Genomic DNA, 55,383 nt, shown 5'->3' with positions numbered 1-55,383 from the left:
CGCCGGCGCGTCAGGGCGCGGGGGTCCGGGGCGGGCGGCGCAGGACGGTGGCTGCGACGGCCAGGGCGGTGACGAGGAGGGCCGCACCGACCGCGAAGGCCAGGTGGTAGCCGCCGGTCAGGGCCTCGGAGGCGGGGCGGCCGGCCGTGGTGAGGGACTCGGCGCGGGAGGCGGCGAGGGTGGAGAGGGCCGCGATACCGAGGGCCATGCCGATCTGCTGGGTGGTGTTGAAGAGCCCGGAGGCCAGGCCCGCGTCCTCCGCCTTCGCGCCGGACATGCCCAGGGAGGTCAGGGCCGGCAGGGCGAGGCCGAAGCCGGCGGCGAGGAGCATCACGGGGAGCAGGTCGGTGGCGTAGTGGGACTGCTCGGCGTCGGCGGGGACCCGGGTGAGCAGGCCGAGTACGCCGATCAGGAGGACCAGTCCGGTCAGGAGGACCCTGCGTTCGCCGAAGCGGGCATTGAGGCGCGCCGAGACGGTCAGGGAGACCACGCCGATGACGGCGGCGGCCGGGAGCATCGCGAGACCGGTCCGGGCGGCTCCGTATCCGAGCACGTTCTGCATGTAGAGCGCGACGAGGACCTGGAAGGAGAAGAGGGCGGCGACCATCAGCATCTGGACCAGGTTGGCGCCGGTGACGCTGCGCGAGCGGAAGATCCGCAGGGGCATGAGCGGGGTGCGTGCGGTGGCCTGGCGGACGAGGAATCCGGCGAGCAGGGCGAGGGAGAGGCCGCCGAGGCCGAGCGTGCGGGCCGAGGCCGGTCCGTACTGGTCGATCTTGACGACGGTGTAGATCCCGAGCATCAGTCCGGAGGTGACGAGCAGCGCGCCGAGGGCGTCGGCGCCGGCCCTCAGGCCCAGGCCGCGGTCGGCGGGGAGGGCGGGGAGCGCGACGAGGAGTGCCGCGATGCCGATGGGCAGGTTGATGAGGAAGATCCAGTTCCAGGCGAGTGCGTCGGTGAGGACGCCGCCGAGGACCTGGCCGATCGAGGCGCCGGCCGCGCCGGTGAAGCTGAACACCGCGATGGCCCTGGCCCGTTCGCGGGGCCCGGTGAAGAGCGTGACGAGGATGCCGAGGCTGACGGCGGAGGCCATCGCGCTGCCGATGCCCTGGAGGAAGCGGGCGGCGATCAGGACCCCGGGGGAGGCGGCGGCGCCGGCCAGGAGGGACGCGGCGGTGAAGAGTGCGGTGCCCGCGAGGAACATCCGCTTGCGGCCGATCAGGTCGCCGAGCCGGCCGGCGAGCAGGAGCAGTGAGCCGAAGGCGATGAGGTAGGCGTTGACGACCCAGCTGAGCCCGGCCGGGGTGAAGCCGAGGTCGCTCTGGATGGCCGGCATGGCGACGGTGACGATGCTGCCGTCGAGGACGGTCATGAGCATTCCGGTCGCCAGGACGCCGAGCGCGAGCCGGAGCCGACGGGAGCTGTGCGCGGTCGGTGCGATCGCGTTCGGTGCGCCGGCGTTCGGTGCGTCGGCGGTCGGTGCGTCGGCGGTCGGCGCTGCTGCCGGTGCGGAGGTGGCGGACACGTGGTCTCTCCTGTCTTCGGGAACCAACAGGAGAGACCGTAGCAGATAGTTTTGTTGCAGACTATCTTCTACGGACCTAGATGTTCGACCCCTCCCGGCCTCACCCCTTCTGGCGCGCCCTCCGAGCCGGCCGAGGCCCTTCGACCGGGGCCTCCAGATGCCCCGTGACCAGCCGGTTCAGCGCACGGAGCAGCAGCTCGCGCTCATCGGCGGGCAGGGAGTCCAGGGCGCCCGCGTGGACGCCGTCGACGATCTTCTGACTCTCCTTCGCGACCTTCGCCCCCGCCTCGGTCACCGCGATGATCCGCGCCCGCCGGTCGGTGCTGGACGGCCGGCGCTCGGCCAGGCCGGCCTTCTCCAGCGCATCGACCGTCACCACCATCGTGGTCTTGTCCATGTCCCCGATCTCGGCGAGCTGCGCCTGGGTGCGCTCCTCCTCCAGGGCATGCACGAGCACGCAGTGCATCCGCGGGGTGAGCCCGATCTCGGCGAGCTGCGCGCTCATCCGCGTGCGCAGCACGTGACTGGTGTGGTCCAGGAGGAAGGACAGGTCCGGTTCGGTGCGGGTGGGTGCCATGGCTGTCATGCCGACCAGCGTAACGAAAGTCGATCCGTCGCGGATTATCGGCAGACGGACGACCTGCGGCGCGACCGGTCCACGGCGGCTCACGCCTCCCGCGGCCCCCGGTACAGCTCGTCGATGCGGTCGGCGTAGTCGCGCGCGATCGCGCCCCGCTTGAGCTTCAGCGACGGGGTCAGGTGCCCGCGCGCCTCGGTGAAGTCGCCCGGCAGGACGGCGAACCGCCGGATCGACTCGGCCCGCGACACCAGCTGGTTCGCGTCGTCGACGGCCCGCTGAAGGTCGGCGAGCAGCTCCTCGTCCCGCACCAGCTCGCGCATCGGTACGTTCTGCTTCTTCCGCATCTGGCGCCAGTGCCAGAGCCCGTCCGGCTCCAGGGTGATCAGCGCGGCGATGTACGGCCGGTTGTCGCCGACCACCATGCACTGCCCGACCAGCGGGTGGGCCCGCAGCCAGTCCTCCAGCGGAGCCGGGGCCACGTTCTTGCCGCCGGAGGTGATGATCAGGTCCTTCTTGCGGCCGGTGATGGTGAGGTACCCGTCCGCGTCGAGCTCTCCGATGTCCCCGGTGGCCAGCCAGCTGCCGTACGGGAGCGCCTGCCCGCTGTTCCAGTAGCCCGCGAAGACGTGCCGGCCGCCCAGCAGCACTTCCCCGTCGGGCGCGATCCGCACGGCCGTCCCGGGCAGCGGCCAGCCCACCGTGCCGAGCCGGGGCCGCTGCGGTGGGGTGACGGTGCTGGCGCCGGTCGTCTCCGTGAGCCCGTAGCCCTCGAAGACCTCGATGCCCGCGCCGGTGTAGAAGGCGGCGAGCCTGCGCCCCAGCGGTGATCCGCCGCTCAGGATGTAGCGGACGCGGCCGCCGAGCGCGGTGCGGATGCGCCGGTAGACGAGCGGGTCGTACAGCGCCCGTGCGGCGCGCAGCACCGGCCCGGGCGCCTTGCCCTCGATGCTCTCGCCGAAGCGGCGGGCGATGCGGGCGGCCCGGTCGAAGGAGGATGCGCGGCCCATCTTCTCGGCGGTGGCGCGGGCGGTGTTGTAGACCTTCTCCAGGACGTAGGGGATGGCGAGGAGGAAGGTCGGGCGGAAGCCGGCGAGGTCGGCGAGGAGGTCCTCGGTACGGATGCTGGGCGCGTGGCCGAGCTTCACGCGGGCCCGCAGGCAGCCGACCGCGACCATGCGGCCGAAGACGTGGCTGAGCGGCAGGAACAGCAGGGTCGAGGCGGGGTCCTTGCTGGCCGACTTGAAGACGGGGTGGAGCAGCTCGATGGAGTTGTCCACCTCGGCGAAGAAGTTGGCGTGGGTGATGACGCAGCCCTTGGGCTGGCCGGTGGTGCCGGAGGTGTAGATGAGGGTGGCGACGGAGTCCGGGGTGCGGTTGCCCCGCCGGGCGTGCACGAGGGCGTCGGGGATGCGCTCCCCCGCCTTCACCAGCCGGCCGATCGCGCCCGTGTCGAACTCCCAGAGGTGGGCCAGCCAGGGCAGGTTGATCCGCTCGGCGCTGAGGATGCGGGCCTGCGCGGTGTCTTCGACGGCGCAGGCCACGGCGCCGGAGTCCTGGATGATCCAGCGGGCCTGGAGGGCGGAGGAGGTGGGGTAGATGGGTACGGTGACCAGCCCCGCGGCCCATCCGGCGAAGTCGAGCAGGGTCCACTCGTAGGTCGTGCGCGCCATGATGGCGAGCCGGTCGCCCTCGCGCAGCCCCTCGGCGATCAGGCCCTTGGCGACGGCGAGCACCTCGGCCGCGAACTCGGCGGCCGTGACGTCGCGCCAGGACCCGTCGGCCTCCTTGCGGGCGAGTACGGCCTCGTTCGGGGCCTGCGCGGCGTTGTCGAAGGGGATGTCCCCGAGGGATCCGTGCGCGGGGGCCGCGGCGAGCGCGGGTACCCGCACCTCGCGCACCACTCCGTCGACGACCGTCCGGACGGGCTCCACCAGCTTCGGCTCCGCTTCCACGGCACGCCCTCCTCGGCTCACACGAGTGTTACCGCCGGTAATTTACGGAGGGGAAACCCCGTCCGACCAGCCCTCGGAGCCCTTCTTCACCGACGCTCCACTCCGCCACCGCCGCCACCGCACCGCGCGAGGGAATTGAGGAGGGCCGCGCCGCGTGCCGCGTCGTCGACGCTCACCGCGAAGTCCTTGCCGCCCGCGCGGACGACCAGGCACTCGCCGGCGCGCAGCATCACCGTCGTACCGAGTCCGCTGAGCCGGTAGCCCCAGCCGCCGACCTGCGCCGGCCGGCGCTCCTCGACCCGGGCCGACTCCACCACGGCCGCCGGCCAGCGCCGTACGGGCCATCCGAGCGGGCCGAACGCGACCTCCAGGCCCTCCCCCGTGACGCGCGCCCGTACGGAGGAGCACGCGAGGACGGCAAGGGCGGCGAAGGCGAGCGGCACCACGAACCACACCGGCCCGTCCACCAGGCCGCCCGCCCCGGCGACCGCGCCGACGGCAGCGGCGGCGCCCAGCACGGCTGCGGTCAGGTGGAGCCACGGGTTCGACGTCCGCGCGAGCCACACGAGCCGCTCACCGGCGGGAACGTCCATGACGGGGCCGCGTGCCGGCGGGCGGCCGCCACCCGGCACCCCCGCCCGCCGGTCGGTGAACCACCCGGCCGCGGCGGCCGCCACGACCGCGGCGCACACCGCCACCGCCACCCACAGGTCCGGCAGGTCGGCCCGGCGCCAGTCCCCCTGGTCCAGATTGGCCCGTACGACCACCGTCTGCGCACCCACCAGGGCCACACCGCCGGGCAACAGCGCGGTCGCGGCCCAGGTCCGGGCGGCGGCGAACGCCGCGACCCCCAGGACCAGTACGGCCCACACCGCCACCGGGAAGGCCACCGCACCCCCGAACGACGAGGCTCCGTCGGGCGCTCCGGACGGGCCGCCCCAGTGCGTGGCCATCCGGTCGGGCAGCCGCCCGCGCGCCGCCAGCGGCAGCGCGACCAGCACCACCGGTATCCCGGCCGCCCAGCCGGCCAATCCCCAACCCCTGCCCCTGCCGGCGTTCACGGCACCCCCCTGATCATCTCGATGAGATCGGCCTTCCCGTAGCCCAGGCGCGCCCCGTCCGCCACCAGTTCGCGTACGCGCTCCAGCAGTTCGGAGCGGCGGTCCGCGCCACTGGCCACGGTCACCCCGCGCCCGCGCCGGAACTCCAGCAACCCCTCGTCGCGCAGGGCCCGCAGGCCGCGCAGGACGGTGTTGGTGTTGACGCCCAGCGCCTGCGAGAGGTCCCGCGCGGGCGGCAGCCGGTCCCCGGGCGCGCACTCGCCCTCGGCGATGGCCCGCCGCACGGCTCCGGCGACCTGCTCGTGCAGGGGGCGGTGGTCCGCGATGTTCAGCCTCAGCAACATGGTGCTATTGAAGCTAGCACCATCACCCTCACTCACCCAACGGTCCGCACCGCGGCCCCAGTTGGGCGGCGCGCGATATTGCCCCGCGACCTGCGGCGATCCCGTGCGAGACTCCTGCGACCGACGACGGAGGAACAGACACCACATGCGCACCACCATGACCGCAACCAGCTGGGCCGCGGCGGCCGTCGTCGGCGCGATACTCGTCGCCGGATGCGGGGGCGGCGGGGCCGTGCAGCCGGGCGCGGCGGCACCCGCCGTACCCTCCGCCCCCACCCCCGCGCCGACGGCCTTCGGCAAGGAGGGGGTACGGGCCGACATTGCTGCGGCCACCGAGGCCGCCGGCCTTCCCGGGGAGACGACCCCCCTGTCCCCGACACCCACGGCCCCGCCCACGCCCGACCCTGCCGACCCGCCGGCCACCGACAAGGAGCGGGCCAGGGAAGAGGTGGTGGCACGGATCGCGGTCTGCAGCGTCGGCTGGTCGGCCGCCGACGGCCCGGGCTCCGCGCAGGACGGCGCCGAGGCGCGCAAGCGGTTCCGCGACGCCCTCGCCGGCCTCGTGGAGCGCGGCTGGAAGGAGTCCCGCCCGGTCGAAGAGGTCCCGGTCGGGAAGGGCACGATGCTCATGGCCCAGTACAAGAAGCAGGAATGGACCCTCCACGCCCGCCACGTCGAATCGGGATTGCTGGACATGACCACGATGACGGCCACCGAGGACGCGTGCGCGAACCGCTTCACCGACGCCGAGCTGGACCTCCTGGAGGACTAGGACGTCGCTGTCGGATCTCGTCGACCGGCCTCGTCCGGCAGACTCGAACGCGTGCATGAGCAGAGCCTGCCCACCCCAGATCCCAGTACGTGGTACCCGGTCGACGGTCTCGGCGACACCGTCGAGGAACGGTGGTTGAGGCTGCAGGAGCGACTCGGCGTCTGGGACCGGTCCAGCCTCCGGGAACTGGTCGAAGCCGCCTTCGTCGAGCCGAGGCTGCGCGCGCTGTCGCCGGGGACCAGCGTCTACTGGCTCCGCTTCAGCCATAGGGCCGCCCCTCCGGTCTTCGGCGGCCTGCCACTGGCGCGAACGCTGCGAGACGGTCGCTACGAGGTGCGAACGGCAGACGGCCGACTGCAGGAAGCAGCGAACGCGGCCGAGGCCGTCTCCCTGCTCGTCTCCGCGCTGCCGGCCGACCTCCCCGCGCCTCCCTAGGCCGTCACCCCGCGCTCGACGACGAAGAAGAGGAACGTGGGGCTGCGGGAGAGGTTCCGGAAGGCTTCGGGGAACAGGGCGCGGGCGGCAGGGTCCGGCTGGGGCTCGGCGATGACGGAGAGGCGGAAGCCGGCGGCGGTGAAGGCGTCGGTCATCGCGTGCAGCGGCTTGCGCCAGAACCGCATCGGGGCGGACTGCCCGCCGATCACCCACTCGAAGGCGTAGTCGGTGGTCGCGAAGTAGTCGGGCCGGGACTCCTGGAAGGTGTAGGCGACGAACGGGTGGTCCACCGAGACGAGCAGCCGCCCGCCGGGCCGCAGCACGCGCCGCAGTTCGGCCAGCGTCGGCCCCCAGTCCTCCAGGTAGTGCAGGACGAGCGACGCGATCACGTCGTCGAACGCACCGTCCGCGAAGGGCAGTCGGTCCCGCAGGTCGACGCGGTGCAGCGCCACGCCCTCGCCGAGCCGCCGACCGGCCAAAGCCAGCATCGCCGCGCTGACGTCCACGCCGGTGACGACGGCACCGCGGTCGCGCAGTGCCGCGGCCAGCGGGCCCGCGCCGCAGCCGGCGTCCAGGATCCGGCGGCCGCTCACGTCCCCGGCGAGCGCCAGCATCGCGGGCCGCTCGTAGTGGGCGTTGACGAGGCTGGTCTCGTTCTCCGCCGCGTACGCCTCGGCGAACCCGTCGTAGTCGTTGGCGGTGTTCGCGGCGTTCGCGGGCTCGGGCGGATCCGATAAGCGTTCCATCGTCGCAGACTAGGTCGTTGTGTGCGGGTCACCGAGGATGTCGGCCATGGCCTTCCTCCCATGCCCCTGCTGCTTCCGGCGGACGCTGGCGAAGCGCGCCGACTTCGAGATCTGCCCGGAGTGCGGCTGGGAGGACGACGGGCAGGACGACGCGGACGCGCACCTCGTACGGGGCGGACCCAACGGGGGCCTGAGCCTGACGCAGGCCCGGCTGAACTACCTGGAGGAAGTGGCCGAGGAATCCGAGGAGTCCATGGCGCTCGGCGGCGACAGGCTGTGGATTTCGGAAGCCCGACGTCGGCTGTCCGATGTCGAATAGCGCGACGACCAGTCCTGCCGGCCCTTACGCGGCGACCGGTGGGCAGGTTCTGCAGCGGCCCGGGGTCGGGGCGCGGAAGGCGCGGTCGCAGCCGTCGCAGTTCTGGAGAGGGTCCGGCCGTGCGGGCAGCCGGGCCTCCGGGGCGGCCGGAGCGGGCGGCAGGTGCGGCGGGAGCAGGGCGGTGAGCCGGTACGCGAGGACGGACGCGGGGCGCCGCATGTCCTCGGGCAGGCCCGACGACAGGACCCGCGCGACGGCCTCGGGGTCCACGCCGCGCTCCAGCCAGGCCGACACGGAGGGCACGAGGCGCCGTACGTCGCGTTCGGCCAGCAGCAGCCGCGGGTCGCGCCGCCGCAGCCCTGCGAGCAGGTCGGCCGCCCCGGGGTGCGGCGGCGGCTGCGTTTCGGGAGCCGCCGCCACCTCCGGTTCCGGTGTCGGCTCCGGCTCCGGGTCCGGGTCTGTTACGGGTTCCCGATCCGGCGGCTGAGGCGGGGGCGGGCCGCCCGAGGCGGACCCGGGCTTGTTGTACGAGTACGTACGGGTCACCACCCGCCCGCCCTCCAGCCGCTCGCGCCGCCGCTCCAGGTAGCCGTGCCTCTCCAGCTCCCGCAGGGCGGAGGCGATCCGCACCTCCCCCTCCGGGAAGCGGCCGGCGAGGGCCTTGATGCCGACGGGGGCGCCGTCCGGCAGCGACTGGATGTAGGCCGCGACGCCGATCGCCGTCGCGGACAGCTCGCGGTGCTGGAGGAGGTGGTTGCCGACCACGGTGTAGTGACTCGCGTGCCACGTGTTGACGTGGATGACACCGGATCGGGCGGCGCCGGAGGGAACTCGGGGCGTGGCGCGCGAGGGCGCGCTAGGGTACTGGGGAGCCATTGGGAAGGTAGTGCTTCCTTGTTGGTCAGGCCCTCGGCCGGGATGCCAGTCCCACCGGGGGCCGTCTCATGTCTGGGGTTGTCGCGGCGAGCATATGCCCGCCAACCCACCTGAAATCCAGCCGAGTTGACACTTTTCACCCGACCGAGCGATGCGGGCCGGGTTTGGTTGGTGGGTTGGTTCTTTCCCCCGGTTCTTTGGGTCTTTATGCGTCTAAGCACGCCGGGTCGCGGACCCCCGTGACCCGGCGCCCGTGCAGGTCAGGGGCACCTCCGCCCACACCACCTTGCCGGGGGCCGGCCCTTCCCTGACGCCCCAACGGTGGGCCAGCGCTTCGACGATGACCAGTCCGAGCCCCGCGTCGCGGATGCGCGGGATCCGGTCGCCGCGCGCGTCCGTCACCTCGATCAGCAGTGTCTCGGGTGTCGCGGTGAGGGCCAGCCGGAAGTCCCGTCCGGGCATGCGTCCGTGGGTCACGGCGTTGGCGGCGAGCTCGGCCACGACCTGCGCGAGCTCGACCAGGGGTAGGCCCCAGCCCCGCAGTTGCTCGACCGTCAGGAGACGGGCGAGACGCGCGGCGCGCGGGGTCGCGGACAGCTGGACCTGGAAGTCGACGAGTTGAGGAATCACGTCACTCAGCGTGTCCGTGCGTGCGTACCGTGAGAAGCGGCACCGCCCGTGCGTCCCGCCTTTGTCCGGGGCTTGTCCGGCCCCGTCCCGACTGTCCGGACCGACCCTGCGGGTACGGGGCGCTGAGGACATCGGTTCGTCGGAGGTGGGCGCGCAGTGAGCGTGGACAGCAGTGACGGTACGGAAGAGCCCGGCTGGGACGTCGATCCGGAGGACGAACAGGGCGCCGGCGGTGGTGGCCGCGCTGGGCCGCGAGCTCAGGGCATGGCGCGAGGCGGCCGGCCTGCGACCCGCGGACTTCGGGGCGGCCATCCAGTACGGAGAGGACCAGGTCCGCAAGGTCGAGTCGGGCAAGCGGATCCCCCGCCCCGAGTACCTGGACAGGGCGGACGAAGTCCTGAACGCAGCGGGCCGGATCTCCGCGATGAAGGCCGACCTGGAGCAGGTCCGCTACCCGAAGAAGGTGCGGGACCTTGCGAAGCTGGAGGCGAGGGCCGTCGAGATCGGCTCGTACGGTAACCACAACATCCATGGCCTGTTGCAGACCGAGGACTACGCCCGCGCGCTGTTCGAGATGGCGCAGCCCCCGCAGTCATCGGAACAGGTGGAACGAGGGGTGGCGGCACGTCTGGCTCGACAGTCGATCTTCGAACGGGCACCGGGACCGGCCCTCAGTTTCGTCCAGGAAGGCTGGAATGGGAGGCCGGATCCAGGTGCTGAAGTTCGGGGACGGAACGGCAGTGGGGCGCTCGGAGGGCATCTTCTACGGGCGGCCGGTCACCGACCCCAAGCATTTGCAGATCCTCGACCTGCGCTATGGCACGATCCGGGCACAGGCTCTCTCGCCCCGGGAGTCGCTGGCCTTCATCGAGACACTGCTGGGAGAAACGTGATCCACATGGCTGAGCTCGATTGGTTCAAGAGCAGCTACAGCGACAGCAGCGACATCAACGACTGCGTCGAAGTGGCCGCCACCCCCGACGGAGTTCTGGTTCGCGACTCCAAGGACATCGAGCGCGCCCAGCTGGCCTTCGGGCGCCCCGCATGGGCCGGGTTCCTCGCCCACACACCCGACGCCTGACGACACCTGGGCAGGAACAGAATGACCGACAACCGCGAGCTCAACTGGTTCAAGAGCAGCTACAGCGACGGCAGCGAAGGCGACTCCTGCGTCGACGTGGCCGCCACCCCCGGCGCGGTCCTGGTCCGCGACTCCAAGGACACCGCGCGCGCCCACCTGGCATTCGGCCGCCACGCCTGGGAAGGGTTCGTCGCACACGCGTCCGGAGGTTGACGGAACCGGGGGTTCCTCTCCCGCGTCTCTCGATGAACGGTCGCCAACTATGCGGGGGATGGATGTCGTTCGATGCGGAATGGGCGGAGCACAAAGCCCTCGCCCGATCGGCACCGACACCTGCGCAGGCACCGGTACCCGCGCCCGACGCGGCCGGGACGCTCGTGGCCACGGCTTCCTCCATCAACGGCAACGCGAACCTCCTGATCGAGATCGCCGCGCTCCTCCACGAGGGCCGTCCCGACGGGGACGCGAGCACCATGGCCCGCGCCCCGCGCGCCCATGCCGACGTGGCCGCGCAGACCCTCCGCTTCGCCGTGTTCGCCGACGACCAGTTCAAGGACACCGTCGCCCTCTTCGCCGGCCTCGCCACCCGCCTGAAGACCGCCGGCACGGGCTTCGCCGGGGTGGACGACGACACCGCCCGGTCCTTCCTCTCCGGCCTCCTCGCCTCGGGGCAGTACGTACCGCCGGAGTGCAAGTGAGCAGCGGGCTCAGCCACCGCGAGGACGTCGCCTTCCTGGAAGAGTGCAATCCGCCGCTCATCGAGCGGAACGCCGCCGAGTTCCGCCGTCTGCGCGACCTCCTCGTGCAGGTCGAGGAGCCGGCCCGGCGTGCGGAGACCCGTACCGAGTGGGAGAGCGAAGGCAGCCACACGTACACCGCGCGCCTCACCGAGGCGCGGCTGCTCGTGGCCCGGATGGCCGAGGGGTACGACCGGGCCGCCAGCGCCCTGAACGCCTATGCCGCCGCCGTCACCACGGCCAAGTCCCACTACCGCAACGCCAGGCACACCGAGCGGGCCCTCGCCGCGCTCATCGCCACCAAGGGCACGGCCGTCACCGAGGCCGCGCGGGCGGCGGAGCCCATGCGCCAGTGGGAGGACATGCGCGCCACGACCGGTTTCCTCGACCTCCTGGCCGAGGCCACCCTGGACGTCGACGACATCCGGGAGGAGGCGGACCTGCTCCACGACGCGGCCGGCGGCAGCTTCCACCTCGCGAGGACGGTCGAGGAGGAGGCCCGCGCCACGTGCGTCCACGCGCTGAAGCAGGCGTACGAGCTGCTGCCCGAGTTCAAGGTGCCGGGCGGCGCCGGTGCACGGCCCGACCTGTACGCGGCGATGGCGGACATCCGCCGGGAGGCGGCGGAGGCCGCCTCCTCCCCGTTGACCCACCTGCCCGGCAGCGGCCCCAAGCGGGAGACGGCGCCGCCGCCCGGCGACGCCGCGATGTCACCCGCGCTGCGTGACATCCGGATGCGGATCTCGTCCCTGCCGCAGGCGGACGACAGCTACTGGGACCCGCCGGGCGACGACGAGGAGCGGGCCCGCTGGATATCCCACAACAAGGAGGTCCTGCGGGCCGCCGCCGGGCACTGCGGACTGCCCGAGGAACTCGTCGCGGGCATCGCCTGGAAGGAGATCGGCGGCCAGTACGGGGTCACCGACGACCTCACCGACACCGTGCGCGGCGCGGCCGCCTCTCCGCTGAGCCCGGTCGCACCGCGGGACCTGCCCTGGCGGCTGGGCGGGGCGCCCGACGAGACCTCCTTCGGGCCGATCGCGATCCAGCTGCGCCGGGGCGCCGAGGTGCTCGGCTACGACCCGGCGCACCTCACGGACGCCCAGCGGGACCTGGTGGAGGAGTCCCTGCAGGACCCCCGGCAGAATGCGTTCATCGCGGCGGGGCACCTCGCCCGGCTCAAGGCCGAGGCGGGGTACGCCGACGTGCCCGCCGAGCAGCTGACGCAGGCCCAGATGCGGGAGATCGCCGCCCGCTACAACGGCGGCCCGTACTGGCAGTCGGGCAAGGCCCAGGACTACGGCGACGATTTCGGCGACTCTCTCGGCAAGGTGAAGGACGCGATGCGATGACAGACGGCAGCGGGACCGCCGTCCCGCCGGGGGACCGTCGATGGGTGCGCTGGGCGTTCGGGCTCCCCCTCGGCCTCGTGCACGCCCTGAACGGCGTGTTCGTCTACGCGGCCGTGTTCCGCGGCCCGCAGGCCGCGTGGGACCACCAGGGGTACGAGGGCACGGCGGCGGCCGTCTTCCTCGCCCTCTGCCTGAGCCTGCTCGGGGTCCTGATCACGCTCGTCCCGCCGGTCCGCAGGGCACTGGGCCCGTGGTGGTTCGCGCCGCCGATCGTCCTGGGGGTGATCGCGTGGGTCCGTATCGAGACGCTCGGCTGAGGCTGCCCCGCGAGGACATCGACCTGCCCGAGGACCGCGGCTGCCTGCGCTGGGTGCTGGGCATACCGCTCGTCGTGCTCTACGTCCCCGCGGTGTACTCCTGCTTCCTCGCCCTGGCCATGCGCCCGGCCTCGCCGTACGACCAGCTGCGCGACGACGCCCGGTTCATGGGCGGCTTCTCGGTCTTCCTGTGCCTGCTGGGCCTGCTGATCACCATCACCCCGCTCTACCGCCGCACGATGGGCCGCTGGTGGTTCGCCGCCCCGGTCCTGATCGCGACGACCGCCTACTTCCGCGCCACCACGGTCTGACGCCCCGGGACGGGAACGCCGCAGCCCCCGCCCGGACGGGGGCGGGGGCTGCGGCGAGCGGGAAGGGCGGGCGGCTCAGGCGGTCGCGGCGGCCGGCTGCGGCGCGGCCGGGGTGACGGCCGGGGCGGCGGGCTCGTCCAGCGGGGAGGCCGAGGCGTTGGCGTAGGCCTCCTTGTCCAGGATCCCCTCGCGGGCCGAGACGATGACCGGGACCAGGGCCTGACCGGCGACGTTCGTGGCCGTGCGGATCATGTCCAGGATCGGGTCGATCGCGAGCAGCAGGCCGACGCCGGCGAGCGGGAGGCCCAGGGTGGAGAGGGTCAGCGTCAGCATGACGGTGGCGCCCGTCAGGCCGGCCGTCGCGGCGGAGCCGATGACCGACACGAAGACGATGAGCAGGTACTCCTTGATGCCCAGCTGCACGTCGAAGATCTGCGCGATGAAGATCGCGGCGAGCGCCGGGTAGATCGCGGCGCAGCCGTCCATCTTGGTGGTGGCGCCGAACGGGACGGCGAAGGAGGCGTACTCCTTCGGGACACCGAGGCGTTCGGTGACCTTCTGGGTGACCGGCATGGTGCCGACGGAGGAGCGGGAGACGAAGGCCAGCTGGATGGCGGGCCAGGCGCCCTTGAAGAACTGGATCGGGCTGACCTTGGCGACCGTCGCGAGCAGCAGCGGGTAGACGCCGAACATCACCAGGGCGCAGCCGATGTAGACGTCGGCGGTGAAGGTGGCGTACTTGCCGATCAGGTCCCAGCCGTACGTGGCGATCGCGGTGCCGATCAGGCCGATGGTGCCGATCGGGGCGAGGCGGATGACCCACCAGAGGGCCTTCTGGAGGAGCTCCAGGGCGGACTCGGCGAGGTCGAGGACCGGCTTGGCCTTGGCGCCGAGCTGGAGCGCGGCGATGCCGGCGACGACGGCCAGGAAGACGATCTGAAGGACCTTCAGCTCGGTGAACGGCGTGACGATGTCCGTCGGGACGATGCCGGTCAGGAAGTCGATCCAGGAGCCCGTCTTCTTCGGCTCCTTGCCGTCGGCGGCGGTGAGGCCGGTGCCCGAGCCGGGGTCGGTCAGCAGGCCGATGCCGATGCCGATGCCGACCGCGATCAGCGAGGTGATCATGAACCAGAGGAGGGTGCGGGACGCGAGGCGCGCCGCGTTGTTGACCTTCCGCAGGTTGGTGATCGACACCAGGATCGCGAAGAAGACGAGCGGGGCGATGGCCAGCTTGAGCAGCTGGACGAAGATGTCGCCGGTCTTCTCCAGCGTGGTGCCGAGCCAGCTGATGTCCTGGCTGCGGGCTATCCAGCCGAAGAGGACACCGAGGGCGAGACCGGCGACGATCTGGGCCCAGAAGGGGAACTTGAACGAGGCCTTGGCAGGGGCCTGTGGGGTCGCGGACACGGACACTCTCCGGAGGTGGCGCACGAAGTGAGGGGGGGGTTCTGCGTGGTGTTGCGGTGCGGCAGCAGCCAGGAAGGGCCGGCCGGGACGGCTGCTGTATCGATTCAGCTCAACAGCAACAGGCCGCGGACGCGCGGCGGCAGAGGTCGACATGCAGGCGCGTCACGAGCGGGACGCTCGTGATCATCGGGTGCGCAGCTGTGGTCAACATGTTCCACACGCTAACACTTCTCCTTTGAGATTCTCAAAGGGGCCCTTTGAGACAGCGGCGCACGGGCCCCTCTTGCACGGGTCCGGAAAACACCACCGCCCCAGCGCTGCGGGCGATGTACCCGGTGCTGGGGCGGTTCGGTGTGTGATGAAGCCAACTGGAGCGTTACGACCCCACGCGCGCCGCGTCGTCCGCCTGGTCCTCCTGGCTGCGGTTGTCGGCGAGCTTCTGCTTGGCACCCGCGACGCGCCCGGAGATCTGCGTGGACATCTCGTCGCGCTGCTTGCGCAGGAGGACGAAGGAGAGCGGGGCGGAGAGCACCAGGGCGAGCAGCACGACCCAGGCGCCGTTGGCGTCGCCGAGTCCGGCGGGGACCAGGCCGAAGCGGACGAGGAGCGCGACGACGGCGAGGCAGCCGACGAAGATGCCCAGGCGCATCGCGGTGTAGCGGATCGTTGCGCTCGGCTTGAGGGACACGGTGACCCCTTCTCTCTCGTCGTGGTCGTCAGTCGTGCGTCGCACGGTGCCCGTCCAGTGAAGCACGCCGGGGCCCGGCCGCGGCCCGCCGGGGTGCGTACGCCCGTACGGCCGCCGCCGGCGGATCAGTGGAGCGGGAGCAGCATCACGATGTCGTCGCGGTCGTCACCCGGGGCCACGCGGATGGCGCCGGGGACGCGGCCGACCTCCTTGTAGCCGCAGGAGGAGTAGAAGTGCTCCAGGCCGGTGCCACCGCGGCAGGTGAGGCGGATGGCGTCGATGCCCTCGATCGAGCGCGCCGCGGCTTCGGTCGCGGCCATGAGGAAGCGCCCGAGGCCCTTGCCCTGGTGGCGCGGATGGACCATCACCGTGTAGGCCCACAGCCAGTGCCGCTGGAGCCGGTGCGTGTTGTGGGTGAGGAAGGCGGTCGCGGCGACCGCGCCGCCCCCGTCGTACCCGACGAGCAGTCGGCAGCGCCCGTCGGCGACGCCGGCGAGGTGCTCGTCGAGCGGGGGGCGGACGTCGTCACGGGTGACCGGCGGTACGAAGCCCACGGCGCCTCCCGCGTTGGAGACGTCCGTCCAGAGCTCGACGATTCCCTCACGCAGGGAGGGTCCGACGACCGGATCCAGGGTGAAAGTAAGAGTCACTTAACAAGCCTAACTATTACCTCTGCGGCCCGTCCGGGCAAAGCCGAACCCCGGCCCGTGGGCCGGGGTCAACTCGCCCGAAGCGGCTGCGGTGCGGGCCGACGCGGGTCAGACGCGCATCGCCTGCGGGGTCTCGCGCAGGTCCGCGTCCGGGCCGGGGTACTCGCGGATGATCTCGTAGCGCGTGTTGCGCTCGACCGGGCGGAAGCCGGCCTCCCGGATCAGCTCCAGCAGGTCCTCACGACCCAGCTTGTTCGGGGTGCCGTAGTTGTCCGCGTCGTGAGTGATCTTGTACTCGACGACCGAGCCGTCCATGTCGTCCGCACCGTGCTGAAGGGCGAGCTGGGCGGTCTGCACGCCGTGCATCACCCAGAAGACCTTGACGTGCGGCACGTTGTCGAAGAGCAGTCGCGAGACGGCAAAGGTCTTCAGCGCCTCGGCGCCGGTGGCCATGGTGGTGCGCGCCTGGAGCTTGTTGCGCACCTTGCCGTCCTGCATGTCCACGAAGTCGTGCTGGTAGCGCAGCGGGATGAAGACCTGGAAGCCGCCGGTCTCGTCCTGGAGCTCGCGCAGCCGCAGCACGTGGTCCACGCGGTGGCGCGGCTCCTCGATGTGCCCGTACAGCATCGTCGAGGGGGTCTTGAGGCCCTTCGAGTGCGCGAGACGGTGGATGCGCGACCAGTCCTCCCAGTGGGTGCGGTGGTCGACGATGTGCTGGCGGACCTCCCAGTCGAAGATCTCCGCGCCGCCGCCCGTGAGCGACTCCAGGCCGGCCTCGATCAGCTCGTCGAGGATGTCGGAGGCCGACATGCCCGAGATCGTCTCGAAGTGGTGGATCTCGGTGGCGGTGAACGCCTTCAGCGAGACGTTCGGCAGGGCCTTCTTCAGCTCCGACAGCGAGCGCGGGTAGTAGCGCCACGGCAGGTTCGGGTGCAGGCCGTTGACGATGTGCAGCTCGGTGAGGTTGTCGTTCTCCATGGCCTTGGCCAGGCGCACGGCCTCCTCGATGCGCATCGTGTACGCGTCCTTCTCGCCCGGCTTGCGCTGGAACGAGCAGTACGCGCACGACGCGGTGCACACGTTCGTCATGTTGAGGTGGCGGTTGACGTTGAAGTGAACGACGTCACCGTTCTTGCGCGTGCGCACCTCGTGGGCGAGGCCACCGAGCCAGGCCAGGTCGTCCGACTCGTAGAGGGCGATGCCGTCCTCACGGGTCAGCCGCTCGCCGGAGCGGACCTTCTCCTCCAGCTCACGCTTGAGCCCAGCGTCCATGTACCGGTCGCCTCCTCTAGATCCCTCTTGCCTGTCCTGCGAACCCTGACCAACCGTACTCTCAGGCTTCCTCGGGCAGCTCGCCGACCCGGTTCTCCCACTTCGTGGAGAGCACGATGGTGGTACGGGTGCGCGAGACGCCCTTGGTTCCGGAGAGCTTGCGGATGATCTTCTCCAGCCCGTCCACGTCGCTGGCGCGCACCTTCAGCATGTAGGAGTCGTCGCCGGCGATGAACCAGCAGTCCTCGATCTCCGCGAGGTCGCGCAGCCGCCGGGCCACGTCCTCGTGGTCGGCGGCGTCGGAGAGGGAGATGCCGATCAGCGCGGTGACCCCGAGGCCGAGCGAGGCGGAGTCGACCGTCGCGCGGTAGCCGGTGATGACGCCGGCCGTCTCCAGGCGGTTGATGCGGTCGGTGACGCTGGGGCCGGAGAGGCCCACGAGACGGCCCAGCTCGGCGTATGAGGCGCGACCGTTCTCCCGGAGTGCCTGGATGAGCTGCCTGTCCACCGTGTCCATTACGTGGAGCCTTCCATTATTCGGCGATACTGCAAGTCTAGGTATAGAATCTAAGGCATGCAGGGTCAACGCCCTGCGATTTCTTTCAGCAGATCAATAACGATCTTCAGGAGTGGTACACCGTGTTCACGATCGAGATGGCGCACGCACACATGCGACAGCTCCAGGAGCTGGCCAACCGATCCCGAGCCCACCAGCCCGCCGCGGCCGCCCGCGTCGACAGGGCCCGCAAGCCGCTGGGCCGCAAGAAGGCCTAGTCACCGGCCTGCTCACCACCGTTCGACCCCTGGGGAGAGCGGGAGCCTCCCAGCTCCCCCTCCCAACGGCGGTACAGCCGGTGCGGCACCCCTGCCGCGTCCAGCACCCGCCCCGCGACGAAATCCACCAGATCCTGGATGTGCGTCGCACCCGCGTAGAACGCCGGAGAGGCGGGCAGCACGACCGCGCCCGCCTCGTCCAGCGCCACGAGATGCTTCAGCGTCTGCCCGTTCAGCGGGGTCTCCCGCACCGCGACCACCAGCCGGCGCCGCTCCTTGAGCGTCACGCTCGCCACGCGCTGGAGCAGGTCCTTCGACAGCCCGAGCGCCACCCCCGCCACGCAGGCGGTGGACGCCGGGACGATGAGCATCCCCTTGGCCGGGTACGAGCCCGAACTCGGGCCGGCGGCCAGGTCCCCGGCACCCCAGTACCGTACGTCCGCGTCGGCCGTCAGGCCCTCGAAGGTCCCCGGCTTGCCGTCGGCTCCGCGTGCCAGCCACTCCGCGAGGTCCTCGCGCCAGTGCGCGTCACGGAAGGCGATGCCGGTCTCGTCCAGCAGGGTGAGGCGCGAGGCCCGGCTCACGACCAGGTCGACGCTCTCCCCCGCGGCGAGCAGGCCGCGGAGCACCGCCGCCGCGTACGGCGTCCCGGACGCTCCGGAAACCCCGACCACCCACGGGGTGCGATTGCGCTCTGTCATACCTCCGAGACTATCCGGCCACGCCCGGAGGGCACTCAGTAAGGTGACCGCACGTTCCCGTGAGGGGAGCCACGAAGGGGGCGAAGATGAGCACGACGGTGGATACCGGCCGGACACAGACCGACCGGGCCAGGACGGCGGCCAAGCTGATGCTGGGCTGGGTGGCCCTGCTGTGGGTGCTGGAGGCCCTCGACCACGCCACCGGCCACGCCCTCGACCAGTACGGCATCCTCGCCCGCGACCCCGACAGCCTCACCGGCATCGTCTCCGCGGCCTTCCTCCACTTCGGCTTCGACCACGTCGCCTCCAACAGCGTCCCGCTGCTGGTCCTCGGCTTCATAGCCGCCCTGTCCGGGATCCGCCGGTTCCTCGCGGTGTGCGGCCTGATCCTGCTGGCGGACGGCCTCGGCACCTGGCTGATATCCCCGTCCGGCACCATGACGCTGGGTGCCTCCGGCATCGTCTTCGGCCTCTTCGGCTACCTGCTCGTACGGGGCTTCGTCGAGCGCAAGGCGCTGGGCATCGCGGTGGCCGTGGGCGTCGCCGCCGTCTGGGGGACCACGATCGTCTCCGGCATCCTCCCGACGGACTCGGGCGTCAGCTGGCAGGGCCACCTGTGCGGCCTGGTGGCGGGCATCGTGACGGCCCTGTACTTCCAGCGCCCGGTCCGCCCCCGCCCGGCCGCCCTCACGGACTGACGACGGCAGGGCCCACGGACAGCGGTGCCTGCACGGTCCGGCCGGTGCCTACACGGTCAGGCCCGTGCCTCCACCGTCAGGCCGGCGCCTACACGGTCAGGCCGCGGGCCACGAGATCGGCCAGGGCGCACACGAAGAGGGCGATGCCGATGAAGCCGTTGACCGTGAAGAAGGCGCGGTTCAGGCGGGACAGGTCGTGCGGCGTCACGATGGTGTGCTCGTAGACGAAGGCGACGACGACGATCGCCAGGCCGGCCCAGAACAGCGGGCCCGCGTCCGTGGCGAGCGCGTACCAGGCCAGCAGGACCGTGGTCACGACGTGCGAGCCGCGCGCGCCCCAGAGGGCGGCCGGGACGCCGAAGCGGGCCGGGACGGACTTGACGCCCTCCGCACGGTCGGCGGCCACGTCCTGGCAGGCGAAGATCAGGTCGAAGCCGCCGATCCAGACGCCGACCGCCAGGCCGAGGATCACCGCGTCCCAGGACCACTCGCCGGTGATCGCCAGCCAGGCCCCGACGGGGCCCATCGCCTGGGCGAGCCCCAGGATGGCGTGCGGGAAGTTCGTGAACCGCTTGCCGTACGGGTAGACCACCATCGGGACGACGGCGACCGGCGCCAGCGCCAGGCAGAGCGGGTTCAGCAGGGCCGCCGAGCCGAGGAAGACCACGAGCGCGATCGCCGCACCGGTCCAGGCCGAGCGGACCGACACCGCGCCGGTGACCAGCTCGCGCCCCGCGGTCCGCGGGTTGCGGGCGTCGATCTCGCGGTCGATGATCCGGTTCGCGGCCATGGCGAAGGTCCGCAGCCCCACCATGCAGACGGTGACGAGCAGCAGCTTGCCCCAGTGCACGGTCCGGTCGAGCTGGAACATCGCGGTCAGCGCCGCGATGTAGGCGAACGGCAGAGCGAAGACCGAGTGCTCGATCATCACCAGCCGCAGGAAGGCCCTGACCTTGTTGGCCGCCTCCGGGGCAGGCCCCTGTCCGACCACTCCATCGGCGGTGGTCATCATGCGAGTTCCCTCCGGAACTGTTCGAGTTCGGCCCTCGGCCCGTCGAGCGGAACCGGCCCTGTCTCCGTGTCCGGGTGATGGGTCTCGTGCCCCATCGGGGTCGGCCGGGCCTCGTCGCCGCCGATCCGCAGTCTCGGGGTCACGCCAGACTCCGGCGGAACTCTGCGAGGTCGGCCAGCAGGGCCGCGAGCGCGACGGTGCCCGTCTCCAGCGTGACCGTGGGCGCGCCCTCGGGCTCGGGCGGGGTGGCGTGCACCGTGAACACGTAGCCCTCGTCCACACGGGCGGAACTGCTCGGGCGGGCGTCCAGCCGGAGGACGGCACCCGCGTCGACGGTGAACGGCTCGCCGGTGCCGAGCCCGGCCTGCAGCCGCTCCGCGAAGTCGTCGACCTCGGCGTCACGCACGCCGGGCAGCTCGAAGCCGCCGTCGGCCTCGTAGCTGTCGTCCAGCACCAGGGCCCACTCGCTGCCGGGGCCCGCGAACTCCTCGGCCGAGACACCCGCCTGCTCGGCAGCCTCCTGGACGAACGGGTCGGCCGGGTCGAGCTTCGGGCGCACGAGGAGCATGAACGTCGTGTCCTCGCCGATGAACAGCGCCGGTCCACCGAATTCGGAGCTCACAGGCCGTACTCCTTCCAGCGGCGGTCCACCAGGGCGGCGGTGGCGGGGTCGGACTCCACCATGTCGGGCCAGCCGCCGTCGCGGGTGTAGCCCTCCTCGGGCAGCTTCTTCGTGGCGTCGATGCCCGCCTTGCCGCCCCAGAACTGCTGGTACGAGGCATGGTCGAGGTGGTCCACCGGTCCCTCGACGACGGTCAGGTCGCGGGAGTAGTCCGTGTTGCCGAGGGCCCGCCAGGACACCTCATGCAGGTCGTGGACGTCGCAGTCCTTGTCCACCACGATGATCAGCTTGGTCAGCGACATCATGTGGGCGCCCCAGATGGCGTGCATCACCTTCTGCGCGTGCTTGGGGTACTTCTTGTCGATCGAGACGATCGCGCAGTTGTGGAAGCCGCCCGACTCGGGCAGGTGGTAGTCCACGATGTCCGGGACGATGATCTTCAGCAGGGGCAGGAAGAACCGCTCCGTCGCGCGGCCCAGCGGACCGTCCTCGGTCGGCGGGCGGCCCACCACGATCGACTGCAGCAGCGGCCGCTTGCGCATCGTGATGCAGTCGATCTTCAGGGCCGGGAAGGGCTCCTGCGGGGTGTAGAAGCCGGTGTGGTCGCCGAAGGGGCCCTCCGGGAGCATCTCCCCGGGCTCCAGCCAGCCCTCCACGACGACCTCCGCGTTGGCCGGGACCTGGAGCGGGACGGTCTTGCAGTCGACCATCTCGATCCGCTTGCCCGCGACGAAGCCGGCGAAGAGGTACTCGTCGATGTCGCCCGGCAGCGGCGCGGTGGACGCGTACGTGACGGCGGGCGGGCAGCCGAAGGCGATCGCGACCGGCAGCCGCTCGCCCTTGGCCGCGGCGACGGCGTAGTGGTTGCGGCTGTCCTTGTGGATCTGCCAGTGCATGCCGATGGTGCGCTTGTCGTGGCGCTGGAGCCGGTAGAGGCCGAGGTTGCGCACGCCCGTCTCGGGGTGCTTGGTGTGGGTGAGGCCGAGGTTGAAGAAGGAGCCGCCGTCCTTGGGCCAGGTGAAGAGGGCCGGCAGCAGGTCCAGGTCGACGTCGTCGCCGGTGAGGACGACCTCCTGGACGGGTGCGGAGTCGCCCTTCACCTTCTTCGGCGGGACGTGGACCATCGAGCCGAGCTTGCCGAAGGCCTCGCGGACCCCGATGAAGCCCTGCGGCAGCTCCGGCTTCAGCAGACCGCCGATCTTCTCGCTGATCTCGGCGTACGACTTGAGGCCGAGGGCCTTGAGGAGGCGGCGGTCGGTGCCGAAGACGTTCATGGCCAGCGGCATCGCCGAGCCCTTGACGTTCTCGAAGAGCAGCGCGGGACCGCCCGCTTTGTTCACTCTGTCGACGATCTCCCCGACCTCCAGGTACGGGTCGACTTCGGCCTTGATGCGCTTGAGGTCGCCCTCTCGCTCCAGAGCCCGGAGCAGCGAGCGGAGATCGTCGTAAGCCATAGGGGCCAGTATCCGTCACCAACTACGCTGGGAGCGTCACCGGGGCCCCTTGCGGGTCCGCCGCCACTGCCCGGGAGTCGGTCCCACACCGTGCTGCGCTATCTGCCGTTCCTGCTGATCCTCGCGCTGACCATCTACGCCTTCATCGACTGCCTGAACACGCCGGAGGGAGAGGTCAAGCACCTGCCCAAGGCGATGTGGGTGATCATCATCCTGCTCTTCTCCATCGTGGGGCCGGTGGTGTGGCTGTTCGCGGGCAAGAAGCGGGCGGCCTCCGGCGGTGGCGGGCGCGGGTCCCGGGGCCGCGGCCAGTGGGTGGCCCCCGACGACAACCCGGAGTTCCTGAAGTCCCTGCGCGAGGAGCAGGAGAACAAGGACCGGGACAAGGACAAGGACAACGGCAAGGACCAGGGCAGGGACGCCGACTAGGCGACCGGACCCGACGGGCCTAGCGGGCCCACGGGAGGATGCGGGGCTCCTCCTCGCCCGGCACCGACACCACGCCGTCCGCGCGCATCGCCACGTAGGCCTGGAAGGTCTCGGCGGCATGGATCCTGCGTGCCGCGTCCGCCGGGAGGACCAGGGTCTGGCCCGCGGTGACCCGCTCGGTGCGGCCGTCGAAGGTGACCTCCAGGGAGCCGGCGGTGAGGGTCCAGACCTGCTCGCGGCTGACCGTGTGCTCGGGGCCGGTGGCGCCGGCGGGCATGTCGACGTGCCAGGTGCTGAGCTCGGAACTGCCGCGGCTGGGGGCGGCGAGGCCGGTCATGGTGGCGTTCGGGGTGGCGGTGACGTGCTCGGGGCAAGCGGTGATGACGTACAAGGCGGGTCCTCATTCCTCCGACGACTGAGTCAAGCTGCTTTACTCATCACGAGTAAAGCAGCTTGACTCAGTCGTGTCACCATATTTGCGTGACGAGAGACGACTACGCCGACGTCGAGCTGACCTTCCTGCTCGGCCTGGGCTTCCAGCTGGTGCTGGGCGAGTTCACCCGGCGCCTCGCCGAGTTCGGGTACGCGGACCTGCGGCCCGTGCACGGCATGGCCTTCCAGGCCCTGAAGGGCCGCGGCGGGACCGCCACCGAGCTCGCCGAGCGGCTCGGGGTGACCAAACAGGCCGCCGGGCAGATCGTCGACGACCTGGAGCGGCGCGGCTACGTCCGCCGCGAGCCGCACCCGGAGGGCGGCCGCCGCAAGCTGGTGGTCCTGACCGGGGCGGCCCGGGATCACCTCGCCGTCGCGGGCCGGGTCCTGCACGAGCTGGAGGCCGAGCTCGCCGGCAGCGCGGACGTCGGCGCCCTGCGCCGGGAACTGGGCCGGGTCGTGCGCACGCTCCACGGGGAGGACGGGCTGCCGCCCCTGCGCCCGGTCTGGTGAACGGCGCGTGCGGCGCGCGGCGCACGGGGTGCGGCGCGCGGGGTGCGGCTCGCGCCGCAAGGTCTCAGGACGCCTTGCGGACCGCGGTGAAGGCGCCGTAGGACTCGCGCAGCCGCGCCCGGCGGGTGTCGGTCCGTGCGGACCAGTCCGTCGGGCGTCCGGCCAGTGCGGCGTCCAGCAGCTCGAAGTGCTCGTGCCAGTCGGCCAGGCAGTCGAGGCGGTCCTCGTCGGATCCGCCGCGTTCGTTCATGAACCGGATGACCGTCGAGTCGGTGCCGACGGCCTCCAGGTGGAAGCGGATCCGCCCGTGCGGGCCCACCGTGTACTCGACGACGCGCTCCACGTCCCAGGCCGAGACGTGGCCGCTCACCACCGTCCCGGTGGTCAGCCGGCGCAGCGTGACGGCCCCGCCGAGGTGCCGCTCCAGGACGTCGGCCTCGGCCAGCCAGCCGCGCAGCCCGTCGGGCGTGGTCAGGGCGTGCCAGAGGGCCTCGTAGGAGTACGGCAGGTGCAGCTCGAAGCGGAGCAGCCAGTGGTTCTCGCCGCGCCGTTCGCTGGTGGCATGGCTCACGAGGGACATGCCACCAGCGTCCCACTCCCGCCGGTCAGACGCCCGCGTACGAGTGCTTGCCGCTGAGCAGGATGTTCACGCCGTAGTAGTTCCAGATCCAGCAGGCGAAGGCGAAGAGCGCCAGGTAGGCGGCCTTGCGGCCCTTCCAGCCGGCGGTGGCGCGGGCGTGCAGGTAGCAGGCGTACGCCACCCAGGTCACGAAGGACCAGACCTCCTTGGGGTCCCAGCCCCAGTAGCGGCCCCAGGCGTCGCCGGCCCAGATCGCGCCCGCGATGATCGTGAAGGTCCACAGCGGGAAGACGGCCGCGTTGATGCGGTACGAGAACTTGTCGAGCGAGGCCGCCGAGGGCAGGCGCTCCAGGACGGAGGAGGCGATCCTGCCGGGCTTGCCGCCGCCGGCGAGCTTGGCCTCGTAGGAGTCGCGGAAGAGGTAGAGGACCGCGCCGGCCGCGCCGAGGTAGAAGACGGCGCCGCAGAAGATGGCGGTGGAGACGTGGATCCACAGCCAGTACGAGTGCAGGGCCGGGACCAGCTGGTCGCTGTCGGTGTAGAGCCAGGTGACCGCGATGCCGAGGTCGAGCAGAACGGTGGTGACCAGGATCAGGCCGAGCCAGCGGACGTTCTTCTTCAGGGCGAGGAGCACCAGGTACGTACCGACGGCCACCGTGGAGAAGGTGATCGAGAACTCGTACATGTTGCCCCAGGGGGCCCGCTCGACCGACATCGCGCGGGTGACCACGCCGGCCGCCTCTACGAGGAAGGCGAGCGCGGTCAGCGAGACCGCGATCCGCCCGTACAGGTCGCCCTGCACGGTGCCGCCGGCGGCGCCGGGGCCGTCCGGGACGTCACGGGTGCCGGCGCCGGAGCGGGTGGTGACCTTGGGCCGGTCCAGTACGGCGGTGGCACCGTTCTTGCCGCGCACCTGCACGGCGGGGGCCGCGGCCCCGGCCCCGGCGGTGCCGGTCAGCGCGGCGGCCGTGCGGGCCACCTTGCTGCGGCTGCCGAAGGTCCACTCGGCGATGTGCGCGAAGAAGGCGAGCGTGTAGACCGCCATCGACGAATAGACCAGGTAGTTGCTGATCTCAGCCAGGTTCTCGTTGGCTGCGGCTGCGAGCGGCGTCATCCGCGCTCTCCTTCAGGGGTTTCTTCAACAGGATCAGACACGCTGGGCGCCTGCTGGTGCAGCGTGGCTGCGAGGTCCGCCAGTTCCTCCGGGAGCTTGGCGGACTCGCTGCGGCCGAGGCCCGCCATCTCGACGACGGTCACGCCGTCCTTGCCGGCCACCGCGCGCACCCAGATCCGGCGGCGCTGGATGAACAGCGATCCGGCCAGGCCCGCGATGGCGGCGATCGCGCCCGCGAGGGCGAGGCCGCTGCCGGGCTGCTGGGTGACGGAGAAGGTGGCCCAGCGCTCGATGCCCTCGAACTTCACGGTGCCCGCGCCGTTCGGCAGGTCCATCGTCCCGCCGGGTGCGAGCTTCTTGATGAGCTGCTGGCCCGACTCGTCCTTGAACATCTCCATCTTGGAGGTTTCGAGCCGGTAGACGTTCTGCGGCAGGCCCGAGTCCACGCCGAGGCTGCCGTGCCAGGCGTTGAGCATGAGCTGCGGGTTCAGGAGGGCGGGGAACTGGGAGAACATCGTCCCGTGACCCTCGCCGGCGAAGGTGGGCACGAAGACGGCGGTGAAGCCGAGCTGCTCCGGCTTGCCGTCCTTGTCCTTGTAGCCGTCGGTGACCTTGATGGCTCCGGTGGACGTGAGGTTGCCGTCCTGCGGGAGCACCGGGACGGCGTCCTTGTAGACGACCTTCCCGGTCGAGTCGGTCACCGAGATGATCGGCGCGTAGCCGTGGCCGAGCAGGTAGACCTTGGAGCCGTCGATCTCCAGGGGCTTGTTGACCTGGATCTCGCGCTTCTCGGGCTTTCCGTGGGCGCCCTCGCTGAGGGTGACGTACGCCTTGAAGTCGCGCGGGGTGCCCCGCTGCGGGCCGGACATCTCGTAGGTGGCGTCGAAGCGGTCCAGCGTGAAGCTGAACGGCGGCAGGTCGTCCGGGTGGAAGAGCGTGCCGGGCTTGAAGTCGTCGTACTGGGTGAGCGTGTTCGAGAAGCCGCTGCCGCGCAGGACCAGCTTGCCGCCCTCGGACTTGAAGTACTGGCCCCAGGCGAAGGCGACGAGCATCACGATCAGCGCGACGTGGAAGATCAGGTTGCCGGCCTCGCGGAGGTAGCCCTTCTCCGCCGCGACGGTGCCGCTGCCCGTCTCGGTGCGGAAGCGCTTGCCCGCGAGCAGCGTCTTCGCGTGGGAGAGGACCTCGTCCGGGGTCCTGTCGGTGCGCCAGGTGGTGTGGGCGGGCAGCCGGTCGAGCCGCTTGGGGGCGCCCGGCGGTCGGCCGCGGAGCTGGCCGACGAACTGCCAGGAGCGCGGGACGATGCAGCCGATCAGCGAGATGAACAGCAGCAGGTAGATCGCGGAGAACCACACCGAGCTGTAGACGTCGAAGAGCTGGAGCGCATCGGCGACGCCGACGAAGGAAGGGTGGTCCTTCTTCCACTGGGCGACCTTGAGCGCGTCGACGTTGGTCTGCGGGACGAGGGAGCCGGGGATGGCGCCCAGGGACAGCAGGAAGAGCAGGATCAGCGCCACCCGCATGGAGGTGAGCTGCCGCCAGAACCAGCGGGCCCAGCCGATCACGCCGATGCCGACGGGACCTCTGTCCTCGACGGGTGCGGTGGAGAGCTGTGAGCCGGCCGCGGCCTCGGCGGGGTCCGCCGGGGAGGGCTCGGGCGACGTCTCGGTGGACGCTTTGTCTGTCGTACTCATGTCCGTCGGTTCCTCAGATCCCCACCGTGAAGCTTTGGGTCCAGCTCTGCATGTCGGTGACGATGCTGTCCCACAAACCTGTGACGAGCAGCAGGCCGGTGAGGATCAGCATGCCGCCGCCGATGCGCATCACCCATGCATAGTGCTGCTTCACCCAGCCGAATGCACCGAGCGCCTTGCGGAAGGCGACCGCGGCGAGGATGAAGGGCACGCCGAGGCCCAGGCAGTAGACGACGGTGAGCAGCGCGCCGCGGCCGGCGCTCGCCTGGTCGAGGGAGAGCGTGCTGACCGCTGCGAGGGTCGGGCCCATGCAGGGGGTCCAGCCGACGCCGAAGAGGACGCCGAGCAGCGGCGCGCCGAGCAGGCCGGCCGTCGGCTTCCTGTGGAAACGGAACTCCCGCATCGTCAGGCCGGGAATGGCGCCCATGAAGAAGAGGCCCATGAGGATCACCACGCCGCCCAGCACCCGGGAGATGATCTCGGTGTTCTCCCTGAGGGTCTGGCCGAAGAAGCCGAAGAGCGCGCCGGTGGAGACGAAGACGGCGGTGAAGCCGGCGATGAACAGGAGCGCGCCCGCCAGCATCCGCCCGCGGCGGGCCTCGGCGAGGTCGGCGCCGCTGACGCCGGTCACGTAGGAGAGGTAGCCGGGGACGAGCGGCAGGACGCAGGGCGAGAAGAAGGAGACGAGTCCCGCGAGGAGCGCGATCGGCACCGCCAGCAGCAGGGCGCCGTTCAGGACCGTTTCGTTCACACCCGTGGCCCCGGCGGCGAGGACGTACTCGACCACGAGGTCACTGCTCCGCGAGGACGGGGTCGATCATCGAGCGCAATTGCTCCTCGCTGAGGGGGGCCAGGGTGCGTGCGGCGATCCTGCCCTCCCGGTCCAGGACGAGCGTGGAGGGGATGGCGTTCGGGTTGAGGCTGCCCTTGGGGAAGCGGAGCAGCAGCTTGCCGTCGGGGTCGTACAGGCTCGGGTAGGTGATCCCGAAGGTCTGCTCGAAGGCGGCGGCGTTCTGCTTGCTGTTGTCGCGAACGTTGAGGCCCACGAAGACGACGTCCTTGCCGGCGTCGGTGAGCTCCTTGGACACCTTCGCGAAGGACGGGGCCTCGGCCCGGCACGGCGGGCACCAGGAGCCCCACACATTGAGGACGACGACCTTGCCCTTGAGGGCCTTCGTGTCGAGGCTCTTGTCGTCGACGGTCTTGCCGTCGAGCCCCGGCGCCTCGGCGCGCTCGCCCTTGGCAGCGGTGGTGATGCCGCTCTCGCCCGTGACGTAGTTGCCGCCGCTGCCGGTCGGCTTGCCGCTGTCCGAACCGCTGCACGCCGTGAGCGTGAGGGCGCCGGTGACGGTCACCGCGGTCAGCAGGAGGGCGCGGCCGCTGGGTGAGCGGCGTCGGGGGGCGCGGCTAAGGCTCATGTGAAAAGTTTCGCATGAGCAATTCGCGGATTTTCCGCACCCCCCGGACGGGAGCCAATGCCCTGGTCAGGCGATGGTCGGGTGGTGGTCAGGTGGCGGTGAGGAACGTGTTCCAGCCGCCGGAGGGCGACTGGCCGGGGCCGAGGGTGCGCAGCCGGTCGAGCACCTTGGGGTCCTGGACCTCCAGCCAGTCGGTGAACTGCCGGAAGGATACGAGCCTTACATCCCTTTTACCCGCCATGCCTTTGAGGGCTTCCTCGACGGCATCCATATAGATGCCGCCGTTCCACTCCTCGAAGTGGTTGCCGATGAAGAGCGGTGCGCGGTTGGTCTCGTAGGCCCGGCGGAAGCCGCCGAGGTAGGTGGCCGTGGCCTGGGTGCGCCAGGCCGGGTAGTTGGCGGGCACGCCCTTCGTGGTGTTCTTCGACTGGTTGGCGAGGATGTTGTAGTCCATCGACAGCACCTCGAAGGAGTGCCCGGGGAAGGGCAGGGACTGCAGCGGCAGGTCCCAGACGCCCGACCTGCGCACGGGCCACACCTGGAGGCCGCCGGGCGAGCTGGAGTCGTAGCGCCAGCCGAGCTTCTGTGCGGTCGGCAGGAGGTTGTCCCGGCCCAGCAGGCAGGGGGTGCGGGAGCCGGTCAGCTCCTTGCGGTAGTCGAAGGGCAGCGGTTCCACATCGGTGAAGCCGGTGTTCGTGCGCCAGCCTGTGACGAAGGACACGGCCTGGTCGATCTCGCTCTGCCAGTCGTCCGGCGTCCAGCGGGCGACGGAGCCGGGGCCCCCGCAGAAGTGGCCGTTGAAGTGCGTGCCTATCTCGTGCCCGTCGAGCCACGCCTCACGGACGTACTTCAGGGTGGCGCGTACGTTCTCGTCCTTGAGGTAGCCGATGTCGGATGCGCCGACCGGGTTGTTGGGCGGCCGGTACAGGCTCCGCTTCGACTCGGGCAGCAGGTAGATGCCGGAGAGGAAGAAGGTCATGGCCGCGCCGTGGTCCTTGGCGAGCTTGAGGAAGCGCGGGAAGAGGCCGTTGCCGATCTCCCCCGCGCCGTCCCAGCTGAAGACGACGAACTGCGGCGGCGTCTCGCCCGGCTGGAGGGGCACGGGCCGGTCGGGCTGATGGGGCTGCGGGCCGGTGTCGGCGGTGGAGCCGTCACCGATGGGCCTGGCCGGCGTCTTCTCACCGGGCTTCGGGTTCTTCACGGGTCCGGGAGCGCCGGGACCGGACACATCGGGCAATCCGCAGCCTGCGACTCCCATCGCGGCCGCGGCGCCAAGTCCCAGTCCCAGCAACCCCCTCCGACTGACTCCCCTGATGTCGCGCATGTCACCGTCCCCATCGTCGTCACCGCACCCGGCCCAAAGTCCATATAAACGGACAAGTTGACCGGACATGTGTGCTGACACGGTGATTCCCGCGCATCTTGTATTTAATTAGACAGACCTGTAACGGCCCGTAACAGACCGTCGGATCAGGCGCCGAAGGCCTTGGACGCGCCCTTCACCGGCTTCGCCCCGGCCAGCAGGTGGACCGGGACCAGGTCCCGGGCCGGCTCGCTGTAGCCCACCGACACCAGCTTGTCGCCCTGGAACGTGAAGGACGTCAGGGACGCGAGGGTGCACTGGCGGCGGCGCGGGTCGTGCCACAGCCGGCGCTTCTCCGCGAAGCTGCGCACGATCCAGATCGGCAGCTGGTGGCTGACCGCCACCGCCTCGTGGCCGCGGGCCGCGTCGCGCGCCGCCTCCAGCGCGCTCATCATCCGGACCACCTGCTCGACGTACGGCTCGCCCCAGGAGGGCTTGAACGGGTTCGTCAGGTGCTTCCAGTTGCCCGGCTTGCGCAGCGCGCCGTCGCCGACGCCGAAGGTCTTGCCCTCGAAGACGTTCTCCGCCTCCAGCAGCCGCGAGTCCGTCGCCAGGTCCAGGCCGTGGGCCTCGGCGATCGGCTCGGCCGTCTCCTGCGCCCGCTCCAGCGGGGAGGACACCACGTAGGTGATGTCCCGGCCCTTCAGGTGCTCGGCGACCCGGTCCGCCATCCGGCGGCCCAGCTCCGAGAGGTGGTAGCCCTCGCGGCGCCCGTACAGGACCCCGTCCGGGTTGTGCACCTCACCGTGGCGCACCAGGTGCACGACGGTGATGTCGGACTTCACGTCGCGGCCTTCGGCGCTCATGCGGTGGCCTCCGCGGCGGCCCGGGCGGCGGCCGGAAGGGCTGCCGCGACGCGCTCGATCGCCTTCTCGTCGTGGGAGGTGGACACGAACCAGGACTCGAAGGCGGACGGCGGCAGGTAGACGCCCTGCGCCAGCATCGAGTGGAAGAACGCGTTGAAGCGGAAGCCCTCCTGCTTCTTCGCGTCGTCGTAGTTGCGCACCACGTCCTCGGTGAAGAACACGGAGAACATGTTGGACGCGGTCTGCAGGCGGTGCGCCACGCCCTCCTTCGCGAGCGCCGCGGTGACCAGGCCCTGGATCTCCGCCGAGACCGCGTCGACCTTCTCGTACGCCGCCGCGTCCAGCAGGCGCAGCTGCGCGAGGCCGGCGGCGGTGGCGATCGGGTTGCCGGAGAGCGTGCCGGCCTGGTAGACGGGGCCCGCGGGGGCGAGGTGGCCCATGACGTCGGCGCGGCCGCCGAACGCCGCGGCGGGGAAGCCGCCTCCCATGACCTTGCCGAAGGTCATCAGGTCGGGCTTGACCCCGTCGATGCCGTACCAGCCGGCGCGGGAGGTGCGGAAGCCCGTCATGACCTCGTCGGAGATGTAGAGCGCGCCGTTCTCGCGGCACAGGTCCGCGAGGCCCTGGTTGAAGCCCTCGGCGGGGGTGACCACGCCCATGTTGCCGGGCGCCGCCTCGGTGATCACGCAGGCGATCTCGCCGGGGTGCGCGGCGAAGGCCGCCCGGACCGCTTCGAGGTCGTTGTAGGGCAGCACGATCGTGTCGCCGGCCTGCGCACCCGTGACGCCGGGGGTGTCGGGCAGCGCGAAGGTGGCGAGTCCGGAACCGGCGGCGGCCAGCAGGGCGTCCACGTGACCGTGGTAGCAGCCGGCGAACTTCACGATCTTGGCGCGACCGGTGAAGCCGCGCGCCAGCCGGATCGCCGACATGGTCGCCTCCGTCCCGGAGGACACCAGGCGCACCTGCTCCACGGGCTCGATGCGCGCCACGATCTCCTCCGCGAGCGCCACCTCGCCCTCACCGGGCGTACCGAAGGAGGTGCCGCGTGCGACGGCCGCCTGGACGGCCTCGATCACCTCGGGGTGGGAGTGGCCGAGGATCATCGGCCCCCACGAGCAGACGAGGTCCACGTACTCGCGACCGTCGGCATCGGTGAGGTACGGACCGGTGCCGGACACCATGAACCGGGGCGTACCGCCCACGGCGCGGAAGGCGCGCACGGGAGAGTTCACGCCGCCGGGGGTCACGAGGGAGGCGCGCTCGAAGAGCGTCTGCGAAACTGGGGCTTCATACGGGTACGGGTAGCTCACACAAGCCATGGTCTCAGAGGCTGCGACAGACTTGCGGGCGGGCGTTTCACCGCGTCGCCGCGGGGGAGGTCACTGCCATGATGATCAGGCTGCGTGGCGGGGGACGCGGGGCCGTGGCAAGCAAGACCAGTCGGGTGGAGATATGCAACGCGGTGGTGGACCGGGCGAGGGTACGGACGGCCTCGATCCGCAGCGCGCCCGCGAAGCCCGCGAGGCCCGCCGCCGGGGCAAGCACCGTCGGCGCGCCACCGAGGCGGCCGACGCCGTACCGGAGCCCGCGACGGCACCGGAGGACGCGCCCAGGGGCCGCGGCATGGGAGTGACGTACAAGTACTTCGGCGCGCCGGACGGCGCGACGGCGGCCCGGGTGCCGGTGACGATGCGGCCGGAGGAACTCGGCGGCGACGAGCTCGGCATGGGCGGCCTCTTCACCAAGATCAAGCCGGAGACGGTGGCCGCGATGGTCCTGACCGGCATCGAGGGCATACCCCTGCACAAGGTGCCCCCGCTGGAGCTGGTCGTCCTCCACCCCGACTACGCGGTGGTCAAGCTCCCGATGACGGTGGTCGACCCGCTCCGCGGGATCGGCGAGGAGTCGGTGGGCGCCGCCGCCTTCATCTGGTCCACGGTCCCGGACCGCGGCGGCCCGAGCGACGCCTTCAACGTCTACCAGCTGCTCCACGAGTGGCAGGATTTCAGCCACCGCCTCCACGAGGCCGGCCACCAGCCGTACTGCCTGGTCTGGCCCTGACCTCTCCTTCCGCTCTCCCGAGCCCGGCCGGTTCCCCCGGATCCGGGCTGCACCACCCTGGCCTGAACATGCCGCTACCCGCTGTCACGACCCGGGCGGGGCGGGGAGCGGGGAGTTGCGGGCGGGACGCGAGAGTCGAAATACGGCCATATTTTTTCGGCTGCCTTGCTACCGCCCAGTAGACAGGCAATAGCCGTGGAACGGCGTAACCGCACCGGAAGGCGGGAATGCCGACGACCCGTCACCAGTCCGCCCGGTAAGCACTTTCCGGACGGACCGGTGCGGGTCCGCTTTGTTCCTGGGCGAGCCTGACGGACGATGTCCGTGCCGCTCGGGTCACCTGAGGTCGCTCAGCACACCACTCACGTTGAGGACTTCGTGGCACTCCTGCGCCTGACGGCCGGTGGCCGGCGTGCCCGGCTTTGCACAGGTCACCTGGACGGTCACAGTCTGGCTCTCGGTGATGCTGATGGGGGTGACCCAGTGGTAGTCCTGGTTTCGGAACGTCTCCAGCGCGATCGTCGTGATCTTCCGATCACCGAAGTTGATCGTCACCACGCCCTCGTCGCCCTGGAAGTTGGCGACCACGAGGTCCGTGATCCCGAACACCTTGCCCGCCGGCACCGTGTAGGAGCCGGTCTTGCTCTGACCGCCTCCGGTCTGCAGGTCGATGGTGGCCGAGCTCTGCAGCCCGCCCCCACCGCCGCCGGCTCCGGTACCCGAACCGCCGCCGCCCGCACCGGGCTGGTTGCCCTTGGCCGCGCCCGGGCCCGCACCCGCGCCGCCCGGCTGCTTGCCGCCGCCGGCCACCGGGGTCTGCCCCGCCGCGTCCGCGGCGGGCGCCGGGTTCCTGGCGGCCTCGGCCGCGGCCTCCTTGGCCGTGCTGCGCACGGCAGGACGCACCAGCATGAACCAGGCGAGCAGCAGCGCGAGCAGTGCGGCCAGCACCGCGAGCAGCCACGTCGGGAAGATCGGGATCTGGACGAACTCCACTTCCAGCGGAGCCCGTACGGCCTCCTCCTCGGAACGCGCCGTGGCGTCCTCGCCGTCCCCGCCTTCCGCGGTCTCGGCCACCTCCACGGTGAACGGCCAGGTCACGGGGGATCCGAACCACACCGGGCTGCCGGTGCGGACCTTCAGCACCACCTCGGCGGACTCACCCGGCTCCAGCTTCAGCGTGGGCGGGGCGAAGTCGAACTTCAGCTCCTCGCCCGGCTGCGCGGGCGTGAAGCCCACCTTCACCGGGGCGTTCCCCTCGTTGCGCACGGCGATGCGGTAGCGACCGCGCAGCCATCCGCGGCGGCGTTTGGGAGCGCTCTCTGCGCGCAGTTCCCGGAACGGCTCCACATGCACGGTGGTCTCGGGGACCCGCACCGCCTCGGGCTGCTCGGTGGGCAGCACGCGCACGGCGAGCGGTACGTCCCCGGCCCGCACCTGGGGCGAACGGGGCGGCGCCAGACGGATCGTCACCGTTTCCGAGGTTCCCGGATACAGCGAGACGCGCTCGGGTTCCACCGTGGTCCAGGCAGCGCAGTCGCCGACGACTTCCAGGCGGTACGCCTCGACGATGTCGCTGTCGTTGCGAACGGTCAGGCTCGTGGTGGCGATACCACCCGGCATCACCGACACCGGCTCGATGTCGAGAACGGGCGCGCCAGGGCTGGGAGATGCAGCTGGGGATGTCACGCCACGACGCTACGGCGGCGCCCCGGCCGCCACCACGGACGCGGGGGCAAGGCCCCGGGCAGTCCGCATGCCCCCACAGACTTCCTCAACTCCTCATGCACGGCTGTCGGTTGGATCTCAGCGTCGAGATCCGTCCAGGCCGGCCGCTTCCGTTACCCCACATACGCATCACGGAACAGGTACGACACATGCGCTGCGCTGACAACAACAGCCCCGTCCTCACTCCCGGTACCGGCATGGCTCAGCCCCCCACCCCGACCCCTCCCCGCAGAGTCGGCCGACGGGTGACCGTGGCCGTGTACGCCTCCGACCCCATCCTGCGCGTCGGGGTCGTCCACCAGCTGCGCCAACGCCCCGAGATCGAACTCGTCCCCGACGCGGACGCCGACGCCGCTCAGGTGTCGCTGGTGACCGTGGACAGCGTCGACGACGAGACGGCCGCCCTGCTGTACCGGCTGCGGCACAACCCCGACACCCGCACCGGGCTCGTGGTCGGCACCTTCGAGTCCGGGGACGCGCTGCAGCGCGCCATCGAATGCGGGGTCAGCGCGGTGCTGCGGCGCGCCGAGGCCGACCAGGACCGGCTCCTGCGGCTGGTCCTGGCGATAGCGAACGGCGAGGGCGTGCTGCCCGGCGACCTGCTCGCGAAACTCCTCGACCACATGGGCAGCCTGCAGCGCTCCGCGCTCGATCCGCGCTCGGTGTCCCTGTCCACCCTGACCTCGCGGGAGGCGGACATGCTGCGCCTGGTGTCGGAGGGCCTGGACACCGCGGAGATCGCGCGCAAGACCTCGTATTCCGAACGGACCGTCAAGAACGTGCTGCACGAGGTCATCACGCGCCTCCAGCTGCGCAACCGGACGCACGCGGTCGGCTACGCCCTGCGCAACGGGCTGATCTGACCACCCGCGGCCGACGGCAGGCGACGGCGGCGGGCGAAGCGAACGAGCGGTCGCCGACGGGCGGTCGCGGGCGGTGCGACCGCCCGCCACTGCCCGAAAGCGCAAGAGGCGCTTCCCCCGCATCCGGCCCCGCGGCCCTCCCGGTCCGCGCGGCCGGACCGGCAGGGTGGCGGGGTGACAGGCAGGATGCGGGACCGGACTGTGAGGTGGGCCGTGAGGGACACGGAAGGGTCCGGCCGTCGCCGACACCGCTGGGGGAGGGCCGGCGCGTCGATGCTGCTGCTGGCGCCCCTGCTCGCGGTGACGGCGGCCGCCGGACCGGGCGACGCCGGGGCTCAGCCCCTCGCGGCCGACGCCGGGAGCAGCCGGGTCGCGTACGCCGGTACGCGCCACCGCAGCCTGGGGCTGGTGGCGGGCGACAAGACCGACACCAGCACCCCGCTGTTCGGCGACGGGCCGGCGCACCTGGACGTCCAGCCGTCGGCGCTCGGCGACCGGCTCGTCTTCGCGAGCCGCCGCGACGAGAGGACCCCGCAGGTCTACCTGCGGTCCGCGGACGGCTCGGTACGTCGGCTGACCAGCGGTATGGACGCGGGCAACCCCCGGCTGACCCCCGACGGTCGGTCGGTCGTCTTCGACTCGGCCCACCGCGCCGCGGCCGGCGGCGTCCAGCGCGACCTGTGGCTCGTACGCGCCGACGGCACCGGCCTGACCCGGCTGACCGACACCCCCGCGAACGAGGAGCACCCGACCGTCTCCGCGGAGGGCGGCCGCCTGGCGTACTCCTCCGACGCCGAGCGGGCCGCCGGCACGCAGGTCTACGTGCGCCCCCTGCGCGGCGGCGCCGCCACCCGGCTCACCGACCCGGCGAACGGCCCGGCCACCGAGCCCGTGTGGAACCCGGTCGACGACGCGACCAACCGCGACGTGATCGCCTACACCGCCACCGGGGCCTCCGGCCCCCGCCTGCGGTGGACGAACGGGCGCACGGACGGGCAGCTGCTGGCCGGCGCCCAGGCGGGCTGGCGGACCCGGGGGGCAGCGTGGCTGCCCGACGGGAACGGCCTGCTCTTCCTCAGCCCCGACCGCACCTGTGACTGCAAGGGCGACTGGGACCACGTCTTCCAGGTGCCCGCACACTCGGCGGACACCCCGAAGCTCGTGTACAGCGAGGACCGCGAGATCGGCTCGCCCACCTGGCTCGGCCCCCTCAAGGGCGGCAGCACCGTCGTCGAGCGGATCTCGGCGGGCGGGCGGAACGTCGCGACCCTGCAGGACGCGCGGACGGACGGCTCCGACCCCCGTGACCTCAATCTGACGATCCTGAACGAGGACCCCGCGGCCGACACCAACACCGACCCGGCCAAGGACCCGCTGTTCCAGCCCGGACCCGACTTCGACCCGTGGACGGAGCGGCAGAACTACACGCCCGACGGGCGCAGGATCGTGGTGACCCGCTTCGAGGGCAAGCCCGGCAGCCGGATCCAGCGGATCTGGACGGCGGACGCCGACGGCACCAATGCCGCGGCCCTGCCGCTCGCCGGCCGCGGCCCCAAGGACTGGGACACCGACCCGACGTTCTCCCCCGACGGCAGGTACCTCGCCTTCACCCGTACGTCGCCCGGCGGCGTCGGCCAGGCCGCCGGCCCCGGGCGCATCCTGATCGCGGACGCCGCCACCGGGGCGATCCGCGGCGAGGTCGTCCCGCCCGCCGACCAGCCCAAGGGCGGCGACGCCCAGCCCACCTGGTCCTCCGACGGCACGACGCTCGCCTTCACCCGCAACCTGGTGATCAACGGCAACGGCGGCAACAAGCACATCTGGACCGTGCCCGTGGACCACCTCGACCGCCAGCGCGACCTGAGCGCCACGATCTGCTTCGGCGCCTGCGAAGTCATCGACGACAGCCCGGCGTTCTCCCCGGACGGCACCACCGTCGCCTTCAACCGCAAGAACGGCGGCGGCCGCGTCGACGAGCGCAGCGGCATCCTGCTCGCCTCCGCGGCGGGCGGCACCTGCCGGGTCCTGCTGCCCGACGCCGCCCGAGACAAACCGGGGGCCTGCGGCCGCGAACTGCCCGAGACCACCGGCAACGGCCCCTACCAGCCGCGCGACGCCGCCTGGACCGCCGACGGCAAGTCCCTGGTGCTCACCGGCCGCGGCTCCCGGGCCGCCAACAGCCCGGAGAAGCTGAAGCTGGTGGACGTCGCGACCGGCGCCCACAACCTGCTCGTCACCGGCCTGCCGGGCCGTCAGAAGGAACCGAGCGTGCAGCAGTCGGTGGACCTCGCGGTGCGGGCACCCGAGAAGAGCGCGCCGCTCACCGTCGGCGGCTCGACCACCGTCCGGGTGGACGTCGTCAACCAGGGTCCGGCGGCCTCCCCCGGCACCCGGCTGACCGTCGCACCCCCGCTCGGGGTGGGCATCACCGCGCTCACCGCACCCGGCACGCCCGGCGCCACCTGCGACGCCGCCGCGCTGACCTGCACCCTGGGCATCGTGCCGCCCGGCACCACCGTCCCGGTGACCGTCACCCTCACCGGTGTCACCCCCGGCGACCAGCCCCTGGAGTGGTCGGTCACCGGCACCGTGCTCGACCCCCGCCCCAGCGACAACTCCGGCCGGACGGTGGTGCCGGTGCGCGAGGCCCCCGTACCTCCGAAGCCGACGCCGACCCCGCCCACCCCGACGCCGGCCCCGCCCACCACGCCGCCGACGACCCCGCCCACGAAGCCCGCACCGCAGCCGCCGGCGCCCAAGGCCGGCCCCGGGGTGAGCATCACCGCGCAGCCGAACCCCGGCTACGTCGGCGGCCGCGTCGTCGTCACCTTCACCGTCGCCAACGGCCGCGACGCCCTGGCCACCGGCCTGCGGCTGCGCATCGGCCTGCCCGAGGGCGTCCCCCACGACGGGCCGCCGCCGGGCTGCGACCGGAGCGGGACGTGCACGCTGCCCGACCTGGCACCGGGCGCCCGCAGCGTCCTGCGGGTCGTTCTCAGCCCCGACAAGGCGCTCACCGGCCAGGTCACCGCGAACCTCACCACGACCGGCACGGACGCCGACCCCGGCGACAACACCGCCCAGCAGCAGCTGCGCATCCTCCAGCCGCGCATCGTCGCCGTCCCGCCGATCGGCAGGCCCGGCTTCGTCACCTCGGTACGCGGCGAGGACTTCCCGCCCGGCGTGCCGGTGCGGTTCGCCTGGAAGCCGGGCATCACGGCCGCGGCGGCCCCGACCGTCCCCCAGGCCGACGGCACGTTCATCGGCCAGCTGCTGATCCTCGCCAAGGACCAGACCGGCCCGCGCATCATCACCGCGAGCGGTCCCGGATTCTCCCCCGTGCAGACCGACTTCCTCGTGGTCAACGGCACGGTGCAGCCGCCCGACGAGGTGAGCCGCCGGTGATCCACGAGGTCGACGAGGGGCTGCGGCGGCTTCTCGCGGAATCCGGCCTGGAGGCGTCGGGCGTCGAGGTCGTCTTCGACGCGCCGACCCGCGACTGGGCCGCCCGCCGCAGCGCGCCCACCGTCTGCGTGTTCCTGTACGACATCAGGGAGGACCCGACCCGGCGCGGCAGCGGCGCGGGCGAGGTGTACGACGCGGACGGGTTCGTCGTCGCGCGCCGCACCCCGCCGCGCTGGTTCGAGCTGACGTACCTGGTCACCGCCTGGGCGAGCCGGCCGCAGGACGAGCACCGGCTGCTGTCCCAGGTGCTGTCCTGCCTGGTGGCCACCGACACCCTGCCCCCGCGCCTGCTCACGGGGACGCTCGCCGACCTCGGGCTGCTCGTGGACGTGGACGGGGGCGGCACCGGCATGGACGCGCCGGCCGCCTCCGACGTGTGGTCGGCGCTGGGCGGCGAGCTGAAGCCGTCCCTCGGGCTGCGCGTGAAGGCCCCGCTGGCCGGCATCAGCAAGGTCGCGGCGCCGCCGGTCACCGAGGGCCTCGTCGTGAACTCCGTACCGCAGGCCGCACCGGACGGCGACGGGAGCCCGCGCCGGCTGCGCTACGTCGAACTGGGCGCGCCGGGGCCGGAAGGCTTCGGCGGCTCCCGGGAACGGCCCAAGGCCCCCGCCCGCCGCCGCCGAGGAGAACGCCAGCCGTGACGCACACCCTCCAGCCCCCGGCACCCGGCCAGGAGCAGGCGGCGGACCCGCATGCGGACCCGGGCCGGGACCCGGGCCGCGCGGACGAGCTCCCGTACCTGTGGGCACGGCTCCGGCTCGTCGAGGAACGGGTCCGGCTGGCCGTGGAGCTCCGGCGCGCCGCCGACCCCGACCCGGACGACCCCTACCGGGGCCAGTACCTCACTCCCGAGGCGGTCGCCCGGATCCTGGACGCGGGCGAGGAGCACGGGCCCGGCCTGCCCGCCATCGCCCCGGCCGGCCCGCCGCCGCCCGGCTCGCCGCTCGGCGTCCTCGCCACCCGTTTCGGGCTGGACCCCCTCGACGTGGACCTGCTGCTGGTGGCACTGGCCCCGGACCTGGACGCCCGGTTCGAGCGGCTCTACGGCTACCTCAACGACGACCTGACGCGCCGCCGGCCGACGGTGGGGCTCGCCCTCGAACTGTGCGGCCGCGGCCGGTCCGCCGCCGCCCGCTTCCGGCTCTCCCCCGGCGCACCGCTCCTCGCGGGCGGCCTGCTGGAGGTCACCGAGCCCGAACGGCCGCCCCTGTCCCGGGTACTGGCCGTCCCGGACCGGATCACCGCCCACCTGCTCGGTGCCGACGCGCCCGATCCGCACCTCGCCGAGGTGCTCGGCGAGGCCACCGACGACCCGGCCGTCGACCCCGGCGAGCTGCACCGGGCCGCCGCCGCGGCCGGGAGCGGCACCGGGCACGTCCACCTGCGCACCCGCGGCGGCGACCCCGAGGGCCTGGCCGCCGCCGCACTGCGCGCCCGCGGGCTGCGCCCCCTGGTCCTGGACCCGGCGGCGCTGACCCACCGCGCCCACGCCCTGCCCGCACTCGCCCGCGCCGCGGCCCGCGAAGCCCGGCTGCTGGGCGCCGGCGTGCTCCTCGGACCGCTGGAGGCCCTGCCCGACAAGCCCGACGAGCGGGCCCACGTACTGCGCACCCTGTGCACCGTGCTGCGCGGCATCCCCCTGTTCACGCACGGCACCAGCGGCTGGGAGCCCGCCTGGGCGGCCGCCACCCCCGTCTCCCTGACCGTGGCGGCGCCCTCCCCCGACCGGCAGGCCGTCCGCTGGCGGCACGCGCTGGAACGGGCCGCCGCCGAGCACGGCCGTACGGACGGGGCAGGCGGCGCGGACACGGCGGGCGGCGCGGAAGCACTCGTCCGGTCCGTGTCCGCGCACCGCCTCGACGCCGGGCAGCTGCGGCGCGCCGCCGACACCGCCTCGCGCACCGCCGCCCTCGACGGGCGCCACGTCTCCCCCGACGACCTGCGGACCGCCGTACGGGCACAGAACGGCGCGGGCCTGGCCCGCCTCGCCCGCCGGGTGGAGCCGGCCGTGGGCTGGGACGACCTGGTCCTGCCCGCCCCCACCCACCGTCGGCTGCGCGACCTCGCGGTGCGCGCCCGCCACCGCGACCAGGTGCTCGGACAGTGGGGCATGCGGCCCGGCGGCGGACGCGGACGCGGGGTGATCGCACTGTTCGCAGGCTCCTCCGGCACCGGCAAGACCATGTCCGCCGAGGTGGTCGCCGCCGACCTGGGCATGGACCTGTACGTGGTGGACCTGTCCACGGTCGTCGACAAGTACGTCGGCGAGACCGAGAAGAACCTGGAACGGATCTTCACCGAGGCGTCGGCCGTCAACGCCGTGCTGCTCTTCGACGAGGCCGACGCGATCTTCGGGAAGCGCTCGGACGTGAAGGACTCCCACGACAAGCACGCCAACATGGAATCCGCCTACCTGCTCCAGCGCATGGAGTCCTTTGACGGCATCGCCATCCTGACCACCAACCTGAGGGCCAACCTCGACGAGGCGTTCACCCGCCGCCTCGACGTGATCGCGGACTTCCCGGTGCCCGACGCCGCCCAGCGCCGTGCCCTGTGGGAGCGCTGCCTGGGCGACCGGCTGCCCCGGGCCGACGAGGTCGATCTCGGCTTCTGCGCCGACCGGTTCGAACTGGCCGGGGGCTCCATCCGGGCCTGCGCGGTGACCGCCGCCTACTTCGCGGCCGCGTCCGGTGAACCGCTGACCATGCGCCAGGTGATGACCGCCGTCGCCCAGGAGTACCGCAAGCTCGGACGCCTGGTCCTGGAGGGCGAGTTCGGACCGTACCTGGGCCAGATCACGGACGTGTGAGCCGCGGGCGGCGCGCACGGGAGCGTACGCGCTGCCTGGACGGCCCGGCGGGAGCGACCCGGAGGGCAGCGGACTTGCCCCTGACCAGGACCGAACGCCCCTGCCCGCGAAGGCAGTCGCGCGGGAGGCTGTGACCAGACCTGATTGCAAGACGTGACGAAGGAGCGAGCATGCCGACGTACCTCACCCCGGGCGTGTACGTGGAGGAGGTGCAGTCCGGTGCTCGCCCGATCGAAGGGGTCGGCACCGCCGTCGCCGCGTTCGTCGGGTTCGCCCAGAGCGGACCCTTCCACGAACCGACGCTGGTCACCAACTGGGACCAGTACTCCCAGCACTTCGGCGGCTTCACCGAGGGCACCTACCTGCCCCACGCCGTCTACGGCTACTTCGCCAACGGCGGCGGCGCCGCGTACGTCGTCCGCATCGGCGGACCGGCCCCGGACGCCTCCGCGCCGGCCGCCGGGGGTGCGGTCCCCCGGTCCCGCGCCGCGGAGCCCGTCGAACTCGGCGGCTTCCTGATCACGGCCCGCCCGGGCATCACCGGCGTGTCCGTGGAGATCGCCGACGCCGACGGGGACAACCCGCCGGAGGACCGCTTCAAGCTCCTGGTCCGCCAGGGCGAGCAGATCGCCGAGACCTACGAGGCCTCCGCCCGCAAGAACGTCAAGGGCTACCTCGTCACCCAGGCGCGCGCCTCGAAGCTGATCGAGGTCACCGAGCAGCGCTCCGCCACCCAGACCCGGCCCGCCGGCCAGACCGTGGCCCTGCCCGACGCCCCCGGCGCCACGGCCGCCGCGACCGGCCAGGGCACCGTGTCCCGGCTCGACCCGGCCGAGTACGTCGGCGACTCGGGCGCCCGCACCGGCTTCGCCGGCCTGGAGACCATCGACGAGATCACCATGGTCGCGGTGCCGGACCTGATGAGCGCCTACCAGCGCGGTGACATCGACGCCGAGGGCGTGCGCACCGTACAGCTCGCGGTGATCTCCCACTGCGAGCAGATGGGCGACCGGGTGGCCGTACTGGACACCCCGCCCGCGCTGTCCGCGCAGCAGGTGCGCACCTGGCGCAATGACGAGGCGGGCTACGACTCCCGCTACGCCACCCTCTACTACCCGTGGGTCAAGGTCTTCGACCCCGCCTCGGGCCGCAACACGACCGTCCCGCCGAGCGGCCACATCGCCGGCGTGTGGGCGCGCAGCGACGCCGAGCGGGGCGTGCACAAGGCCCCCGCCAACGAGGTCATCCGCGGCGCGGTGGACCTGGAGCTGCGCCTGAGCAAGGGCGAGCAGGACCTGCTCAACCCGATCGGTGTGAACTGCGTACGGGCCTTCCCCGGCCGCGGCATCCGGATCTGGGGCGCGCGCACCCTCTCCTCCGATCCGGCCTGGCGCTACCTGAACGTGCGGCGCCTCTTCAACTACCTGGAGGAGTCCATCCTGCTGGGCACCCAGTGGGTGGTCTTCGAGCCGAACGACGACCGGCTCTGGTCCAGCATCCGGCGCAACGTCACCGCGTTCCTCACCGAGGAGTGGCGCCGCGGCGCGCTGTTCGGCCGCACGGCGGCGGAGGCGTTCTACGTCAAGTGCGACCGGGACAACAACCCGCAGGAGTCGATCGACCAGGGCCGCGTGGTCTGTGAGATCGGCGTCTCGCCCGTCAAGCCCGCCGAGTTCGTGGTGTTCCGGCTGGCCCAGTTCTCCGACAGCACCAGCCTCGTCGACGAGTGACCCTGCCGGTCAGCGGCACCAGCAGCAGCAAGGAAAGGTGAAGGACAGTCATGGCAGAGGGCGATGCTCTTTCCACCCATATCTTCGGCGTGCAGCTCGGCGGATACCTGGTCGAATCGATCCAGGAGATCAGCGGCCTGACCGTCGAGGAAGAGGTCGTCGAGGTCCGCCAGGTCAGCGCGGAGGGCAAGCAGATCATCCGCAAGCAGCCCGGCGCGCGGCAGGCGGGCGAGGTCACGATCACCCGGGGACTCGACAAGAGCAGCGAGTTCACCAAGTGGATCAAGGAGACGCTGAACAACGGCGCCGTCGACACCGCTCGGCAGAACCTCACGATCGAGATCAAGGACTCCACGGGCGCGACCATCCGCCGCATCCAGCTGATGCAGGGCTGGGCCTCCAAGTGGGAGGGCCCCTCCCTCAAGGCCGGCGAGTCCGCCGCGGCCACCGAGTCCGTGACCATCGTGTTCGAGGAGATCATCGTCGAATGAGGCGTCGCACGGTGACCGCGGGCAGCCTGGAGGAGATCCTCCAGGCCACGGCGCCCGCCCAGGCCCCGGAGCAGGCGGCGGCACCCCCGGCCGCCGCCGCTCCGGCCCCCCGTGAGGACCACGGGCTGCGCACGGAGTTCGAGTTCGAGCTCCCGCGCGGCTACGTGGACGAGGCGGGCACGGTGCACCGGCACGGCTCGATGCGCCTGGCCACCGCGCGCGACGAGCTCCGCCCGCAGATCGACCTGCGGGTCAAGGAGAACCCGGCGTACCTGAGCGTGGTGCTGCTGAGCCAGGTGATCACCCGGCTCGGCACCATCACCGATGTGCACGCCGGGGTCGTCGAGCGGATGTACGCGACCGACGTCGCGTTCCTCCAGGACTTCTACCGGCGCGTCAACAGCGAGGGCCACACCCGCGCGGCGGTCACCTGCCCGCACTGCGACGGCGGCTTCGAGGTCGACCTCTCCGGTGGGCGCCTGGGGGAATCGTGACGTACGCGCTCCCCCGGCTCCGGGAGGAGATCGCGTACATCGCCTACCACTTCCACTGGCGGCGCGACGAGATCCTCGACCTGACCCACGGCGAGCGCCAGGACTGGGTCACCGAGATAGCTCGTATCAACACCCGTGTGAACGAAGGCGGTTGAGTAAATGGCATGGCGGGACAGGCTGCGTCGGCGCACCGCCGTGCCGGACGCCGCTGCCGCTGGGGCGGCCGCGGCCCAGGAGGGCGCCGCCCCGCGGGACGCCGGGTCCACCGGCCCCTCCGGGACCGCCGGGACCGCCGTGCCGGGCGACTGGGACGGCGGCTGGCGCATGACCGCGCCGCCCCTGCTGACCGTCTCGCGGTCGGTCTCGGGCGTCAGCGACGGCCTCGCCTTCCGCTCGGGCCTGGCCGCATGGCGCAACCCGTCGTTCGACACGGGGCTCGCCCACGGCCTGCTGCCGTCCGCCCCGGCCGGACTCGTCCGCGGCGTCGCCCGCCCGGCCGCCGCCCGCCCCACCCACAGCGGCGGCGGCCCGCTGCTGCTGCGGGCACTGCCGAGCGAGCCCGGCGAGGCCGGCGAGCCCGGCGCGGACCGGCAGCCCGATCCGGTGCGGCCCGCAGGCGGAACCCCGCAGGTCCAGCGCCGCACCCGCGCCGGCACCACCACGCCGAGCCGGCCCGCGTCCGGGTCCGGGTCCGGGTCCGGATCCACTCCGGCCGCGAAGCCCGGCGCACCCACCGACGCCCCGGGCCCGGTCGTCTCGCGCGCCCTGACACGCGGCGACGCGGGCATGTCCCCGTCGCCCGCGCCGTCGGGCGGGGCCTCGGCTTCGGCCGGTACGCGGGGCCTGCCGTCCGCGCACCCCGCAGCCGTGCAGCGGGCCGCCGCGCCCGGCCGTACGGCGACGCCCGCACACTTCCCGGTGGTCCGCCGCATCGCGGTGGTCCCCGGATCATCCACTGCCGCGGACGCCCGGCCCGCCCGTACGGCCGAGGGGGCTCCTGGTGCGGTCCGGCCGCGCCCGGTCGGGCCTGCTCTCACCGCCGCCCGGGTCCCGGCCACACCCCGACGCCGCGTGGCCGCCGTCCGTCCCGCCGTCGCGCCCGCGGCCGGCCCGGACACGCCGGTGCAGCGTGCACAGACCCGCGCCCCTCTCGGCACCCCGGCCACCGAGCTGCCGCCCACGGCCACACCCTCGACGCCCCCCGTCCTCCCCGCCGCGCCGGCCATGCCGATGGTGCAGCGCCAGGCCGAGGCTGCGGCGAGCGGCCCGGTGGCGGAGAAGCCGGCCGCCGCCGCCCCGGCCACGCCCACCCCGCAGAGCCGCCCGGGCCCCGCGGGGAGCGACCCGGCTGTGCAGAAGCCGATGCCCACCCGCGCCCCGCTCGGCGCCCGGGCCACGGACTCGGTCACGGCGGCGGTACAGCGCCGAGCCGAACCCGCAGCCACAGGCGGGGCACCGGCCATGCCCACCGTGCAGCGGCAGGCAGAGCCCGCAGCCGCCGGCCCGGCGACCGAGAAGCCCACGCGCACCCGCACACCCCTCGGCGCACCCCTGACCGAACTCCCGCCCACGGCAACCCCGTCGAGCCACACCCCGGGCACCGCAGGCCCTGCCATGCCCACCGTGCAACGCCAGGCCGAACCCGCGGCGAGCGGCCCGGCGCCGACGCCCCCGAGCCCGGCCATGCCCACCCTGCAGCGCCAGGCCGAACCCGCCGCCACCGGCCCGGCAACCGAAAAGCCCATGCGCACCCGCGCACCCCTCGGCACACCACTCGCCGAACTCCCGCCCACCGCACAGCCGTCGAACCCCGCCCCGGCCACCCCCGGCCCTGCCATGCCCACCCTGCAGCGCCAGGCCGAACCCGCGGCGAGCGGCCCGGCACCGACACCGCCGAGCCCGGCCATGCCCACCGTGCAGCGACAGGCAGAACCCGCGGCGAGCGGCCCGGCACCGACGCCCCCGGGCCCGGCCATGCCCACCGTGCAGCGGCAGGCAGAAGCCGCGGCGAGCGGCACGGCTGCCGGGAAGCCCATGCGCACCCGCGCACCCCTGACCAAACTCCCGCCCACGGCAACCCCGTCGAACCCCGCCCCGGCCACGCCGGGTCCCGCCATGCCCACCCTGCAACGGCAGACGGACCCCACTGCCACCGGTCCGGCGCCGGCGACCCCGGCCATGCCCACCGTGCAGCGGCAGGCAGAAGCCGCCGCCACCGGCCCGGCGACCGAGAAGCCCATGCGCACCCGCGCACCCCTCGGCGCACCCCTGACCGAACTCCCGCCCACGGCAACCCCGTCGAACCCCGCCCCGGCCACGCCGGGTCCCGCCATGCCCACCCTGCAGCGCCAGGCCGAGCCCGCGGCGAGCGGACCGGCAGAGCGGAGCGTGCCGCGCGTGCGCTCAGGGCTGGGGGCGCCCCTGTCCTCGCTGCCGCCGAGCGCCGACGTGCCCCGGGCCGCCGCCGCGCGGCCGCAGGCGCCCCTGCTGGGCGGCGCGGGCGACGCGCGCCGCCGTACCGGCGCCCCGCCGGTCCAGCGGGCCACCGCCACCCCCACCCCGACCGCCAGTGCCCCGCCGCGCTCGGGCCCGGTCCCGCTCGTCGCCGCCCGCGCCGTCGGCGAGACGGCCGTGCCCGCCGCGGCGGCCCCGTCCCTCCAGCTGCTGGCGGCGCGGCCCCTGGCCCTCGGCACCCGCGACGTGGCGGGCATGGGGGGCGCACCCGCCGCCCCCCGCCCGGCCGGTCGGCCCGTGGTGCCGGCGCGCTGGTCGGCCCCGTCCGCCGCGTCCGCCACGGCCCCGCAGCCGATCCAGCGTGCCGCGGCGCCCGCCACCCGTACCCCCGCCGCGCGCCCCGCACCCCCCGCACGCGCCGTGCGCCCCGCGCCCGCGTCGGCCGCGGCCCCCGCCACTGCCGCGGCCCCCCTGCCCGTGACCGGCCCGTACACGCCACCGCTCGTGGTCCAGCCGGCCCCCGCCGCGCCGGCCGCCGGATCGGTACCCGTCGTACGGCCCAGGGCGTCGGCCCCCGCCGCCGTCCCGGGCCCGGCCGTCCCCGTACCGCCGCCGAGCAGCGGCCCGCCACCCCCCGTACAGCGCGACACGGGTCGGGGGGCGGGTCCCGCCGCGCCGGCCGGCCGGCCGGAGGGCGCGCGCGACGCCGCGGCCCACGGCGGCGGGGACCTCGACCTGGACGACCTGGCACGGCGTCTGCTCGATCCGGTCGCGCGCCTCCTGCGCACCGAGTTGCGGCGCGGCCGGGAACGCGCGGGCAGGCCCTTCGACGGGCGCCGCTGAGAACACGTACGCACGAGAAACGGACGACGACGGACCGATGACGGACAACATCTTCGCGACAAGCGTGTTCTTCCGGCTGGCGATCGGCGGCAACGACCTGGGCGCCTTCCACACCTGCTCGGGCATGGGCGCCGAGGTCGAGATGGAGAGCTACGCCGAGGGCGGCAACAACGGCTTCACCTGGCAGCTGCCCGGCCGTGTGACCTGGTCGAACATCACCCTCACCCGGCCCGTCACCGCCGACACGGCGAAGATCGGCCGCTGGCTGGACGAGACGCTGCGCCGGGTCGAGCCGAAGGACGGCGAGATCGTGGCGCTGCGGCCCGACCTGAGCCGGATCATCAGCTGGCAGGTGTTCGGGATCGTCCCGGTGCGCTGGCAGGGGCCGTCCTTCGACCCCGCCAACTCCGCCGCGGCCGTGGAGACGTTGGAGATCGCCCACCAGGGGCTGCTGCCCTCCTGACCGCCCGCCCGGCCCCCGACCCGCCCACCCGTCCTCGTCCCCGCCGCCCCGGAAGGAAGTCCACGGCATGGCCTCATCGGCACGCGCCAGCCGCGCCCGGGCCCAGCTCACCCTCAAGGAGCCCCCGGCCTCCGTCGGGGCCAAGCCCGGCGGGACGATCGCCCGGCTCGACCTGCAGTTCAACCCCTCGACCCTGCAACTGGGCAAGACCACCGAGTGGCGGCGCTCCCCGTCCAGGATGGCGGGCCAGTCGGCGCTGCCCGAGTTCGTCGGCAGCGGACCGCGCACCCTGAGCCTGGACGTGTTCCTGGACGCCACCGCCACCCACGACAACTCGGTCGAGCAGGCGGTGGAGAAGCTGATGAAGGCGTGCGTGCCGACCCCGGCCAGCCTCGGCCGGAAGAAGCCGGCGAGCCCCTGGGTGCGCTTCGAGTGGGGCAGCGCCCGGACGACGTCGTTCGACGGGGTCCTGTCGAACCTGTCGGTGTCGTACACGCTCTTCGACGTGGACGGCAAGCCGCTGCGGGCCACCTGCTCGCTGTCCATCGAGGAGGCGAGCGTCGACCCGCCGGGCCAGAACCCGACCTCCGGCTCCCGCACCGCCCGCAGCACGCACACCGTGGTGGCGGGCGACAGCCTGGCCATGCTGGCCTGGCGCGAATACGGCGACGCGACGGCCTGGCGGGTCATCGCCGAGGCCAACGGCATAGACGACCCGATGGCCCTCGTTCCCGGCACCGAGATCGTGGTGCCGGGCACCCGGGACCAGCACGGCGAGGAGGAGCAGCGGTGAGCGGATCCGAGCCCGGGGGCCGGTCGTTCGCGGCCGACCCCATCGTGGAAGCCCCCGGCGAACTGCCGCAGATCTGGGCGGCGCAGCTCGTCTCCTGCGTCGTCGACGAGAACGTCGGGCTGCCCGACACCGCGCTGCTCACCTACCGCGACCCCGACCACGAGTTCCTGCGCGCCACCGGCATCACCATCGGCACCCCGCTGCGGGTGTCGGTGGCGACCGTGAAGGGGCAGGCCCGCGAGCGGCTGTTCAACGGCGAGGTCACCGCCCTGGAGATCGACCGGGACCGCACCGGCTCCTTCACCGTCGTACGCGCCTACTCCAAGGCGCACCGCCTCCAGCGCGGCCGCAAGGTCGTCGCGTACCGGAACATGACGGCCGCCGCCATCGTCCGCAAGGTGGCCGCCGGAGCCGGCCTCGCCGTCGGGAAGGTCGAGGCCGCACCCGTCACGTACAAGCAGCTGTCCCAGGCGAACGTCTCCGACTGGGACTTCCTGCAGTTCCTCGCCGGGGAGAGCGGCGCACAGGTACGCGTCGACGACAAGGGACTGCTCCAGTTCACCCGGCCCGTGAAGGCGTCCGGGGCGCCCGCCCCGTCGACGTCGGCCGTCCGCGACCCGATGGTCCTGGAGTACGGGCGCAACCTCCTCGCGCTGCGGGCCGCCCTGTCCGCCGCCGACGGCGCCTCGAAGGTGCAGGTGCGCGGCTGGGACGTGACCACGAAGCGGCCGCTCGTCGCCGAGCAGCCGTCCGTGGTCAGCGACACGGTGGTACCGGGCCTCGGCCCGCAGACCGCCGCACGCTTCGGGACGGCGTCGGTGTCCGTCACCGACACCCCCTACCGCACGCAGGCCGAGACGGCGGCGGTCGCGAAGGCGACGGCGGCCCAGATCAGCTCCGGCTTCGGCGAACTGGAGGCGGTGGCCGAGGGCAACCCGCTGCTGCGGGCCGGCAAACCCGTCGCGCTCGGCAACGTCGGGCAGGCGTTCTCCGGCCGGTACACGGCCACGGCCGTCCAGCACGTCCTGGAGCCGCACGGCGGCTTCCGCACCACCGTGTGGGTCAGCGCCAGCCCGGACCGCTCCCTGACCGGACTGGTGACCGGCGCCAACGCGCCGGGGCGCGGGCCGCGCATCCCGGGGCTCGCGATCGGCGTGGTGACGGACGTGCGCGAGCCGAACGGCTCCCAACGCGGCGCCGTCCGGCTGAAGTTCCCGTGGCTCGACGACACCTATGTCTCCGACTGGGTGCGCACCGTCCAGTGGGGCGGCAAGGGCGGCGGCGGGGTCGTGAGCCCCGAGGTCAACGACGAGGTGCTCGTCGGCTTCGAGCAGGGCCTGCTCGACAGCCCGTACGTCATCGGCGGCCTCTACAACGGCGTCGACCAGCCCTCCCCGCACGACGTGCCGCTGATCGACAAGACCAGCGGCAAGGTCAACCGCCGCTCGATCGTGTCGCGTTCGGGGCACCGTGTGGAGCTGCTGGACGCGGCGGCGCCGGGCCCCTCCGGGCTGCGGCTGGTGACCGGGGACGAGCGGCTCGAAGTACGCATGGACGACCGCCGGGACCGGATCGAGCTCACCGTGTTCGCCGGCCGGGGCCGCCCGCTGACCTCGGTCCTGATGGACAAGAACGGCATCACCCTGGACGCCCGGCAGGGCACCGTGAAGGTGTCCGGCCGCCAGGTGGACATCGACGCAACCGCCGGCGTCAGCATCGGCGGCCGGTCGGTGAAGGTGTCCGGCACCGCGGACGTCACCGTCAACGGCGGCCTGCTCGCCGTCCTCAAGGCCCGCCTCATCCGCATCAACTGACCCTCCGCACACCTTGCGCACCACCACCGCCGTCCCCGAGGAGCACCCGATGCCAGCCGCAGCCCGTACCGGCGACCCCACCAACCACGGTGGCCGGCTCGCCACGCCACCGCCCGGCGCCGCCGCGCAGGTGGCCACGGTGCTGATCGGCGGCCGGCCCGCCGCCGTCGTGGGCAGCCTGCACGTCTGCGTGGTCCCGCCGCACGCCGCCCTCGGACCGGCCAACGTGATCATGCCGAACCCGGCCGCCCTCGCCACGGGAACGGTCCTCATCGGCGGCCTGCCCGCCGCGCGGGCCCGCGACCAGACGGCGTGCGGCGCGATGGTCCTCACCGGCGCCATGAACGTCCTGATCGGGGGCGTGTGATGAGCGAACGGTTCATCGGCCGCGGCTGGGCGTTCCCCCTGCGCGTCGGCCCGACCGGCGGGATCGCCATGGTCGAACGCGAACGCGAACTGGAGGAGGCCATCCGCCTCGTCCTCGGCACCGCGCCCGGCGAACGGCCCATGCGGCCCGAATTCGGCTGCGGCATCCACGAGTACGTCTTCGCGCCCGGCGACGGCGACACCGCCGGCCGGGTCGCCCAGCAGGTGCGCGAGGCCCTCGAACGCTGGGAGCCACGGATCACCGTCGACGACGTCGTCGTCGCCTTCGACGCCGTCGAGGCGGGCACCCTCTACATCGATGTGCACTACACGGTGCGCACCACCAACGACCGGCGCAACCTGGTCTTCCCCTTCTACACGATCCCCTCCGAGGAGGGGGCCGAGGAAATGGTCGCGGACTGATGGCCCTGCCCTCCCCCAACCTGGACGACCGACGGTTCCAGCAGCTCGTCGACGAGGCGAAGCGGTACGTGCAGCAGCGCGCCCCGGAGTGGACCGACCACAACGTCTCCGACCCGGGCGTCACCCTCATCGAGACGTTCGCCTACCTCGTGGACCAGCTGCTGTACCGGCTCAACCGGGTCCCGGACAAGAACTACCTGGCGTTCCTCGACCTGCTGGGCATCCAGCTGTACCCGCCCTCGGCCGCCGCCGCCGACGTCGACTTCTGGCTGTCGGCACCCCAGCCCGACACCGTCACCCTGCCCGCGGGCACTGAGGTGACGACCGAGGTGGCCACCGCCGCCGGCGACACCGAGGAAGCCGTCGTCTTCGCCACCACCGACGACCTGCGGATCCTGCCCAGCGAACTGACGAAACTGGTCACCGCGCCCCGCACCGGCCAGCCCGCCGACCGCACCGGCGCACTCACCGAGGGCCGCGACATACCGTGCTTCCAGGCGACGCCCGAACCCGGCGACGCCCTGCTCTTCGGCCTGCCGACGGCGGTGCCGCGCTGCGTCATCGCGGTACGCCTCGACAGCCGCGTCGAAGGCGTCGGCGTCGACCCGCGCCAGCCCCCGCTGGTGTGGGAGGCCTGGGACGGCAGCCGCTGGCAGCGCTGCGCCACCGACTCCGACAGCACCGGCGGCCTCAACCGGCCCGGCGAGATCATCGTCTACGTCCCGGCCGGACACACCGCGTCGGTGATCAGCGGGACCCGCGCGGGCTGGCTGCGCTGCCGGGTCACCGAGCCCGAGCCCGGCCAGCCGTTCTACTCCGAGTCCCCGACCGTCCGCGAAGCCGCCGTCTTCACCGTCGGCGGCACCATGACCGTGGAGCACGCCGAGCGCGTGGCCGACGTACCGCTCGGCTCGTCCGAGGGCGTCGCCGGGCAGAGTTTCCGCCTCGGCCGCCCGCCCGTACTGCTCGACGGGGAGCCCCCGGTGGTGGAGGTGTCCTCCCCCGACGGCTGGCAGCGCTGGGACGTCGTCGAGCACTTCGGCCGCTCCGGGCCCGACGACCGGCACGTCCGCGTGGACGCCACCACCGGCGAGTTCTCCTTCCCGCCGGTGCTGCGCGAGGCCGACGGCAGCCTGCGCCCGTGCGGCGCCGTACCGCCCAAGGGCTCCCAGATCCGTGTGGCCCGCTACCGCACGGGCGGCGGCCCCGCGGGCAACGTCTCGCGCGGCGCGATCTCCGTACTGCGCAGCTCCGTCCCGTACATAGCCCGGGTCGTCAACCGGGAGGCGGCGCGCGGCGGCGTCGCCGGGGAGACCATCGACAACGCCAAACTGCGCGCCCCCGAGGCACTGCGCATGCAGGAACGCGCGGTCACCGCCGAGGACTACGAGATCATCGCCCGCCGGGCGGCGCCGTCGGTGCGCCGCGTACGCTGCCTGCCCGCCACGGACGGCGGGCGCGGCGCCGGCTCGGTACGGGTCCTGGTCGTGCCGGACGCCGTCGCCGACGACGGCGACCGGCTCCGCTTCGAGCAGCTGATCCCCACCGACCAGGTCCTGGCCGCGATCACCACCACCCTCGACGAGCGACGCCTGATCGGCACCGGCCTCGTCGTGGAACCCCCCGTCTACCAGGGCGTCACCGTCGTAGCCCGGCTGTCGGCGCCCGCCGCCGACGCCGACCGGGTGCGCGACGCGGCGCTCGCCGCACTGTTCCGGCACCTCAACCCGCTGCACGGCGGACCCGACGGCACCGGCTGGCCGTTCGGCCGGCCCGTGCAGTACGGCGAGGTGTTCGGCGTACTGCAACGCGCCGTAGGGGACGTGCTGGTGGAGGAGATCCGGCTGTTCGCCGCCGACCCGATCACGGGACGGCGCGGCGCCCCCGTCGACCGTATCGACATCGGCGCGGGCACGCTCGTCTTCTCCTACCAGCACCAGGTGGTCGTGACCGAGGCCGAGCCGGGGACGGGGGTGCACGGATGAGCCGTGCCGCCGTACCCGGCCTCCCCAGCCGGCACCCGATCGGCGAGCAGCTGCCCGCGCTGTACGCCGACGACGACTTCGCCCAGCGGTTCACGGCGGGCCTGGACACGGTCCTGGCCCCGGTGTTCACGACCCTCGACAACCTGCCCGCGTACTTCGACCCCCGGCTGGCCCCGGCCGACTTCCTGTCCTGGCTGGCCGCCTGGGTCGGCGGCGCGGACGACGCCGACTGGCCGACCGCACTGCGGCGCGAGGCGGTGGCCCGCGCGGTGGAACTGCACCGGTGGCGGGGCACCCGGCGCGGCTTGGTCGAGGCCCTGCGGCTGGTCCTGGGCGTGTCTGCCGACGTCAGCGCGGACGGCGGGGCCGTCTGGTCCCGCACGGCCGGCACCGAGCCGCCCCCGGTGGCGGACGACGAGGTCCTCGTACGGGTGTGGCCGCGCGGCCCCGGCGCCGCGTACGAGGTGGACGCGGACCGGGTCCGCGCCCTCGTCCGCACCCTGTGCCCCGTGCACACGGTCTGCCGGGTGGAGATCCTGCCCGGCCCGCCCGCGACCGCGCCCGAAGGGAGCTGACGGCATTGCGTACGTGTCCCGCGTGCGGGGCCTCCAGCGCCCCGACGGACGACTTCTGCACCAACTGCGGCGCCTACCTCAACTGGTCCTCCCGGACCGACCCCGAGGCCACCCCCCGGGCCGGAACGTCCCGGCAGGGCGGCACGGCCCAGGAAAGCCCTCCCGAAGACGCAACACCCCAGAACGACACCACTGTTCAGGGCACCCCCCAGACCGCCCCGGCCCAGGAGGCGACCCCCCAGCGGGGCACCCCCGGGAACGCAACGTCCCAGGACGGGGCGACTCAAGACGGCCCGGCCCGGCAGAGCACGGCCGAAGGCGCAACGCGCCGACAGGCCACCGCCCAGGGAGCCGCGGGCGCCGACGTGCCTCGGCGGAGCACGGCCCAAGAAGCCACCCCGCAGCCCGAAACCGCCCCGGAGAGCACCCCGCAGGCCGGAACCCCCGGTCGCGGCACAGCCCAGGAGGCGACGCGCCCAGGCGACGAACCCCAGCCCGGAGCCCCCGGTCGCGGCACGGCCCACGAGGCCACACCCTCGTCCGGCGCACCCCGGCCCGGAACCGCCCCGGAGAGCACCCCGCAGGCCGGAACCCCCGGCCGGGGCACGGCACAGGAGGCAGCACCCCACGGCGGGACGGACCGGCAAGGCACGCACGAGGGCGCACCACAGGAGGCAGCACCCCGACCCGGAACTCCCGGCCGGGGTACGGCCCACGAGGCCACACCCCCGTCCGACGCACCCCGGCCCGAAACCGCCCCGGAGAGCACCCCGCAGGCCGGAACCCCCGGCCGGGGCACGGCACAGGAGGCAGCATCCCAGGGCGGGACAGACCGGCAGGGCACGCACCAGGGCTCAACGGCCCACGAGCGCACGGCCCAAGAAGGCACACCCCGACCCGGAACCGCCGACCGGGACGCGGCGCAGGAGGCAGCGCCCCGGGGCGGGGCGGACCGGGAGGGGACGCGCGAGGGTGCAACGGCCCATGGGGCCACGGCCCGGGAGGGTGTGACGGGCGACGGGGCAGCGTCGGCCGCACCCGCACCCGGTGCCGCGGAGCGGTGGTGGTCCCGGCTGCGCAGGAGGCCCGCCGCGGCGGAGCCGGACGCGGCCGCGGACCGGCGGTGGCCATGGCTGCGCAGAAGGCCCGCCGCGGCGGAGCCGGACGCGGCCGCGGACCGGCGGTGGCCATGGCTGCGCAGGAGGCCCGCCGCGGCGGAGCCGGACGCGGCCGAGCCCGGCCGCACGGCGGGGGCGCCCGCCGTGCCCGGACTCAGGGGAAGCAGGAGAAGGACATACATCGACCATAGCAAGACGATGCGTCTCGTCTCAACTCATTCATGCCGCCTCCTCCGGCGGCAGATC

57 protein-coding genes and 2 pseudogenes are annotated in these 55,383 nt (G+C 72.8%); 31 read left to right on the top strand and 28 right to left on the bottom strand.

All coding sequences use genetic code 11. The features are described 5' to 3' along the window. Positions 1-10 precede the first annotated feature (10 nt). From E6U81_RS29885 to E6U81_RS29865, 5 genes are all read right to left on the bottom strand, one after another. Positions 11-1,378 (bottom strand): MFS transporter, encoded by a 1,368-nt coding sequence (locus tag E6U81_RS29885; protein WP_206310047.1) that lies wholly within the window; start codon positions 1,376-1,378, stop codon positions 11-13. 247 nt (positions 1,379-1,625) lie between these two features. Beyond that, complete coding sequence (locus E6U81_RS29880; protein WP_136233144.1) at positions 1,626-2,111, bottom strand: MarR family winged helix-turn-helix transcriptional regulator; 486 nt, start codon at positions 2,109-2,111, stop codon at positions 1,626-1,628. Positions 2,112-2,191: 80 nt separating this feature from the next. Then, entirely contained in the window at positions 2,192-4,057 is a 1,866-nt protein-coding gene (locus E6U81_RS29875; protein WP_240804092.1) for a long-chain fatty acid--CoA ligase, read from the bottom strand. Between the two features lie 86 nt (positions 4,058-4,143). Beyond that, positions 4,144-5,088: a DUF1648 domain-containing protein gene (locus E6U81_RS29870; RefSeq protein ID WP_240804091.1), complete on the bottom strand. Its 945-nt coding sequence runs from the start codon at positions 5,086-5,088 to the stop codon at positions 4,144-4,146. 26 nt (positions 5,089-5,114) lie between these two features. Further along, positions 5,115-5,462 (bottom strand): GntR family transcriptional regulator, encoded by a 348-nt coding sequence (locus tag E6U81_RS29865; protein ID WP_136233142.1) that lies wholly within the window; start codon positions 5,460-5,462, stop codon positions 5,115-5,117. A 145-nt stretch (positions 5,463-5,607) separates the two neighbouring features. Between E6U81_RS29865 and E6U81_RS29860 the strand changes: the two genes are divergently transcribed. Further along, positions 5,608-6,234, top strand: coding sequence for a hypothetical protein (locus tag E6U81_RS29860; RefSeq protein ID WP_136233141.1), 627 nt, complete (start codon positions 5,608-5,610; stop codon positions 6,232-6,234). A gap of 51 nt (positions 6,235-6,285) precedes the next feature. Next, on the top strand, positions 6,286-6,669 hold the full coding sequence (locus E6U81_RS29855; RefSeq protein WP_136233140.1) for a DUF6193 family natural product biosynthesis protein: 384 nt from the start codon (positions 6,286-6,288) through the stop codon (positions 6,667-6,669). Here E6U81_RS29855 and E6U81_RS29850 read toward each other — a convergent pair. Beyond that, positions 6,666-7,415: a class I SAM-dependent methyltransferase gene (locus E6U81_RS29850; protein WP_136233139.1), complete on the bottom strand. Its 750-nt coding sequence runs from the start codon at positions 7,413-7,415 to the stop codon at positions 6,666-6,668. The genes E6U81_RS29855 and E6U81_RS29850 overlap by 4 nt on opposite strands. 46 nt (positions 7,416-7,461) lie before the next feature. On the opposite strand from E6U81_RS29850, the gene E6U81_RS29845 reads away from it, so the two are divergent. Then, entirely contained in the window at positions 7,462-7,734 is a 273-nt protein-coding gene (locus E6U81_RS29845) for a CPCC family cysteine-rich protein (protein ID WP_240804090.1), read from the top strand. Between the two features lie 24 nt (positions 7,735-7,758). Here E6U81_RS29845 and E6U81_RS29840 read toward each other — a convergent pair whose 3' ends face one another. Continuing rightward, positions 7,759-8,499 (bottom strand): helix-turn-helix domain-containing protein, encoded by a 741-nt coding sequence (locus E6U81_RS29840; RefSeq protein WP_346766184.1) that lies wholly within the window; start codon positions 8,497-8,499, stop codon positions 7,759-7,761. A 324-nt stretch (positions 8,500-8,823) separates the two neighbouring features. Next, entirely contained in the window at positions 8,824-9,240 is a 417-nt protein-coding gene (locus tag E6U81_RS29835) for an ATP-binding protein (RefSeq protein ID WP_240804089.1), read from the bottom strand. A gap of 156 nt (positions 9,241-9,396) precedes the next feature. On the opposite strand from E6U81_RS29835, the pseudogene E6U81_RS29830 reads away from it, so the two are divergent. The 7 genes and pseudogenes from E6U81_RS29830 (at position 9,397) to E6U81_RS29800 (ending at position 13,038) form a co-directional block, all read left to right on the top strand. Then, a pseudogene (locus tag E6U81_RS29830) lies at positions 9,397-10,133 on the top strand (helix-turn-helix transcriptional regulator). 5 nt (positions 10,134-10,138) lie between these two features. Further along, the gene (locus E6U81_RS29825; RefSeq protein WP_136233136.1) at positions 10,139-10,321 is read left to right on the top strand and encodes a DUF397 domain-containing protein; all 183 of its coding nucleotides are present in this window, start codon (positions 10,139-10,141) and stop codon (positions 10,319-10,321) included. 21 nt (positions 10,322-10,342) lie between these two features. Then, the gene (locus E6U81_RS29820) at positions 10,343-10,534 is read left to right on the top strand and encodes a DUF397 domain-containing protein (protein WP_136233135.1); all 192 of its coding nucleotides are present in this window, start codon (positions 10,343-10,345) and stop codon (positions 10,532-10,534) included. A 62-nt stretch (positions 10,535-10,596) separates the two neighbouring features. Continuing rightward, complete coding sequence (locus tag E6U81_RS29815) at positions 10,597-11,019, top strand: hypothetical protein (protein ID WP_240804088.1); 423 nt, start codon at positions 10,597-10,599, stop codon at positions 11,017-11,019. Next, a complete protein-coding gene (locus tag E6U81_RS29810) occupies positions 11,016-12,410 on the top strand; it encodes a hypothetical protein (protein ID WP_136233134.1) in 1,395 nt (464 codons plus the stop codon). Before E6U81_RS29815 ends, E6U81_RS29810 begins: the two co-directional genes overlap by 4 nt. Continuing rightward, positions 12,407-12,727, top strand: a complete 321-nt coding sequence (locus E6U81_RS29805) for a hypothetical protein (RefSeq protein ID WP_136233133.1) — start codon at positions 12,407-12,409, stop codon at positions 12,725-12,727. The genes E6U81_RS29810 and E6U81_RS29805 overlap by 4 nt, the downstream gene beginning before the upstream one ends. Beyond that, a complete protein-coding gene (locus tag E6U81_RS29800; protein ID WP_136233132.1) occupies positions 12,700-13,038 on the top strand; it encodes a hypothetical protein in 339 nt (112 codons plus the stop codon). Before E6U81_RS29805 ends, E6U81_RS29800 begins: the two co-directional genes overlap by 28 nt. 75 nt (positions 13,039-13,113) lie before the next feature. On the opposite strand, the gene E6U81_RS29795 is transcribed toward E6U81_RS29800, so the two are convergent. The 5 genes from E6U81_RS29795 to E6U81_RS29775 all read right to left on the bottom strand — a co-directional run bounded on the left by E6U81_RS29795 (position 13,114) and on the right by E6U81_RS29775 (position 17,572). Further along, positions 13,114-14,451: a dicarboxylate/amino acid:cation symporter gene (locus tag E6U81_RS29795; protein WP_136233131.1), complete on the bottom strand. Its 1,338-nt coding sequence runs from the start codon at positions 14,449-14,451 to the stop codon at positions 13,114-13,116. A 370-nt stretch (positions 14,452-14,821) separates the two neighbouring features. Beyond that, positions 14,822-15,094 (bottom strand): DUF4229 domain-containing protein, encoded by a 273-nt coding sequence (locus tag E6U81_RS29790; protein WP_136233178.1) that lies wholly within the window; start codon positions 15,092-15,094, stop codon positions 14,822-14,824. A gap of 164 nt (positions 15,095-15,258) precedes the next feature. Next, positions 15,259-15,783 (bottom strand): GNAT family N-acetyltransferase, encoded by a 525-nt coding sequence (locus E6U81_RS29785; protein WP_136233130.1) that lies wholly within the window; start codon positions 15,781-15,783, stop codon positions 15,259-15,261. A 108-nt stretch (positions 15,784-15,891) separates the two neighbouring features. Then, positions 15,892-17,055, bottom strand: coding sequence for an aminofutalosine synthase MqnE (gene mqnE / locus E6U81_RS29780; RefSeq protein ID WP_136233129.1), 1,164 nt, complete (start codon positions 17,053-17,055; stop codon positions 15,892-15,894). Between the two features lie 61 nt (positions 17,056-17,116). After that, positions 17,117-17,572, bottom strand: coding sequence for an Lrp/AsnC family transcriptional regulator (locus E6U81_RS29775; RefSeq protein WP_030026281.1), 456 nt, complete (start codon positions 17,570-17,572; stop codon positions 17,117-17,119). A 122-nt stretch (positions 17,573-17,694) separates the two neighbouring features. On the opposite strand from E6U81_RS29775, the gene E6U81_RS41780 reads away from it, so the two are divergent. After that, positions 17,695-17,829 carry a hypothetical protein gene (locus E6U81_RS41780; protein ID WP_276615830.1) on the top strand — a complete coding sequence of 45 codons (135 nt, stop codon included), beginning with the start codon at positions 17,695-17,697 and terminating at the stop codon, positions 17,827-17,829. On the opposite strand, the gene E6U81_RS29770 is transcribed toward E6U81_RS41780, so the two are convergent. Continuing rightward, the gene (locus E6U81_RS29770; RefSeq protein ID WP_136233128.1) at positions 17,826-18,530 is read right to left on the bottom strand and encodes a UbiX family flavin prenyltransferase; all 705 of its coding nucleotides are present in this window, start codon (positions 18,528-18,530) and stop codon (positions 17,826-17,828) included. The two genes, E6U81_RS41780 and E6U81_RS29770, sit on opposite strands and share 4 nt — an antisense overlap. 86 nt (positions 18,531-18,616) lie before the next feature. Here E6U81_RS29770 and E6U81_RS29765 point away from each other — a divergent pair, with 86 nt between their 5' ends. Next, entirely contained in the window at positions 18,617-19,228 is a 612-nt protein-coding gene (locus E6U81_RS29765) for a rhomboid family intramembrane serine protease (RefSeq protein WP_136233127.1), read from the top strand. Positions 19,229-19,316: 88 nt separating this feature from the next. Here the strand turns inward: E6U81_RS29765 and mqnP are convergent, their stop codons facing one another. The 4 genes from mqnP to E6U81_RS29750 are packed head-to-tail and all read right to left on the bottom strand — an operon-like array spanning position 19,317 to position 22,316. After that, complete coding sequence (mqnP, locus tag E6U81_RS29760; protein ID WP_136233126.1) at positions 19,317-20,240, bottom strand: menaquinone biosynthesis prenyltransferase MqnP; 924 nt, start codon at positions 20,238-20,240, stop codon at positions 19,317-19,319. Next, positions 20,237-20,383, bottom strand: a complete 147-nt coding sequence (locus tag E6U81_RS40090) for a hypothetical protein (protein WP_168714770.1) — start codon at positions 20,381-20,383, stop codon at positions 20,237-20,239. The genes mqnP and E6U81_RS40090 overlap by 4 nt, the downstream gene beginning before the upstream one ends. Further along, a complete protein-coding gene (locus E6U81_RS29755) occupies positions 20,380-20,862 on the bottom strand; it encodes a hypothetical protein (protein WP_240804087.1) in 483 nt (160 codons plus the stop codon). The genes E6U81_RS40090 and E6U81_RS29755 overlap by 4 nt, the downstream gene beginning before the upstream one ends. Continuing rightward, a complete protein-coding gene (locus E6U81_RS29750) occupies positions 20,859-22,316 on the bottom strand; it encodes a menaquinone biosynthesis decarboxylase (protein ID WP_030026270.1) in 1,458 nt (485 codons plus the stop codon). Before E6U81_RS29750 ends, E6U81_RS29755 begins: the two co-directional genes overlap by 4 nt. Before the next feature lie 90 nt (positions 22,317-22,406). On the opposite strand from E6U81_RS29750, the gene E6U81_RS29745 reads away from it, so the two are divergent. Continuing rightward, the gene (locus E6U81_RS29745) at positions 22,407-22,745 is read left to right on the top strand and encodes a PLD nuclease N-terminal domain-containing protein (RefSeq protein ID WP_136233124.1); all 339 of its coding nucleotides are present in this window, start codon (positions 22,407-22,409) and stop codon (positions 22,743-22,745) included. A gap of 19 nt (positions 22,746-22,764) precedes the next feature. Here the strand turns inward: E6U81_RS29745 and E6U81_RS29740 are convergent, their stop codons facing one another. Next, the gene (locus E6U81_RS29740) at positions 22,765-23,136 is read right to left on the bottom strand and encodes a cupin domain-containing protein (RefSeq protein ID WP_240804086.1); all 372 of its coding nucleotides are present in this window, start codon (positions 23,134-23,136) and stop codon (positions 22,765-22,767) included. A gap of 89 nt (positions 23,137-23,225) precedes the next feature. Between E6U81_RS29740 and E6U81_RS29735 the strand changes: the two genes are divergently transcribed. Beyond that, positions 23,226-23,690, top strand: coding sequence for a MarR family transcriptional regulator (locus E6U81_RS29735; protein ID WP_136233123.1), 465 nt, complete (start codon positions 23,226-23,228; stop codon positions 23,688-23,690). Positions 23,691-23,754: 64 nt separating this feature from the next. On the opposite strand, the gene E6U81_RS29730 is transcribed toward E6U81_RS29735, so the two are convergent. The 8 genes from E6U81_RS29730 to hemL all read right to left on the bottom strand — a co-directional run bounded on the left by E6U81_RS29730 (position 23,755) and on the right by hemL (position 31,984). Continuing rightward, a complete protein-coding gene (locus E6U81_RS29730; RefSeq protein ID WP_136233122.1) occupies positions 23,755-24,270 on the bottom strand; it encodes an SRPBCC domain-containing protein in 516 nt (171 codons plus the stop codon). A gap of 25 nt (positions 24,271-24,295) precedes the next feature. Further along, the gene (ccsB, locus tag E6U81_RS29725; protein WP_136233121.1) at positions 24,296-25,384 is read right to left on the bottom strand and encodes a c-type cytochrome biogenesis protein CcsB; all 1,089 of its coding nucleotides are present in this window, start codon (positions 25,382-25,384) and stop codon (positions 24,296-24,298) included. Then, positions 25,381-27,078: a cytochrome c biogenesis protein ResB gene (locus E6U81_RS29720; RefSeq protein WP_136233120.1), complete on the bottom strand. Its 1,698-nt coding sequence runs from the start codon at positions 27,076-27,078 to the stop codon at positions 25,381-25,383. The genes ccsB and E6U81_RS29720 overlap by 4 nt, the downstream gene beginning before the upstream one ends. A 13-nt stretch (positions 27,079-27,091) precedes the next feature. Then, positions 27,092-27,865, bottom strand: coding sequence for a cytochrome c biogenesis protein CcdA (locus tag E6U81_RS29715; protein ID WP_136233119.1), 774 nt, complete (start codon positions 27,863-27,865; stop codon positions 27,092-27,094). Between the two features lie 4 nt (positions 27,866-27,869). Then, positions 27,870-28,496, bottom strand: a complete 627-nt coding sequence (locus E6U81_RS29710) for a TlpA disulfide reductase family protein (protein ID WP_136233118.1) — start codon at positions 28,494-28,496, stop codon at positions 27,870-27,872. 88 nt (positions 28,497-28,584) lie between these two features. Further along, positions 28,585-29,811: a hypothetical protein gene (locus tag E6U81_RS29705; protein WP_136233176.1), complete on the bottom strand. Its 1,227-nt coding sequence runs from the start codon at positions 29,809-29,811 to the stop codon at positions 28,585-28,587. A 155-nt stretch (positions 29,812-29,966) separates the two neighbouring features. Continuing rightward, positions 29,967-30,665, bottom strand: coding sequence for a histidine phosphatase family protein (locus E6U81_RS29700; RefSeq protein ID WP_136233117.1), 699 nt, complete (start codon positions 30,663-30,665; stop codon positions 29,967-29,969). Next, on the bottom strand, positions 30,662-31,984 hold the full coding sequence (hemL, locus tag E6U81_RS29695) for a glutamate-1-semialdehyde 2,1-aminomutase (protein WP_136233116.1): 1,323 nt from the start codon (positions 31,982-31,984) through the stop codon (positions 30,662-30,664). The genes E6U81_RS29700 and hemL overlap by 4 nt, the downstream gene beginning before the upstream one ends. A gap of 133 nt (positions 31,985-32,117) precedes the next feature. On the opposite strand from hemL, the gene E6U81_RS29690 reads away from it, so the two are divergent. Beyond that, the gene (locus tag E6U81_RS29690) at positions 32,118-32,726 is read left to right on the top strand and encodes a hypothetical protein (RefSeq protein WP_136233115.1); all 609 of its coding nucleotides are present in this window, start codon (positions 32,118-32,120) and stop codon (positions 32,724-32,726) included. A gap of 336 nt (positions 32,727-33,062) precedes the next feature. Here the strand turns inward: E6U81_RS29690 and E6U81_RS29685 are convergent, their stop codons facing one another. Further along, a complete protein-coding gene (locus E6U81_RS29685) occupies positions 33,063-34,346 on the bottom strand; it encodes a hydrolytic protein (RefSeq protein WP_206310046.1) in 1,284 nt (427 codons plus the stop codon). Positions 34,347-34,687: 341 nt separating this feature from the next. On the opposite strand from E6U81_RS29685, the pseudogene E6U81_RS29680 reads away from it, so the two are divergent. The 16 genes and pseudogenes from E6U81_RS29680 to E6U81_RS29610 all read left to right on the top strand — a co-directional run. Beyond that, a pseudogene (locus E6U81_RS29680) lies at positions 34,688-35,314 on the top strand (response regulator transcription factor); the annotation flags it as partial. A 273-nt stretch (positions 35,315-35,587) separates the two neighbouring features. After that, positions 35,588-38,719 (top strand): DUF11 domain-containing protein, encoded by a 3,132-nt coding sequence (locus E6U81_RS29675; RefSeq protein WP_136233114.1) that lies wholly within the window; start codon positions 35,588-35,590, stop codon positions 38,717-38,719. Beyond that, positions 38,716-39,420, top strand: a complete 705-nt coding sequence (locus E6U81_RS29670) for a DUF4255 domain-containing protein (RefSeq protein ID WP_136233113.1) — start codon at positions 38,716-38,718, stop codon at positions 39,418-39,420. Before E6U81_RS29675 ends, E6U81_RS29670 begins: the two co-directional genes overlap by 4 nt. Before the next feature lie 98 nt (positions 39,421-39,518). Continuing rightward, entirely contained in the window at positions 39,519-41,588 is a 2,070-nt protein-coding gene (locus tag E6U81_RS29665; protein ID WP_136233174.1) for an ATP-binding protein, read from the top strand. A 170-nt stretch (positions 41,589-41,758) separates the two neighbouring features. Beyond that, a complete protein-coding gene (locus E6U81_RS29660) occupies positions 41,759-43,318 on the top strand; it encodes a phage tail sheath family protein (protein ID WP_136233112.1) in 1,560 nt (519 codons plus the stop codon). A gap of 50 nt (positions 43,319-43,368) precedes the next feature. After that, the gene (locus E6U81_RS29655; protein ID WP_030031999.1) at positions 43,369-43,809 is read left to right on the top strand and encodes a phage tail protein; all 441 of its coding nucleotides are present in this window, start codon (positions 43,369-43,371) and stop codon (positions 43,807-43,809) included. Beyond that, on the top strand, positions 43,806-44,303 hold the full coding sequence (locus tag E6U81_RS29650; RefSeq protein ID WP_136233111.1) for a zinc-ribbon domain-containing protein: 498 nt from the start codon (positions 43,806-43,808) through the stop codon (positions 44,301-44,303). The genes E6U81_RS29655 and E6U81_RS29650 overlap by 4 nt, the downstream gene beginning before the upstream one ends. Continuing rightward, on the top strand, positions 44,300-44,458 hold the full coding sequence (locus E6U81_RS40085; RefSeq protein ID WP_167344733.1) for a DUF6760 family protein: 159 nt from the start codon (positions 44,300-44,302) through the stop codon (positions 44,456-44,458). Before E6U81_RS29650 ends, E6U81_RS40085 begins: the two co-directional genes overlap by 4 nt. A gap of 4 nt (positions 44,459-44,462) precedes the next feature. After that, positions 44,463-47,600, top strand: coding sequence for a hypothetical protein (locus tag E6U81_RS29645; RefSeq protein ID WP_136233110.1), 3,138 nt, complete (start codon positions 44,463-44,465; stop codon positions 47,598-47,600). Between the two features lie 37 nt (positions 47,601-47,637). Continuing rightward, positions 47,638-48,063, top strand: coding sequence for a phage tail protein (locus E6U81_RS29640; protein ID WP_030710062.1), 426 nt, complete (start codon positions 47,638-47,640; stop codon positions 48,061-48,063). A gap of 67 nt (positions 48,064-48,130) precedes the next feature. Next, positions 48,131-48,856 carry a LysM peptidoglycan-binding domain-containing protein gene (locus E6U81_RS29635; RefSeq protein ID WP_031153520.1) on the top strand — a complete coding sequence of 242 codons (726 nt, stop codon included), beginning with the start codon at positions 48,131-48,133 and terminating at the stop codon, positions 48,854-48,856. Further along, complete coding sequence (locus E6U81_RS29630; RefSeq protein WP_136233109.1) at positions 48,853-50,670, top strand: VgrG-related protein; 1,818 nt, start codon at positions 48,853-48,855, stop codon at positions 50,668-50,670. The genes E6U81_RS29635 and E6U81_RS29630 overlap by 4 nt, the downstream gene beginning before the upstream one ends. A 49-nt stretch (positions 50,671-50,719) precedes the next feature. Further along, positions 50,720-51,037, top strand: a complete 318-nt coding sequence (locus E6U81_RS29625; protein ID WP_136233173.1) for a PAAR domain-containing protein — start codon at positions 50,720-50,722, stop codon at positions 51,035-51,037. Next, entirely contained in the window at positions 51,037-51,459 is a 423-nt protein-coding gene (locus tag E6U81_RS29620; RefSeq protein WP_030664125.1) for a GPW/gp25 family protein, read from the top strand. The genes E6U81_RS29625 and E6U81_RS29620 overlap by 1 nt, the downstream gene beginning before the upstream one ends. Further along, complete coding sequence (locus E6U81_RS29615; RefSeq protein ID WP_136233108.1) at positions 51,459-53,444, top strand: putative baseplate assembly protein; 1,986 nt, start codon at positions 51,459-51,461, stop codon at positions 53,442-53,444. Before E6U81_RS29620 ends, E6U81_RS29615 begins: the two co-directional genes overlap by 1 nt. Continuing rightward, positions 53,441-54,019, top strand: coding sequence for a phage tail protein (locus tag E6U81_RS29610; RefSeq protein WP_136233107.1), 579 nt, complete (start codon positions 53,441-53,443; stop codon positions 54,017-54,019). The genes E6U81_RS29615 and E6U81_RS29610 overlap by 4 nt, the downstream gene beginning before the upstream one ends. Positions 54,020-55,383 lie beyond the last annotated feature (1,364 nt).

This window comes from Streptomyces sp. A0592 (assembly GCF_004795115.1).
Taxonomy (GTDB): Bacteria; Actinomycetota; Actinomycetes; order Streptomycetales; family Streptomycetaceae; genus Streptomyces; species Streptomyces erythrochromogenes.
Note: the sequence above shows the minus strand (reverse complement) of the source record. Positions and strands in the feature narration are given on the sequence as shown.

Bases quoted from the DNA above. Each gene is read 5' to 3' on its own strand.
- E6U81_RS29645 (WP_136233110.1), top strand. From the start codon at position 44,463: ATGGCATGGCGGGACAGGCTGCGTCGGCGCACCGCCGTGCCGGACGCC.
- E6U81_RS29710 (WP_136233118.1), bottom strand. From the start codon at position 28,496: ATGAGCCTTAGCCGCGCCCCCCGACGCCGCTCACCCAGCGGCCGCGCC.
- mqnE (WP_136233129.1), bottom strand. From the start codon at position 17,055: ATGGACGCTGGGCTCAAGCGTGAGCTGGAGGAGAAGGTCCGCTCCGGC.
- E6U81_RS29640 (WP_030710062.1), top strand. From the start codon at position 47,638: ATGACGGACAACATCTTCGCGACAAGCGTGTTCTTCCGGCTGGCGATC.
- E6U81_RS29720 (WP_136233120.1), bottom strand. From the start codon at position 27,078: ATGAGTACGACAGACAAAGCGTCCACCGAGACGTCGCCCGAGCCCTCC.
- E6U81_RS29825 (WP_136233136.1), top strand. From the start codon at position 10,139: ATGGCTGAGCTCGATTGGTTCAAGAGCAGCTACAGCGACAGCAGCGAC.
- E6U81_RS29685 (WP_206310046.1), bottom strand. From the start codon at position 34,346: ATGCCGGGTGGTATCGCCACCACGAGCCTGACCGTTCGCAACGACAGC.
- E6U81_RS29845 (WP_240804090.1), top strand. From the start codon at position 7,462: ATGGCCTTCCTCCCATGCCCCTGCTGCTTCCGGCGGACGCTGGCGAAG.
- E6U81_RS29770 (WP_136233128.1), bottom strand. From the start codon at position 18,530: ATGACAGAGCGCAATCGCACCCCGTGGGTGGTCGGGGTTTCCGGAGCG.
- E6U81_RS29730 (WP_136233122.1), bottom strand. From the start codon at position 24,270: ATGTCCCTCGTGAGCCATGCCACCAGCGAACGGCGCGGCGAGAACCAC.
- E6U81_RS29650 (WP_136233111.1), top strand. From the start codon at position 43,806: ATGAGGCGTCGCACGGTGACCGCGGGCAGCCTGGAGGAGATCCTCCAG.
- E6U81_RS29860 (WP_136233141.1), top strand. From the start codon at position 5,608: ATGCGCACCACCATGACCGCAACCAGCTGGGCCGCGGCGGCCGTCGTC.
- E6U81_RS29675 (WP_136233114.1), top strand. From the start codon at position 35,588: ATGCTGCTGCTGGCGCCCCTGCTCGCGGTGACGGCGGCCGCCGGACCG.
- E6U81_RS29865 (WP_136233142.1), bottom strand. From the start codon at position 5,462: ATGTTGCTGAGGCTGAACATCGCGGACCACCGCCCCCTGCACGAGCAG.
- E6U81_RS29880 (WP_136233144.1), bottom strand. From the start codon at position 2,111: ATGACAGCCATGGCACCCACCCGCACCGAACCGGACCTGTCCTTCCTC.
- E6U81_RS29620 (WP_030664125.1), top strand. From the start codon at position 51,037: ATGAGCGAACGGTTCATCGGCCGCGGCTGGGCGTTCCCCCTGCGCGTC.
- E6U81_RS29615 (WP_136233108.1), top strand. From the start codon at position 51,459: ATGGCCCTGCCCTCCCCCAACCTGGACGACCGACGGTTCCAGCAGCTC.
- E6U81_RS29660 (WP_136233112.1), top strand. From the start codon at position 41,759: ATGCCGACGTACCTCACCCCGGGCGTGTACGTGGAGGAGGTGCAGTCC.
- E6U81_RS29805 (WP_136233133.1), top strand. From the start codon at position 12,407: ATGACAGACGGCAGCGGGACCGCCGTCCCGCCGGGGGACCGTCGATGG.
- E6U81_RS29815 (WP_240804088.1), top strand. From the start codon at position 10,597: ATGTCGTTCGATGCGGAATGGGCGGAGCACAAAGCCCTCGCCCGATCG.
- E6U81_RS29790 (WP_136233178.1), bottom strand. From the start codon at position 15,094: ATGCGCCTGGGCATCTTCGTCGGCTGCCTCGCCGTCGTCGCGCTCCTC.
- E6U81_RS29850 (WP_136233139.1), bottom strand. From the start codon at position 7,415: ATGGAACGCTTATCGGATCCGCCCGAGCCCGCGAACGCCGCGAACACC.
- E6U81_RS29655 (WP_030031999.1), top strand. From the start codon at position 43,369: ATGGCAGAGGGCGATGCTCTTTCCACCCATATCTTCGGCGTGCAGCTC.
- E6U81_RS29690 (WP_136233115.1), top strand. From the start codon at position 32,118: ATGCAACGCGGTGGTGGACCGGGCGAGGGTACGGACGGCCTCGATCCG.
- E6U81_RS29885 (WP_206310047.1), bottom strand. From the start codon at position 1,378: ATGCTCATGACCGTCCTCGACGGCAGCATCGTCACCGTCGCCATGCCG.
- E6U81_RS29820 (WP_136233135.1), top strand. From the start codon at position 10,343: ATGACCGACAACCGCGAGCTCAACTGGTTCAAGAGCAGCTACAGCGAC.
- E6U81_RS29610 (WP_136233107.1), top strand. From the start codon at position 53,441: ATGAGCCGTGCCGCCGTACCCGGCCTCCCCAGCCGGCACCCGATCGGC.
- E6U81_RS29625 (WP_136233173.1), top strand. From the start codon at position 50,720: ATGCCAGCCGCAGCCCGTACCGGCGACCCCACCAACCACGGTGGCCGG.
- E6U81_RS29775 (WP_030026281.1), bottom strand. From the start codon at position 17,572: ATGGACACGGTGGACAGGCAGCTCATCCAGGCACTCCGGGAGAACGGT.
- E6U81_RS29750 (WP_030026270.1), bottom strand. From the start codon at position 22,316: ATGGCTTACGACGATCTCCGCTCGCTGCTCCGGGCTCTGGAGCGAGAG.
- ccsB (WP_136233121.1), bottom strand. From the start codon at position 25,384: ATGACGCCGCTCGCAGCCGCAGCCAACGAGAACCTGGCTGAGATCAGC.
- mqnP (WP_136233126.1), bottom strand. From the start codon at position 20,240: ATGATGACCACCGCCGATGGAGTGGTCGGACAGGGGCCTGCCCCGGAG.
- E6U81_RS29700 (WP_136233117.1), bottom strand. From the start codon at position 30,665: ATGAGCGCCGAAGGCCGCGACGTGAAGTCCGACATCACCGTCGTGCAC.
- hemL (WP_136233116.1), bottom strand. From the start codon at position 31,984: ATGGCTTGTGTGAGCTACCCGTACCCGTATGAAGCCCCAGTTTCGCAG.
- E6U81_RS29635 (WP_031153520.1), top strand. From the start codon at position 48,131: ATGGCCTCATCGGCACGCGCCAGCCGCGCCCGGGCCCAGCTCACCCTC.
- E6U81_RS29765 (WP_136233127.1), top strand. From the start codon at position 18,617: ATGAGCACGACGGTGGATACCGGCCGGACACAGACCGACCGGGCCAGG.